At 65.1% G+C, this 56,415-nt stretch carries 48 protein-coding genes and 2 pseudogenes; 15 read left to right on the forward strand and 35 right to left on the reverse strand.

Annotated features, from left to right (window positions below; genetic code table 11):
• The 3 genes from HNS34_RS17825 to HNS34_RS17835 form a co-directional block, all read right to left on the reverse strand.
• On the reverse strand, positions 1–1,332 hold a 1,332-nt coding region (locus HNS34_RS17825; protein WP_172321453.1), incomplete at its 3' end, for a M10 family metallopeptidase.
• A complete protein-coding gene (locus HNS34_RS17830; protein ID WP_172321454.1) occupies positions 1,333–1,533 on the reverse strand; it encodes a hypothetical protein in 201 nt (66 codons plus the stop codon).
• Positions 1,534–1,575: 42 nt separating this feature from the next.
• Positions 1,576–1,971, reverse strand: a complete 396-nt coding sequence (locus HNS34_RS17835; protein ID WP_172321455.1) for a hypothetical protein — start codon at positions 1,969–1,971, stop codon at positions 1,576–1,578.
• A gap of 311 nt (positions 1,972–2,282) precedes the next feature.
• On the opposite strand from HNS34_RS17835, the gene HNS34_RS17840 reads away from it, so the two are divergent.
• The 4 genes from HNS34_RS17840 (at position 2,283) to HNS34_RS17855 (ending at position 7,613) form a co-directional block, all read left to right on the forward strand.
• Entirely contained in the window at positions 2,283–4,163 is a 1,881-nt protein-coding gene (locus tag HNS34_RS17840; protein ID WP_172321456.1) for a polysaccharide biosynthesis protein, read from the forward strand.
• A gap of 147 nt (positions 4,164–4,310) precedes the next feature.
• Entirely contained in the window at positions 4,311–6,482 is a 2,172-nt protein-coding gene (locus HNS34_RS17845) for a YjbH domain-containing protein (RefSeq protein WP_328700570.1), read from the forward strand.
• Positions 6,479–7,168, forward strand: a complete 690-nt coding sequence (locus HNS34_RS17850) for a YjbF family lipoprotein (RefSeq protein WP_172321458.1) — start codon at positions 6,479–6,481, stop codon at positions 7,166–7,168. Before HNS34_RS17845 ends, HNS34_RS17850 begins: the two co-directional genes overlap by 4 nt.
• 109 nt (positions 7,169–7,277) lie before the next feature.
• On the forward strand, positions 7,278–7,613 hold the full coding sequence (locus tag HNS34_RS17855; RefSeq protein WP_172321459.1) for a hypothetical protein: 336 nt from the start codon (positions 7,278–7,280) through the stop codon (positions 7,611–7,613).
• Positions 7,614–7,710: 97 nt separating this feature from the next.
• On the opposite strand, the gene HNS34_RS17860 is transcribed toward HNS34_RS17855, so the two are convergent.
• The 4 genes from HNS34_RS17860 to HNS34_RS17875 are packed head-to-tail and all read right to left on the reverse strand — an operon-like array spanning position 7,711 to position 10,892.
• A complete protein-coding gene (locus tag HNS34_RS17860) occupies positions 7,711–8,508 on the reverse strand; it encodes an inositol monophosphatase family protein (protein WP_172321460.1) in 798 nt (265 codons plus the stop codon).
• Positions 8,505–9,239 carry a hypothetical protein gene (locus HNS34_RS17865; RefSeq protein ID WP_172321461.1) on the reverse strand — a complete coding sequence of 245 codons (735 nt, stop codon included), beginning with the start codon at positions 9,237–9,239 and terminating at the stop codon, positions 8,505–8,507. Before HNS34_RS17865 ends, HNS34_RS17860 begins: the two co-directional genes overlap by 4 nt.
• Positions 9,239–9,811, reverse strand: coding sequence for a D-sedoheptulose-7-phosphate isomerase (locus HNS34_RS17870; RefSeq protein ID WP_172321462.1), 573 nt, complete (start codon positions 9,809–9,811; stop codon positions 9,239–9,241). Before HNS34_RS17870 ends, HNS34_RS17865 begins: the two co-directional genes overlap by 1 nt.
• A 40-nt stretch (positions 9,812–9,851) precedes the next feature.
• The gene (locus HNS34_RS17875) at positions 9,852–10,892 is read right to left on the reverse strand and encodes a Gfo/Idh/MocA family protein (protein ID WP_172321463.1); all 1,041 of its coding nucleotides are present in this window, start codon (positions 10,890–10,892) and stop codon (positions 9,852–9,854) included.
• A 278-nt stretch (positions 10,893–11,170) separates the two neighbouring features.
• Here HNS34_RS17875 and HNS34_RS17880 point away from each other — a divergent pair, with 278 nt between their 5' ends.
• Positions 11,171–12,103, forward strand: coding sequence for an NAD(P)-dependent oxidoreductase (locus tag HNS34_RS17880; protein ID WP_172321464.1), 933 nt, complete (start codon positions 11,171–11,173; stop codon positions 12,101–12,103).
• Here HNS34_RS17880 and HNS34_RS17885 read toward each other — a convergent pair.
• The 3 genes from HNS34_RS17885 to HNS34_RS17895 are packed head-to-tail and all read right to left on the reverse strand — an operon-like array spanning position 12,063 to position 14,390.
• Positions 12,063–13,001, reverse strand: coding sequence for a hypothetical protein (locus HNS34_RS17885; protein ID WP_172321465.1), 939 nt, complete (start codon positions 12,999–13,001; stop codon positions 12,063–12,065). The genes HNS34_RS17880 and HNS34_RS17885 overlap by 41 nt on opposite strands.
• A gap of 41 nt (positions 13,002–13,042) precedes the next feature.
• Positions 13,043–13,738 (reverse strand): 6-phosphogluconolactonase, encoded by a 696-nt coding sequence (pgl, locus tag HNS34_RS17890; protein ID WP_172321466.1) that lies wholly within the window; start codon positions 13,736–13,738, stop codon positions 13,043–13,045.
• A complete protein-coding gene (locus HNS34_RS17895; RefSeq protein ID WP_172321467.1) occupies positions 13,725–14,390 on the reverse strand; it encodes an acylneuraminate cytidylyltransferase family protein in 666 nt (221 codons plus the stop codon). The genes pgl and HNS34_RS17895 overlap by 14 nt, the downstream gene beginning before the upstream one ends.
• A gap of 236 nt (positions 14,391–14,626) precedes the next feature.
• Here HNS34_RS17895 and HNS34_RS17900 point away from each other — a divergent pair, with 236 nt between their 5' ends.
• Positions 14,627–19,252, forward strand: a complete 4,626-nt coding sequence (locus tag HNS34_RS17900) for a glycosyltransferase (protein ID WP_172321468.1) — start codon at positions 14,627–14,629, stop codon at positions 19,250–19,252.
• Entirely contained in the window at positions 19,249–21,792 is a 2,544-nt protein-coding gene (locus HNS34_RS17905) for a motility associated factor glycosyltransferase family protein (RefSeq protein ID WP_172321469.1), read from the forward strand. Before HNS34_RS17900 ends, HNS34_RS17905 begins: the two co-directional genes overlap by 4 nt.
• A gap of 56 nt (positions 21,793–21,848) precedes the next feature.
• On the opposite strand, the gene HNS34_RS17910 is transcribed toward HNS34_RS17905, so the two are convergent.
• The 8 genes from HNS34_RS17910 to galE form a co-directional block, all read right to left on the reverse strand.
• Positions 21,849–22,679: a hypothetical protein gene (locus HNS34_RS17910; protein WP_172321470.1), complete on the reverse strand. Its 831-nt coding sequence runs from the start codon at positions 22,677–22,679 to the stop codon at positions 21,849–21,851.
• A gap of 3 nt (positions 22,680–22,682) precedes the next feature.
• Positions 22,683–22,934, reverse strand: a complete 252-nt coding sequence (locus HNS34_RS17915) for a hypothetical protein (protein WP_172321471.1) — start codon at positions 22,932–22,934, stop codon at positions 22,683–22,685.
• 85 nt (positions 22,935–23,019) lie between these two features.
• Entirely contained in the window at positions 23,020–24,432 is a 1,413-nt protein-coding gene (locus tag HNS34_RS17920) for a mannose-1-phosphate guanylyltransferase/mannose-6-phosphate isomerase (protein WP_172321472.1), read from the reverse strand.
• A gap of 38 nt (positions 24,433–24,470) precedes the next feature.
• Positions 24,471–26,195 (reverse strand): sulfotransferase family protein, encoded by a 1,725-nt coding sequence (locus HNS34_RS17925; RefSeq protein ID WP_172321473.1) that lies wholly within the window; start codon positions 26,193–26,195, stop codon positions 24,471–24,473.
• Positions 26,195–28,714, reverse strand: a complete 2,520-nt coding sequence (locus tag HNS34_RS17930) for a glycosyltransferase family 4 protein (RefSeq protein ID WP_172321474.1) — start codon at positions 28,712–28,714, stop codon at positions 26,195–26,197. Before HNS34_RS17930 ends, HNS34_RS17925 begins: the two co-directional genes overlap by 1 nt.
• Positions 28,698–29,711 carry a GDP-mannose 4,6-dehydratase gene (gene gmd / locus HNS34_RS17935; protein WP_172321475.1) on the reverse strand — a complete coding sequence of 338 codons (1,014 nt, stop codon included), beginning with the start codon at positions 29,709–29,711 and terminating at the stop codon, positions 28,698–28,700. The genes HNS34_RS17930 and gmd overlap by 17 nt, the downstream gene beginning before the upstream one ends.
• An 88-nt stretch (positions 29,712–29,799) precedes the next feature.
• Entirely contained in the window at positions 29,800–31,197 is a 1,398-nt protein-coding gene (locus tag HNS34_RS17940) for a phosphomannomutase (RefSeq protein ID WP_172321476.1), read from the reverse strand.
• Positions 31,198–31,210: 13 nt separating this feature from the next.
• On the reverse strand, positions 31,211–32,239 hold the full coding sequence (gene galE / locus HNS34_RS17945; protein ID WP_172321477.1) for a UDP-glucose 4-epimerase GalE: 1,029 nt from the start codon (positions 32,237–32,239) through the stop codon (positions 31,211–31,213).
• Between the two features lie 173 nt (positions 32,240–32,412).
• On the opposite strand from galE, the gene HNS34_RS17950 reads away from it, so the two are divergent.
• Positions 32,413–32,619, forward strand: coding sequence for a hypothetical protein (locus tag HNS34_RS17950; protein WP_172321478.1), 207 nt, complete (start codon positions 32,413–32,415; stop codon positions 32,617–32,619).
• 12 nt (positions 32,620–32,631) lie between these two features.
• On the opposite strand, the gene HNS34_RS21110 is transcribed toward HNS34_RS17950, so the two are convergent.
• The 3 genes and pseudogenes from HNS34_RS21110 to HNS34_RS17965 form a co-directional block, all read right to left on the reverse strand.
• A complete protein-coding gene (locus HNS34_RS21110; protein WP_407925879.1) occupies positions 32,632–32,823 on the reverse strand; it encodes a hypothetical protein in 192 nt (63 codons plus the stop codon).
• A gap of 36 nt (positions 32,824–32,859) precedes the next feature.
• Positions 32,860–33,277: pseudogene (locus tag HNS34_RS21115) on the reverse strand (SLOG family protein); the annotation flags it as partial.
• Positions 33,274–33,566: pseudogene (locus HNS34_RS17965) on the reverse strand (MbcA/ParS/Xre antitoxin family protein); the annotation flags it as partial. The pseudogenes HNS34_RS17965 and HNS34_RS21115, both read right to left, overlap by 4 nt.
• Here HNS34_RS17965 and HNS34_RS17970 point away from each other — a divergent pair.
• On the forward strand, positions 33,484–33,825 hold the full coding sequence (locus HNS34_RS17970) for a hypothetical protein (RefSeq protein WP_172321452.1): 342 nt from the start codon (positions 33,484–33,486) through the stop codon (positions 33,823–33,825). The pseudogene HNS34_RS17965 and the gene HNS34_RS17970 overlap by 83 nt on opposite strands.
• Before the next feature lie 17 nt (positions 33,826–33,842).
• Here HNS34_RS17970 and HNS34_RS17975 read toward each other — a convergent pair whose 3' ends face one another.
• Both HNS34_RS17975 and HNS34_RS17980 read right to left on the reverse strand, forming a co-directional pair.
• A complete protein-coding gene (locus tag HNS34_RS17975; protein ID WP_172321479.1) occupies positions 33,843–34,499 on the reverse strand; it encodes an ABC transporter ATP-binding protein in 657 nt (218 codons plus the stop codon).
• A 14-nt stretch (positions 34,500–34,513) separates the two neighbouring features.
• Positions 34,514–35,740 carry a KpsE/RkpR family capsule polysaccharide export protein gene (locus HNS34_RS17980; RefSeq protein ID WP_328700571.1) on the reverse strand — a complete coding sequence of 409 codons (1,227 nt, stop codon included), beginning with the start codon at positions 35,738–35,740 and terminating at the stop codon, positions 34,514–34,516.
• A 102-nt stretch (positions 35,741–35,842) separates the two neighbouring features.
• On the opposite strand from HNS34_RS17980, the gene HNS34_RS17985 reads away from it, so the two are divergent.
• Entirely contained in the window at positions 35,843–36,664 is an 822-nt protein-coding gene (locus tag HNS34_RS17985) for an ABC transporter permease (RefSeq protein ID WP_172321480.1), read from the forward strand.
• 95 nt (positions 36,665–36,759) lie between these two features.
• Positions 36,760–37,506, forward strand: a complete 747-nt coding sequence (locus tag HNS34_RS17990; protein WP_172321481.1) for a Stf0 family sulfotransferase — start codon at positions 36,760–36,762, stop codon at positions 37,504–37,506.
• Between the two features lie 15 nt (positions 37,507–37,521).
• Here the strand turns inward: HNS34_RS17990 and HNS34_RS17995 are convergent, their stop codons facing one another.
• The 4 genes from HNS34_RS17995 to HNS34_RS18010 form a co-directional block, all read right to left on the reverse strand.
• Positions 37,522–38,253 (reverse strand): CatB-related O-acetyltransferase, encoded by a 732-nt coding sequence (locus tag HNS34_RS17995; RefSeq protein ID WP_328700572.1) that lies wholly within the window; start codon positions 38,251–38,253, stop codon positions 37,522–37,524.
• On the reverse strand, positions 38,250–40,427 hold the full coding sequence (locus tag HNS34_RS18000; protein WP_172321482.1) for a glycosyltransferase: 2,178 nt from the start codon (positions 40,425–40,427) through the stop codon (positions 38,250–38,252). Before HNS34_RS18000 ends, HNS34_RS17995 begins: the two co-directional genes overlap by 4 nt.
• A gap of 116 nt (positions 40,428–40,543) precedes the next feature.
• On the reverse strand, positions 40,544–41,161 hold the full coding sequence (locus HNS34_RS18005) for a sugar transferase (protein WP_172321483.1): 618 nt from the start codon (positions 41,159–41,161) through the stop codon (positions 40,544–40,546).
• Positions 41,158–41,994, reverse strand: coding sequence for an NAD-dependent epimerase/dehydratase family protein (locus HNS34_RS18010; RefSeq protein ID WP_172321484.1), 837 nt, complete (start codon positions 41,992–41,994; stop codon positions 41,158–41,160). The genes HNS34_RS18005 and HNS34_RS18010 overlap by 4 nt, the downstream gene beginning before the upstream one ends.
• Before the next feature lie 102 nt (positions 41,995–42,096).
• Here HNS34_RS18010 and HNS34_RS18015 point away from each other — a divergent pair, with 102 nt between their 5' ends.
• Positions 42,097–43,206: a polysaccharide biosynthesis/export family protein gene (locus HNS34_RS18015; protein ID WP_172321485.1), complete on the forward strand. Its 1,110-nt coding sequence runs from the start codon at positions 42,097–42,099 to the stop codon at positions 43,204–43,206.
• A 5-nt stretch (positions 43,207–43,211) separates the two neighbouring features.
• Here the strand turns inward: HNS34_RS18015 and HNS34_RS18020 are convergent, their stop codons facing one another.
• From HNS34_RS18020 to HNS34_RS18045, 6 genes are all read right to left on the reverse strand, one after another.
• Complete coding sequence (locus HNS34_RS18020; protein WP_172321486.1) at positions 43,212–44,465, reverse strand: glycosyltransferase family 4 protein; 1,254 nt, start codon at positions 44,463–44,465, stop codon at positions 43,212–43,214.
• A gap of 15 nt (positions 44,466–44,480) precedes the next feature.
• The gene (rfbA, locus tag HNS34_RS18025; RefSeq protein ID WP_172321487.1) at positions 44,481–45,350 is read right to left on the reverse strand and encodes a glucose-1-phosphate thymidylyltransferase RfbA; all 870 of its coding nucleotides are present in this window, start codon (positions 45,348–45,350) and stop codon (positions 44,481–44,483) included.
• Complete coding sequence (gene rfbD / locus HNS34_RS18030; protein ID WP_172321488.1) at positions 45,347–46,198, reverse strand: dTDP-4-dehydrorhamnose reductase; 852 nt, start codon at positions 46,196–46,198, stop codon at positions 45,347–45,349. The genes rfbA and rfbD overlap by 4 nt, the downstream gene beginning before the upstream one ends.
• On the reverse strand, positions 46,195–47,235 hold the full coding sequence (rfbB, locus tag HNS34_RS18035; RefSeq protein WP_172321489.1) for a dTDP-glucose 4,6-dehydratase: 1,041 nt from the start codon (positions 47,233–47,235) through the stop codon (positions 46,195–46,197). Before rfbB ends, rfbD begins: the two co-directional genes overlap by 4 nt.
• On the reverse strand, positions 47,232–47,804 hold the full coding sequence (rfbC, locus tag HNS34_RS18040) for a dTDP-4-dehydrorhamnose 3,5-epimerase (RefSeq protein ID WP_172321490.1): 573 nt from the start codon (positions 47,802–47,804) through the stop codon (positions 47,232–47,234). Before rfbC ends, rfbB begins: the two co-directional genes overlap by 4 nt.
• Before the next feature lie 1,253 nt (positions 47,805–49,057).
• Positions 49,058–50,080, reverse strand: a complete 1,023-nt coding sequence (locus tag HNS34_RS18045; protein ID WP_328700573.1) for a replication initiator protein A — start codon at positions 50,078–50,080, stop codon at positions 49,058–49,060.
• Between the two features lie 372 nt (positions 50,081–50,452).
• Between HNS34_RS18045 and HNS34_RS18050 the strand changes: the two genes are divergently transcribed.
• The 3 genes from HNS34_RS18050 (at position 50,453) to HNS34_RS18060 (ending at position 53,891) form a co-directional block, all read left to right on the forward strand.
• On the forward strand, positions 50,453–51,853 hold the full coding sequence (locus HNS34_RS18050) for an AAA family ATPase (RefSeq protein ID WP_172321491.1): 1,401 nt from the start codon (positions 50,453–50,455) through the stop codon (positions 51,851–51,853).
• A gap of 55 nt (positions 51,854–51,908) precedes the next feature.
• The gene (locus tag HNS34_RS18055) at positions 51,909–52,865 is read left to right on the forward strand and encodes a ParB N-terminal domain-containing protein (protein ID WP_172321492.1); all 957 of its coding nucleotides are present in this window, start codon (positions 51,909–51,911) and stop codon (positions 52,863–52,865) included.
• Between the two features lie 66 nt (positions 52,866–52,931).
• The gene (locus HNS34_RS18060; RefSeq protein ID WP_172321493.1) at positions 52,932–53,891 is read left to right on the forward strand and encodes a KpsF/GutQ family sugar-phosphate isomerase; all 960 of its coding nucleotides are present in this window, start codon (positions 52,932–52,934) and stop codon (positions 53,889–53,891) included.
• Here the strand turns inward: HNS34_RS18060 and HNS34_RS18065 are convergent.
• A complete protein-coding gene (locus HNS34_RS18065; protein WP_172321494.1) occupies positions 53,888–55,195 on the reverse strand; it encodes a UDP-glucose dehydrogenase family protein in 1,308 nt (435 codons plus the stop codon). The genes HNS34_RS18060 and HNS34_RS18065 overlap by 4 nt on opposite strands.
• Positions 55,196–55,257: 62 nt before the next feature.
• On the reverse strand, positions 55,258–56,286 hold the full coding sequence (locus HNS34_RS18070; RefSeq protein ID WP_172321495.1) for an SDR family NAD(P)-dependent oxidoreductase: 1,029 nt from the start codon (positions 56,284–56,286) through the stop codon (positions 55,258–55,260).
• Positions 56,287–56,415 lie beyond the last annotated feature (129 nt).

Raw genomic sequence — 56,415 nt, forward strand, 5'->3', positions numbered from 1 at the left:
GAACACCTGCCCCGCGACAGGGTCGAAACCGGCGTCGATGCTCTCGCCGTTCAGGATATCGGCCCCGGCCCCGCCATGGAGGATATCGGCGCCATCGCCGCCCAGGATCGTGTCCTGCCCGCCGGACCCGGACAGGGTATTCATGGCGGCGTTGCCGACGATCAGGTCATCGCCCGATCCGGCAAGGTAATTCTCCAGCACCGTGCCGCGCGCGACCGCGACATTGCCGGTGCCGCCATTGATATCCCAGAAGCTGCCGCCATTGAGGTTGACAGACTGGTCATAGGTATCGGTGCTGAAATTGACCGTATCGATGCCGCCCTGGTCGTAGAGGGTCATCACGACCGCGCCGCCGCCGTAATAGTTGTTGGGGTCGTGGCCCTCGAAGACGGCCGCGGCCAGGGTGCCCAGATAGCCGCCGACGGTTGACCCGACACCATAGACCGTATTGCCCGCCGTCTGCGAACTGCCGCCCGGCGCGCCGTAGAGAGTCTGGATCGCGATGATATCGGCCATCATGGCGGTGACGGGCTGGCCATAGCTGGCATTCACGGTGGTGTTCTCGGTCTGCGAGAAATAGGACATGACCGATAGCTGGTAGCTGTCATTGGCGAAGGTTTCGTCCACACCATAGGTGGCCGAGCCGTTGTAATCGCCCTGATGGCCGAGCCCGAGCGCGTGGCCAAGCTCATGCACATAGGTCGAGAAGGCATAATCGTCGATCTGGGTGCCGTAATTGGCCAGCCAGTTCGTGGAGACATTCACGAATGCCGATTGCGTCACCCCGCCGATTGCCGAATAGCTGGCATAGGCCCCCGATTGCTCATCGTCGAAAGTGATCTGAGCGCTGCCCGAGACTTCCGTGAAACTGATGTCGGCGACGGCCTCCCAGGCCTCCATCGCCCATCTGGCCAGGCGCTGGCCCGCCGCGGTCAGGCCGGTGAGATCGACGGTGATCGTGTTGCTGGTCGAGGTGTCGAAGGCATGGCGGCTGCCGCCACTGTTGGCCCAATAACCATCGGTCAGGTAATTGGCCAGCTCGTCCAGCGTGCCGACCGGGGCGGGCTGCGGCGGCGCGACGGTGTTCACCGTCACCTGATAGGTTCCGGTTCCGTTATCGGCATAGGCCCGGGCGCTGATGTAATAGGTGCCGGTGGTCGCCGGCGTGAAGGTCAGCTGCGAATCGAACCCGGGGCCGCCATCGTCATTGAAGGCGACCTGTGTGCCGCAGGCATCATAGAGGCGCAGATAGGGATCGCCGAGTTCGCCCGCGCCGCCGGTGCCGAAAAGGTCGATCTCGTAGGTTTCGCCCGCACTCAGCGTGATCGCCACTCAGCCATCGTCGCCCAGGGTCTCCAGGCTGCCCGAAAACACATCCCCCACCGTCATCACATTGGTGGTGCCGGTCCCCGCGGGCGAGGTCGGATTCTCGGCTACATTCGCATAGGTCGGAACAGGCATCGGCTGTGGGCCGAGCGTTTCATAGCTGCAGTCGGACTCGAAGGGGCGGAAGGCGGCGCAGATCGTACACATGTAGCAAGGAACCTTAGAGTGGCAGGGTATCGGGACGGGACCTTAGGGAAGGTTTGCGGCCTCAGTGAGGCAGCGGGCGAAGAACGCGTACTGGGCCGGTCCGGGCGGGGCGTCGAGGAAGCCTACCTCGACCGAGGGCCCGCGCATGGCACCGCCCGTGCCCTGCCATTGCAGATGCGCGGTGACGTGATCGGGGCCGAGGCGCTCGATGATCAGGGTCATGTGCCGCGCCGGATCGAATGTCGGCAAGCCCGGCGCGGACTGGATGGCGGCGCAAAGCCCGTCAAGATGGGCCTCGCCGCCCGGTAGCAGGCCGTCGGGGCGCATCTCGCAGTCAATCCGAGGATCGGACCCGGAGGCCATGCCGGTCCCTCCAACCAGTTGCGCCAGCCCCAGGCAGATCAGTCCCAATGCCAGCAGCCTGCCCAAACGCTTCATACCCGCTACTCTCACTGCGCGGACCGCCGCCGCATTTTTCTCGAAAGACGGTGCCGGTGCCGGTGTCACCATCCGGGGCGCGGATAGCATATTGCGCTGTCCGAAAACAGCGCGTTGTCGGCGTCGGCGACAATTTGCATATGTAGCATGTTTGCCTTGTGCCCCAAGCGAAGAACGCGCTACCTTGCCGCGAGGCAGGTTCAGCAAGACCCGTATTTCGAGCGGTCACGCCCGAAAGCTTCCCGGGACGTCTTCGGGAGGTGGGGTTCTTTGTGACGGTTGTGATTTTGAGGGGCGGGCGCGCACGCGGAATGCTGAAATTCATCAAATCCCTGACGCGCCGCCAGAAGCGAAACGTGCTGCTTCTGCTCGATCTGATGCTGGTGCCGCTGGCGATGATCGCTGCTTTCGGCACCCAGGCCGATCCGCTGACGCCGGTGGAAACGCTGAGCCTGCTGTTTCCGATCCTGCCCTACATGATCGTGATTGCCGCGGGCCTGGCCGTCGCGCTGCGCATCCCGCAGACCCAGCTCAACGCCTATGAGGGGCGCGCTGTGACCAGGACCGGGGTGTTCTCGGTTCACCTGAGTTTTGCGCTGGCGCTTCTGGCCTGGGCATTCGGGCTGGCGGTGCCGCCCGGCATCCTGGTGATCTTCGGGGCCGCGTTCTTCCTGTTCTCCTATGCCAGCCGGATGCTGCTGCTCTGGATCGTTACCGCGATCTATAAGCGCGAGATCCCGCGCCGCCGGGTGCTGATCTACGGGGCCGGCACCACCGGGACGCAGCTGGCCGCGGCGCTGCGCAGCCATGAGGGTATCGATCTGGTCGCCTTCGTCGATGACAACACGGCACTGCAAGGTGTGCAGATCGCCGGGTTGCCAGTCTATACGCCAGCCCGCATCGCCCAGATCGCCGAGGAGAAGCGTATCAGCCGGGTGCTGCTGGCGATCCCGTCGCTCAGCCAGCCAAGACAGGCACAGATCGTACGGCGATTGCAGGCGATGGGGCTGGAGGTGCAGAGCTTGCCCTCCTTCGCGCAGCTCATCGGCGAGGAGCCGCTGGTCGAGAAACTGACCCCGGTGAAGCCCGCGCATTTCCTCGGCCGGGTGCAGGCCGTCGCTTTGCTTGGCGAGGATTGCGCCAGCTATGCGGGTCGGGTGGTACTGATTTCGGGGGCCGGCGGGTCGATCGGCTCGGAACTGGCGCGCCAGGTGCTGGCTTGCCGTCCAGCAAAGCTGCTGCTTTACGAACTGAGCGAGCTGGCACTCTACCATATCGAAATGGAACTGCGCCAGCAGGCCGAGGATGGCCATGTCGACCTGGTGCCGATCCTGGGCTCGATCACCGATCCGCGCCAGGTACGTCAGGTGCTGGTCGAGCATGGTGTGCAGGTGGTGATCCATGCCGCCGCCTATAAACATGTGCCGCTGGTCGAGGCCAATCCGCTCTCGGGGCTGACCAACAACGTGCTCGGTACCCAGACCCTTGCGCGCGAGGCCGCCGAGGCGCGGGTTGAACGTTTCATCCTGGTCTCGTCGGACAAGGCGGTGCGCCCGGTCTCGGTGATGGGTGCGTCGAAACGGTTGGCTGAACTGGTGGTCCAGGACTTGGCGGCGCGTTCCGACGGCACCATCTTCACCATGGTCCGTTTCGGCAATGTGCTCGGCTCCTCGGGGTCGGTGGTGCCGCTCTTCCAGGATCAGGTCAGCCGCGGTGGCCCGGTCACCGTGACCCATCCGGATGTCATGCGCTATTTCATGACCGTGCGCGAGGCGGTGCACCTGGTGCTGCGCGCCGGTGCCATGGCCTCGGGCGGCGAGGTCTTCGTGCTGGATATGGGCAAGGAGGTCGCGATCATGGACCTGGCCCGCCAGGTCATCGAAAGCGCCGGTTACACGGTGCGCAACGCGGCCAATCCCGACGGCGATATCGAGATCGAGATCAGCGGCCTCCGGCCCGGCGAAAAGCTGCGCGAGGAACTGACGCTGAGCGGCGAACGCCTGGTTACCGACCACCCCAAGATCTTCTGCGCCCGCGAGGCGCACCTGTCCGAGATCGAGGTCGCCTCGGCCCTGCGCGGCCTGCGTGAGGCGATTGCCGCGGGCAGTCCGGACGCGGCCCGCGCCGTGGTCGACCGCTGGATCGAAACCGGCCGGGACAACACCCCGGATCTGGAGCAGAGCGGCGGCTGAGCGCGACCCCGCGACCGGCCACGTCACTGGCCCCGTGACTGGTCCTGTCACCGGAATGACGCTTTTTCACAAAACCGGCGATGGGGCCGCTTGATAAGGGCAAGAGCCCCGTGATCTAAAGGCCGCGATATCATGAGGGGCGCGGGCGTGCACAGGACATCAGGACAGGGCGGCAGGGCACGGCGCGCGATCCTTCCGGGCGTGGTCGCGGGCCTGACCCTGCTGGCCCCCACGATGCCGGTGCCTGCCGACACGCTCACCGGCTACCGCCCGCCCGCGCCGCGCACGACGCTGAATTTCTACGGCAGCCCCGGCCTGATCGACATGCCCTCGGCCGGGGTCATGCCGGATGGCGAGTTCTCCACCACGCTGTCGCATTTTGGCGGCATCACCCGCAACACGCTGAGCTTCCAGATCACCCCGCGCCTGTCGGGCGCGTTCCGCTATTCGGCGACGGAAGGGTTGAACCTGGCGGGCTTCGAGACCTATTTCGACCGCAGCTTCGACATCCGCTACCAGGTCCTGCAACAGCGCGAGGGCGGCTGGTGGCCCTCGGTCGCGGTCGGGTTGCAGGATTTCGTCGGCACCGGGATCTATGCCGGCGAATATATCGTGGCCAGCCGCAGCGTTAGTGACACGCTGACCGTGACCGGCGGCGTCGGCTGGGGCCGGCTTGGCAGCTACAACGCCTTCGGCTCGCCGTTTTCCGAGACCCGGCCCAGTTTCGTGGCCGGCGATACCGGCGGCGAGTTCTCCGCCGATCAGTGGTTCCGCGGCCCGGCGGCATTTTTCGGCGGCGTCGAATGGCAGCCCACCGACCGGTTGGGCTTCACTGTGGAATATTCCTCGGATGCCTATGTGACCGAGACCGGGCAGGGCGTGTTCGAGCGCCGGAGCCCCTGGAATTTCGGCGTTGATTACCAGGTCAACCGCTCGCTGCGGATGGGTGCCTATTACATGTATGGCTCCGAGGTGGGGGTGAATTTCGCCTTCTCCTTCAACCCGGCCCGCCCGGCCGTGCCGCCAAGCTTCGAGCCCACCCCCGCGCCCTTCGCGCAGCGCCCCGATCGCGGCGAGGCGCCCGAGTTGTGGTCCACCGACTGGGTCGCCGATCCGGCCGCGCGCCCCGGCCTCGGCGAGAGGCTGGCCGAGGGGCTGTCCGCCGAGGGCCAGGAATTGCAGGCCTTCGACCTTGGCGCGAACACGGTCGAGATCCGGATCGAGAACAATCGCTATACCGCCGTCGCGCAGGCTTTGGGCCGCTCGGCGCGCGTCATGGCCGAGGTGCTGCCGCCCTCGGTCGAGACCTTCCGCATCACGCTGATGGATGACGGGCTGCCGGTTTCGACCATGATCATCCGGCGCTCGGATCTCGAGGCGCTGGAGCAGGAACCCGATGCCGTGGGCGCGTTGCAGACCCTGGTCGGCCTCACCGCCGCCACGCCGACCGAGGAGGAAGACCTGGTCGCGGGGCTCTATCCCCGGTTCGACTGGTCGCTGCGCCCCTACACGCGGGCCAGCTATTTCGACCCCGACAACCCGATCCTGATGAACCTGGGGGTGCGGCTGCGCGGTTCGTACGAATTCCGCCCCGGCTGGCGGGTCGATGGCGCGCTGACCTACCGGCTGGTGGGCAACCTCGACCAGGCACGGGTCTCGCCCTCGGCGCTGCCCGATGTGCGCACCAGTGGGGCCCGCTACGAACAAAACGACGGCATCGCGCTGGAGACGCTGACGCTGAGCCATGCCCGCCCCTTGGGCAATGATTTCTACGGCCGGGTGACGGTGGGTTACCTGGAACGCATGTATGGCGGCATCTCGGCCGAGGTTCTGTGGCGCCCGGTGACCAGCCGCCTGGCCCTGGGGGCCGAGGTCAATTACGTCATGCAGCGCGATTACGATCTGGGGCTCGGCTTTCGCGACTACGATGTCGTGATGGGCCATGTCTCGGCCTATTACGACATGTCGAACGGCTATCACCTGCAACTGGATGTCGGGCGCTACCTGGCCGGCGACTGGGGCGCGACCATCGCCATCGACCGCGAGTTCGCCAATGGCTGGAGCGTCGGCGCCTTCATGACGCTGACCGATGTCTCGGCCGAGGAATTCGGCGAGGGCTCCTTCGACAAGGGTATCCGCTTCTCGATTCCGGTTTCCTGGTTCACCGGCCAGCCGAGTCGGCGCGCCGTCGGCACCACGATCCGGCCCGTCACCCGCGATGGCGGGGCGCGGGTGCATGTGCCCGACCGGCTCTATGACCGGGTGCGCGAGGGCCATCTGGGTAATATCGACGATCAATGGGCACGGGTATGGCGATGAAACCTCTCCTTGCCTGTCTCGCCTGCCTGGTGCTGGCCTCTTGCGGAGCGCTCGGTGGCGGCCAGGGCGACAATGCCAGCACCGCGGCGCAGGCCCTGAACATGCTGCGCGGCGGGCTGTTCAACCGCGGCGATGATGCCGCCCCGCCACAGTTCACCGCCACCCGTGCTTCGCTGCGCGAGGCGGGAATCACCGGGCCGGTGCTGGTCGCCCGCATCGAGACGCTCGGCATTTCGGCGGGGCTCTTGCAATATCAGGAGGTGCGCGGGGCAACCGTCTGGCGCAGCCTGGATGGCGATACGATCACCACCGCGGGCGGGCTTCTGCGCAACACCCGCGGCTTCGGCACCGATCTGCACAGCCTGGAAACCGCGCCGCTGGCCCAAGCCCTGGCCGAGGGTGGCGAGACGGAATATTCCCGTCTTTTCCGTGGCTTGGACGGGCTGAGCCGGGTCGAGACGCACCGGCTCTATTGCCGGCTGGAACCGCAAACCCGTGAACGCGTTGATGTTCTGGGACGCGGCTATGACACGCAGCGCTACCAGGAGACCTGCAATGCGCAGGACCGCCCCGCGCCGATCTTCGTCAATACCTATTGGCAGGGGGCGGGCGGCACGATCTGGCAATCGCGGCAATGGGCGGGGCCGGTTCTGGGCTATGTGGAGCTTGAAGAGGTGCGGAATTAGGCATGTGACGAACCACATGGCGATTTTTGGCCAAACCCGTCCCTCCTTTGTTGAACTGCCCCCGTGCCCGTGATAAATCCGACGGTGAAATGAATTGGAGACCGGCTCAATGAAACTCTCGAAGACCTTTTTGGCTGTCGCAACGGCAGCAACCTTCGCCGCAACCGCGGCAAGCGCAATCTCTGTCGACCAGTGCAACGAGCTTGGCGGCGCAGTGAACCTGGCCACCGGATCCTGCACGCTGACCGCGGCACAGGCCGAAGCAGGCCGCGCGCTTGGTTACCTGCCCGGCGGCACAACCACCACCACGACCGCTGGTCTGGGTGGCACCAACGTGAACGCTGGCACCATCGCCGCCGCCGCGGGCGGCCTGGCCTTGGCCGTGATCCTGATCGGGGATGACGATTCCTCGGGCTCGACCACCACGACCACCGGCACCGACTAAGCCGCCCCGGAATTCGAAAAGACAGGAAAACAGCCTCCCACGCGGGGGCCGTTTTTCTTTGTGGTGCCCGGTTTGCTGCGGCCAGCGGCGCGGCCGGTCAACTCTCGAAGACCGGGGCCAGCGCCGTCTGCATCGCCTCGAACGCCGCCGCATGGGCCGCGATGCTTTTCTGCGCGCCGTGTTCCATGATCTCGCGCGGGTCCGTCCAGTCCAGCCGGTCGGTCGCTGCCGTCCAGATGCCGCCCGCCTCGCGCAGGATCAGTCCGGCGGCGGCTTCGTCCCAGACCCGCGCCTCGACCGAGGCCACGCCCGCCACCGCGCCGCTGGCGACATGGCACAGATGTAGCGCCTGGCTGCCCAGATTGCGCAGCTTGCCGATCTCGCGCAGGGCGCGATAGGCGTCCGGATTGGCGGCGACGAGCCGGTCCATCAGCCCGCTTGACAGGATGATGAGGCCGGCAGGCGGCCGGGCTGACGCGCGGATCGCCCGCCCGTCCCGCCAGGCCCCGGCCCCGCGAATGGCCGTGTAGGTGCTGCCGGACTGGATATTGACGACCGCCCCGATCCGGGGACCCTGTGCATCGACCAGCGCGCAGGCAATGGCCGAGGGCGGCAGGCCCGACATCAGGTTGAGCGTGCCGTCGATCGGATCGACGATCCAGTAGCGTTCGAGCGGGCCCTCGATGCCGACGGCGCGTTCCTCGCTCAGGACGGCCATGCCGGGCATGACGCTCGCAAGCTCTTGCTCCAGGAAGGTATCGACAGCGCGATCGACATCGGTGACGAAATCCTGATGCGCCTTGCGGTCGGCGGTCTGTGGCGGCGCAGCGCGGGCGACCTCGAGGGCGCGGGCCAGGACCGCCTGCAGGTCGGCCAGAATCTGTGCGTCAGTCATGGTTGCCCCCCGGTCGCGGCCCTGAAATCAATCATCTCCGTGTCGCCCATGCGCACCGTGACCCGGCCCTCGGCGGCAAAGTCCCGGCAAGGCGTGATGCCGCCCGTCGCGACCCATTGGCCGTGCCGGGGATCGTCGCCATGACGCACGGCCAGGGCCAGGAAATCGGCCAGCAATTGCGCCGGGTCGGCCACCAGCGCCTCATAGCCCGCGCGGGCCAGGTCGTGTCCGTCCACGGCCATGTAAAACCGCTCGCAGGACAGGGTATCGGGCAAGGCCCCCTCCTGGACCGGCCCCAGGATCAGCGCGCCTGCCGCGCAGCGATCGGCCACCAGCGCCCGCACGCCCGCCTCGACCAGATTGGCGATCGGCGAGGAGGGCAGTTCCAGCGCCACGCACCAGGCATCATAGCCGGAACCATCCGGCCCGATGCGCAGTGCGATCTCGACCTCGCCCTTCAGCTCGGCCAGGGCAAAGCCCGGCGCTATGGCGGGCCGGTGCAGGATCTCGGATGGCTGGAGAGGGCCGTAATAGAGCTCCTTGACGCCGAAAGCGGCCTTGCTGGTATGGTTGGTGCCGCCCAGTTTCCAGCCCGCCACCTCTGCACCGCCGAGGCTCGTGCGCGACAGGGCATAGGCCTCATCCAGTGTCTCGGGCACCGCCTCGGGGGTCAGGTGGACCGACCCTGTCGGATGCAGGGCCTGCCGCGCATAGAGCAGAGCCGTTGCCATCAGACCAGCGCCCGGGTCTCGTATTCGGCCTTGCCGATGATCAGGTCGATGGCCGAGGTCAGCCAGATCGCGTGCAGGTTCTCGACCACGTTATAGGCGTGGCTCGGCACCCAGAAATTCACGTCCCCGCGCGTCTTCAGCGGGTTGTCCTTATGGCGACCGGTAAAGGTGACCACCTTCAGCCCCATCTCGCGCGCCTTGTCGGCGGCATTGACCACCGAGGGCGAGCCGCCGCTGGTGCTGATCAGGACCACCGCGTCGCCGGGATCAGCATAATGTTCCACCGCCTTGGCGACCCAGTGATCATAGCCGAAATCATTGGCGAAACAGGTCATCAGGTTGGGGTCGTGAAAAGTGATCCCGCGCACGCCGCCCTGCTTGGTGAAATCCACCGCGCCATGTTCCGCGATCGAGGCGCTGGCACCATTGCCCGCGAACATCATCTTGGCACCCGCCGCGCGCACCCCGCGCGCCAGTTCGGCAAACTCGGCGATGGTGTCCTTGACCTGCTGGCTGATCAACAGCGCGCGGTATTGTTCGAAATAGGTGTCGAGAAATGCGTTGTGATCCATTGATCAAATCCTTTGTCTGACTGAAAGATCCGGCCCGCGCCTATTCGGCGGGTTCGGCGTTGAGCCGCGAATAGAGCCGCGGCGAGATATGCCGCTCGGTGGCGTAGATCGCATCGACCAGCCGCATCACCCGAAGCGCGCCCTGCGAATCGCCATCGCCCCTGTTGGGCCGCCCCGAGCGGATCCAGGCGGCAAAGCCCTGCGCCTCGCGGTCCCAGCTTTCGTCGGTCTCGTAGGTCTGGCTGGTTTCCTCGCGCCAGGAGGCGGCGGGTGCCTCTGACCGGTTGCGTGCCACCACCAGTTGTTCGGCCCCATAGGTGTCCGAGCCGGTCTTGAGCCCGTTCAGCACCATGTAGCCGCGTTCCATGAATACCTCGAAGGCGAAGAGGTGACGCCACTGGATCATCGTCGAATGCAGGGACGCGGCGCAGCCGGTCTCGGAATTGCGCAGGTTGACGAAGACATTGTCCTCGATGCCGGGCAGGTTCCAGTAGAGATGCGAGGTCATCGCCTGGACCTCGTCGAAATCGCCGGCCAGGTGCAGGAACAGGTCCAGCATGTGAATGCCCTGGTCGATCAGGATGCCGCCGCCGGCCAGTTCCGGCTTGGCGCGCCAGGTGTCGAAATAGTTCTCGTCCACCGATTTGCCGTAGCGCCCGCGCATCCACAGGATGCGGCCGAATTCATTGCTGTCGACGGTCTCCTTCATCTTCACCGAGGCCCCGTGATGACGGTGGTTGAAGCCATACATCAGCACCTTGCCGGCCTTTGCCTCGACGGCGCGGATCTCCTCGACCCCGGCGGCGGTGAAGGCGGGCGGCTTTTCGCAGAAGACATGCTTGCCGGCCTTCAGGGCGGCGATGGTCATGTCCTTGTTCAGCGAATTGATGCAGCAGATGAAGACGCCGTCGATCTCGGGATCGTTCAGGATGACCTCATGGGTCGGGACAGCCAGATCGGCGGGCGGTTCGTCGCCGGGAAAGCCGTAGATCGCCGTGACCTCGCCCGCCTCGGTGCGCCGCAGCGCGTCATGGCGCGTCTGCCCCATCTTGCCATAGCCGATAATTCCGAATTTCAGCATCAACAGGTCTCCACAGGAAAGGGATTGTTCAAACAGGGTCTCTATGGTTCGTAACTCGGCCCGAAACAACACCCTAAAGGGCAGTTCCGGTCAGTGGGCAGTGCTTTGCCTATCGCGTTTCAGGTTCTGACGGACACAGCGGATCGGGTTTCACGTTCGACCCCGATAGGGGTGAGGCAGAGAAAACCGATTCACCCCGGACCTGAAACGATCTAGAAGCGGCAGGCCGGTCCGCGAGAGGCCGGTGCGACACACACCTGAAAACTCCGGGGGCCCCCATGTCCGCAGCGCGCGTTCTTGTCAGCAACATCATGATGCTCAACGAAAAGGAGCGTTTCGATACCGAGATTCGTGCCCTGGGCCATGAGCCGGTCTGGGTCGCGGTCGATCAGTTTCTGGACGAGGCGCGCTGCCTCGAGCTTGTCGGCGAGATCGACGGCTGGCTGGCGGGCGATGACCGGATCACCCGCCCGGTGCTGCAGGCGGCGTTGCCGCGGCTGAAGGTGATCGCGAAATGGGGCACCGGCACCGACAGTATCGACAAGGCGGCCGCCGCCGATCTGGGCGTGCCGGTGCTGAACTCGCCTGGGGCCTTCGCCGATGCGGTGGCCGAATGCGCGCTTGGCATGATCTTGATGCTGCGCCGCCATCTGGGTTCCATCGACCGGGCGATCCGGGCCGGCGGCTGGCCGAAACCGCAGGGCCAGGAACTGCGCGGCGCGACGCTTGGCCTGATCGGGCATGGCGCCATCGGCAGCCGCATCGGCGATTTTGCCCGCGCCCTCGGCCTGCAGGTGATTTTTCATGACCCCTTTGTCGCGGGCTCGATCGACCCGCTCGATCTGGCCGAACAGGCCGATATCACCTGTCTGGCCTGTGCGCTGACGCCGGAAAACACCCATCTGGTCAATGCCGCGTTTCTGGCTCGGATGCCCGCGCATGCGCTGTTGATCAATGTCGCGCGCGGCCCGGTGGTCGACGAGGCCGCCCTGATCACCGCATTGCAGGAGGGCCGGATCGCGGGCGCGGGCTTGGATGTGTTCGAGACCGAGCCGTTGGCGGCGGACAATCTGCTGAAAACGATGGAGCAGGTCGTGTTGGGCAGTCACAACGCCAATAATGGCCTGCGCGCGGTTGAGGCGGTGCATGCCAATACGTTGAAGAACCTGGTCAGCGTGCTTGGTCGGGGCTCCGGCGCGCAAGCTCCTTGATCAGGTGCCGGAACACGGGATCGGCGACCTTCGGGCGAACCTTCGAGCGCGGTTTGCGGTGCCAGCTACTGAACACGACCTCCAGGGGTGCCCGTCCCCGCCCCCCCTGGACGCGCAGGTAATCGGCATAGGCGCAGAGGACCCGGAAGGCCTCGACATCCGGCACTGCGCCGGTATCGAGCGGGGCTAGCTTGCGGATCACGGGGTCTCCTAGCGCCGCGTCGAGATGCGCCAGATCCGCCCCGGACACGCCGAGCCGGCGACACAGGTCGGGCAGGTCGGTCTCCAGCCGCTCATAGCTGTGGTGCAGGGTGCCAGGCAGCCCCGACAGGACCTGCTGATAGAACAGGTCATTGACCAGAAGTCGCAGCAACATGGTCAGCATGGTATCGAAATTCAGGGTATCGCCGGCCTTGCCCTTCTCGGCCTCCGGGTTCTTCTCCAGCATGGTCTTGTTGTGGGGGCCGATGACCCTGACGAAGGCCGAGGCGTCGGATCCGGTCTTGTTCTTCCGGTTCAGCGCGTTCCAGTTTCCCCTGAGCAGGGTGGACATGCAGATATCGAAATAGTTGCGGGTCAGGTGGATGAAGGTCAGCCCGTTTTCCTGCGCCCTGCGCGCCGCCTTTTGCAGCAGGACAAGATCGTCCTGCTGCAGCGGGTTTTGCGGATGCAGGATGAATTTCGACCCGATCAGGGGCGCACCGGCCCCAAGTGCGGCCAGGCTTTCCAGGAAATCCGGACGGTCCGGATCGAGATGCAGATGCGTGTCGGTTGCCAGTTGAGGCATCTGCCACTTGACCTCGCAATCGGCATGAACACCCGGCAATTCCCCCAGGGAGGTGATCAGATGCGTGGACCCGCATCTGACATTCGACATGAAGAGAAAGGACCGGGTCATGGGCGGGGTGCTTTCATGCTGCGCGAGGGACATGGCGGGCCTCAAGCTGCGGGACATTGGACGGTGAAGACTACCACGCGGGGCATCTGGCGCAGAAGCGCTGCGGGGGTCTCGATCGGCGCGGTATCGGGCGCAAGTGCGGCGGCCAGTGCCCGGCGCTTGGCGGCACCGGCGATGATCAGCGTCACCAGATCGGCCTGCATCAGGGCGCGCGGCCCGAGCGTCAGGCGCGGATGGGCATGGGGCGCGGTTTCCGGCACGGCAAAGGCGACCCCCTCCCGGTCCAGCACCTCCGCGCGGTGCGGAAACAGAGAGGCGATATGGCCGTCCTCACCGATCCCCAGGAACCCCGCGGCCACCGGCCAGGTCAGGCGCTGCAACCGGGCCTGCCAATGCGCCAGGGCGGGGCCGGTGTCCGAGGAGGAGCCGATGCCGTGATAGGTCAGGGCGGTGCCGGCGGCGGCAAAGGCCGCGCGCACCATGTTTTCGGTCGAATCAGGGTGGTCGGCGGGCACGCAGCGTTCATCGCTGGCGAAGACGTCGATCCGGTCCCAGGGCAGCTCTGCCGCCGCCACCCGCTCCAGCACCGCGCGCGGCGTGCGCCCGCCCGAGACCATGAAACTGACACGGCCCGCGCCGGCCTTGCAGGCTGCCGCCAGACGGCCCGCCAGCAGATTGGCGCAGGCCGCGATACCCGCCTCGGGGTCGGCGACGGGATGCCGCTCAACCATGGACATGGGCGTAGAGCGCCTGCGCCAGGTCCAGATCCTCCTGCGTCTTGATCACGTGGCCGGCCATGCGCCCGACCGGGACATAGCCGATCCGCCCGCTATAGGTGGCGCAGCGCCCCTCGGCGAGTGCCTCGAGGAAGGTGCTTCGCCGCCAGGCGGTGATCGCCCAGACGATGCGCTGGATCGGCGTCAGGTCCTGGCTGTTGGTCTTCTCGTCGAAGGTGAAGTTGACCGGCGATCCCCGGTAGAGGCATTCCAGATTCTCCTCGACCACGCTCATCAGCCCATCATGCGCGTCCTGCCCCAGAACCTCCAGGAAACGGCTCATATCGGGCACCGACAGAAGCGGCGCGATGGAATGGACCTGGACCACGAACTCGCAGTCGTGGTTTTCCAGGAACTCGGCCACGAAATCCTCGCTGGTCGCCGCATTGTCGCCGAGCGCCTCGGGGCGCTGGTGGAAGTGGACGCCCTCGGCCTCGGCGATCTCGCCGAAGGCGGGATGTTCGGAATTGACCCAGATCTCGTCGAAGAGCCCCGCCGCCTTGCATTTGCGGATCGCCTGGGTGATCAGCGGCACCCCGTCGATCGGGGCCAGGTTCTTCTTCGGCAGCCGCTGGCTTCCCATCCGGGCGGGGATCATCGCGATCATGGTCATGCGTCACTCCTGTCTTGGCATCGCCGGGCGACCATAGGGACGAAATGGCGAGGCCTCAATGTGCCCTGAACCGGGCGGCCCAACTTGACAAGGCCGGGGAGCTTGACCAAACACAAGGTCACGTCCCCGCCACCGCTGCAGCGCAGCTAAACCGCTTTTATTTGATTTATTTGCTTGCGGGCGAGGGTCCCCCCGTGACCGCCGCCCCCCGAGACCACGCCGGACAGGACCGTCACATGTCATCTTCGCCGCGCATTGCCGTGTTCACGACCAACCCCAAGGGCATCTATTCCGGCGGGCGCTACCTGTCGATGATGCTGGCCCATGCGCTTGGCATGGCCGGTGCCGAGGTGACCTATATCACCAACAACCTGCCGGTCTTCGACACCGATTTCGCGGCGTTCCAGGACCAGGCCCCGATCCACAAGATTGTCGATCCGAAATTCGGTATCGCGGGGCTGCGCCCGGCAGACTGGGTGGTGGTGATCCCGACCGGCAGTTTCGAAGACCGTTTCTACGACGCGGCAATGCGCGCGGCGCGGACCTGGCATGCCCGCCTCGCGCTGCTCAGTTTTGAGACGCCTAACTGGTTCAGCGCCGTCTCGCCCTTTCCGCGCTCGCCCCTGCCCTCGGAAAGCTGGCGCCAGGCCATTTCCGAAGGCGGGCTTGTGGTCACCATCGCCGAGGAGGGCGTGGGCTTCGCGCGGCGCTATTTCGGCGAGGATCGCGACAGCGCGCCCTTGCGCTTCACCCATTGGCACCCGCCGATCAACGACCTGGCTGCGGCCGGGGTGAGCGTCCCCGAGGAGCGGCCCCGCCGCATCCTGGCCTTCACCCGCACCGAGGATCCGCACAAGGGCGCGGCGGACCTGTTGCGGCTGCCGGCCAAAACCTTCGAGAACCACACCCTGTCGCTGATCTTCGGACGCGGCGAGAGCCCCGATTACGTGGCCGCGCTCCGGCGTCATTTCGGAGGCGTTGCGGGCTTTGCCATCGAAAGCCACAGCCAGATCAGTGATGTCGAGAAATTCGCCCTGCTGGCGCAATCCCGGCTGCTTCTGTTCCCGTCCTATTTCGAGGGCTATGGCTACCCGCCGGTGGAAGCGGCCTGGATGGGCGTGCCGACGGTGGCCTATGACCTGCCGGTGCTGCGCGAGACCGTGGGCGATGCCGCGACTTACGTGCCCCCCGGCGATGTCGCGGGCTTTGCCGCCGCGATCCGGAAAAGCCTAGCCGAGGAGCCGCCGGGCCCGCATATCCGGGCGCGGATGAATGTGGTGCCGGATGTGAAGACCGCCGGGCGGAAATTGCTGAACAGCCTCATCGCCGCCACCAATGCGGTCCATACGCTGGCCGGCGTACCGCGACCGGTGCCGCTGCCCGCCAACCGGGCGGCGCTGGCCGATCCGGCGCTGTCCGGGCTGGTCGCGGGCTATGGCTCGGACCAGGTGCAGGTCCATGGCGTCCGGGCCGAGACCGACGGGCAGACCTTGCGGATCACGGGCCGGGCGCATGGGGCGACCTCGAACGCGCGGCTGCGCTTCCGCATGAGCGGCGCCCTGATCCCCGATATCCGCCTTGCCGACCGGCCGGATGGCGCGCAGGGCTTCGAGACCGTGGGCCGCATCCAGGCCTGGCGCGCGCCGGGGCCCGAGGAGACCTGCAATATCCACTGGCTCAAGCACAACGGCGCGCTGGCCCCCATCGGTCGCGTGGCGGTGCGCGCGAGCCCCGAGATCTACATGACGGCCGGGCTCGTCCAGAAGCATATGCGCAGCCATGCGCTCCGCGCCGGGCCGGAGGCGGTGATCGTGGCCGAAACCGGGGCGCTGCTTGGCGAAGGGTCCCTGTCGCTGGCCATCTCCACGCTCTGCGACCGCCTGGCCAGCCGCTGCATCCGCAGCCGCCTGTGCCTGGTCGGCCCTGCCCCGCGAAAGACCGATGCGGTGGAGTTTGACCTGGCCCCCTTGGCCGACCATGTCGAAATCACCGATGCCGAAGGCGCGGGCGGGGCGCTCATGGCCTGCCTGGAGGCCGGCAGCGCCGGGTTTTCCGTCCTGCCGCCCGAGGCCCTGTCTCCCCACCTGTCGCAGGCTCCGGTCGCGCGGATCTCGACCGGGTCCGAAACCGGGCCGATCCATGTCTTCGGACCGGAGGGGGTCGGCCCCGCTGATTCGGTCGCGATCCCCGATCCGCACCTGGCCCGCCGCGCCCTGCTGGCCCGCAAGGACGGCCCGGTGATTATCCTGGGGGCCGAGACCCCGCAGCAGGCCCTTCCCGAGGCGGTTCTGGAGATCCTGGCCCGGGTCGCGGCCACCCGGGGCGGGGTGCAGGTCATCCTGCCGCGCCGTCTCTGCGCTTTCGACGGCGCCGACCCCGTTCCCTTCGGCCTGGCCGGGTGGGTCGAGGTGCTGGAGGAGGCCCGCCTGTCCGAACTGTGCCTGTCCGGCTCCCGGATCGCCGGGCTGATGATCGGCTCCGATCCCTTCACCGCCGGTTTCGTGACCCAGATCGGCGGCACCGCGCCCGTGACCTGGACCCCAAAGGCCGAGGCCGCGCCCCTGGTGGCCGCGCTGACAGAGGCGTTGGCCCCGCCGCCCGCGGATCGGGACACGGCGCTGGACGGGTTGCTCGACCGGGTCCTGCCCGAGGCCGATCCGGTCGGGCTGCCCGCGCTGGCCCCGATCTGGTCCGGAACCTTCGCGGCCAGACCCCCCGAGAGCCCGGACACCGGGGTGGTGCTGGACCCTGCCGGCGTGCTGTCCTTCTCGACCCCCGATATCGGCCATCACGCGGCGCTGATTGACGGTTGGGCGCAGTCCACGACCGAAGGGGCTTGGATGTCGGGGGCGCTCAGCACGCTCGGCTTTGACTGGGTGCCCGATGGATCCGGGGAGGACAGCGCGCTGCAGCTGGAGCTACTGATCCGCACCGGACCGGGTGCCAAGGCGGGACGCCTCCTGGCCGTCAATCTCAACGGGGTGGAGCTTGGCCGGGTCACTCAACAAGCGAAGCCGGGGGTGCAGAAACATGTCCTGCCGGTGCCTGCGGGCCTGCTGTCCGGCGACGAACCGCAATACCTGCTGCTGGCGCGGATGCCCGCCAAGCCTGCTGACGACATGGTCGCGGATATGGCGCTGGTCTCGCTTGGCCTGACCCCGCCGGCCATGGAAGGCCCCGACTGGGCCGAGTTCGCGCGGCAGGCGGACCCCCTGGCGCCGCTGTTCCACCCCGATGCCCTCACGCAGGACCTGCCCCGGATCATCGGCCATGACCGCGCGGATGTGCCCACGGGGCTGGAGCTGTGGCGCGGCTGGTCCGGCCCCGAGCCCGACGGGCGCTGGAGCGACGGGGCCACGGGGTTCGTCGGCGTCACCGCCGCGCTGGCCCCCGGCCCCGCGACCACGCTGCACCTGTCGGGGGCGAGCTTCGGCACCGACCCGGCCCATATGCAGCGGGTCCGGCTGGTGCTGACCGATGGCGAGGTTGCGGAAGCCTGCCTGCCCGCTCGCCGCAGCACCGTGGCCATCGCCCTGCCGCAGGACCGAGCGCCGGAACAGGGCGGCTATGTCGCGCTGGAGTTTCCCGATACCGCCACGCCCTTCGAGCTGCTCGGCACCGCCGATCATCGCGACCTAGGCCTGCTGCTGACCGACATGACCCTGCAGACCAGCGCCGGCGCGGCCTATGAGGCACGGGCCGAGGGCGGGCCGGCCCCCGTTCTTCTGGCCCGGCGCTTCCCGGTCGCGGCCGGAGTGCTGCGCGTGCAGGGGCGGGGCGATGCGGCCCGGCTGCAGGTCTCGGGCGATGCGGTCTTCGTGACCCCGACCGAGACCGGGGAAGGCGCGGCATGGCAGGCCTGGCTGCGGTTCGACGCGGGTCAGATCGGGACCGGCCACCTGGTGATCAACGCCCTGACGGTCGGGGCGGAGGGGGACGATCCGGCGATCGAGGCCATCACCTTCTGGCCCGACCTGGCGGCGGCGGAGGCTGGTCCGGACGCCCCGACGCGCAGCGATGTCACCCTGTCGCTGCGCCGGGACACCCTGCCGGAGGACACGCGGCCCTGGCTGAGCGCGAACCGCGCACAACATGACGCGCTGGTGCAGGCCCGCCCGCTGCCGCTGCCCTTTGCCGCCCGCATAGCGGATCCAGCCTCGGGAGTCCTCGGGCTCGAGGCGGGATGGGGCACGCCGGAGGAGGAGTTCGTCTGGTCGGTGGATGACCGGGCCGCGCTGCGCCTGCCGGGCCAATTGCCCGAGGCCGATCTGCTCTTCTGTCTTGAGGGCGCGGCCTTCCTGGACAAGGGCCTGTCTCTGCAGCGCCAGGGCCTGATCTGCAAGGGCCATGCCCTGACCACGATCCATGCCCGCGACAGTCACCGCCACGCCCGCTGGTTCGTGCTGCCGCGCGAGATGGCCGGGGCGCGGCACCTGCATCTTGCCCTGCCCGATGCCACCAGCCCGCAGGATCTGGGCCTGTCGGGGGACGGGCGCCGGCTGTCGATGGCCTTAACCGGCCTGCGGCTGACGGCGGGCGGTCAAGACCCCGCAGCCGAAATCGCGCATGACCCATCGGGTTGGACGCTGCGCCTGTTCCGGCCCGATCCGGGGCCTGCGATCCTGGAGGTGTCGGGCTCCGGCACGGCCCCGCCCGGCCTGGCCCTGGCCGGGGGCGATATCGTCCTGCATCCGGTTCGGACCGGGCAGGGTTGGCGGGCGCTGTTCGTCCTGCCTGAAGAGGTGCCCGAAGAGCTGACGATCCTGCAGGTGCCGCCCGATACCGAGGCCGCGCTGACCCCGGAAAACCACGATACCGGGGCGACGCTGCGCCTGGCCGATTTCGAGGGGGTGCAGGCATGAAGGTCGTCATGATCACCAGCGCGCTGTCGCTGCGGTCGGGATCGCCGCGCCAGCGCCAGACCGCGGCCCTGCGCGATGCGCTGTCGCGCCATGCCACGGTGGTCCAGATCACCGTGGATTGCTGGCATTCGGAATGGCCCGACCGGGCGCGGATGCGCCGGGGCGACCGGTTGTTCGCCCCGCGCCTGCACCAGGGCGCGACGCGCCCCTTCCTGTCCCTGCCACGGAAGGCCGCGCAGCAACCGATTTTAGTGCAGGAAGTGGCGGGACCGATGAACGCCGCGCGCTTCCAGGACGGCTGGTGGTCGGCCCGCCGCGAGGAGAGGATGCTGGACCTGGTCGAGGCCGAGACCCCGGACCTGATCCTTGTGACCGATGGCGCGCTGGCCGGTCTGGCCGAGCCCCTCGGACGCCTGCGCCGACCGGTCGTGAGTTTCGACGAGGGGCTGGCCGACTGGTCCCGGCAGATTGCCACCGGCGTCGGCAACAGCGAGCATAGCCGCTGGGTCATCCTTCTGGCCGACCAGGTCGCGCGGATGACCCCCGCAGATGCGCTGCGCGTCGGTGACCGGGCGGGATCGGCGCTGGCCACGCCGCTGCCGGTGGTGCCCGATGACCTCTTCTTCGCCAAGGCCCACAGCCTCGCCGTCCCGGCCACCGGGATATATTGGCTGGACCTGCAGATCCTGCGCCTCTTGCGCGATCTGCGCCGGGATTTCGACCGCCGCGGCCTGACCTTCCCCGAGCCGGTGCTGATCGGCTTCGATGACGCCCTGGTGCAGGGGATGGAGGCGCAGATCCATTCCGACTGGGCGCATCTGCACAATATCCTGGGCACCGTGCGCGCCCTGTTCCTGCCCGTCCCCACCCCGCATCTGACCGGCCTTGTCGACGGGGCCCTGTCGCTCGGCACGCCGGTCCTGACCACGGGCCGCGACGCTGCCGGGTTCGACCTTGGCCAACGCGCCGGTGTCCTGGCCCCGTCCCGCGAGAGGCTTGGCCCGGCGTTGGCCTACCTGATGGAGGAGCGGCTCTGGGACGAGGCCGCCTATCGCAGGGTGGCCGAGGGGGCCCGAACCCGCCTCGACGGCATCGACCGGGAGGCGGCGGTCCACGACCTGCTGGCCCGCGCCGGGACCCCGGTTCCGCCCGCCGATCCGACCTGGACCCCCGCACCCGAGCGGGCCCGGCTGTCACCGCTCGCCCGTGCGCCGACGGTGATCTACAACAGCGCCACCCGCATGCTCCTGCTGCAACTGCACCTGCGCCGCTCCAGCCTGGTGCAGGATGTCCGGCTGTTCACCGCGCAAGGCCGCGAGCTCAACCGGCTGGCGATGGACAGCAAACACATCCTGGCCCCGGTCAACCTTCTGGAAGGCGGCGTGGTCTGCCCGCTGGAGGAGCTCGGCGGCGCCCTGCGCATCGAGATCCACGACATCTTCGGCCTCCTCCACGACACGGAGATCCCGGTCGCGGCGTTCATCGACCTGGACTGCGAAATCGCCGTGGCGCATTACGGCGACACCACCCTCAGTGGCTATTTCTGGACCCGCGACACCGATCCGGCGGCCAGATGGGCGCTTGGTCACGGCGCGCACGACGCGCACGGCGCGCGCGCGATCTCTCTGCCGGGCCGGGGCAGCCGCCCGCTCGCGGGGCTCGGGCTGATGGCCCACCCGTTCCGCGTGCCGCTGCCACCGCCGGACACACCCGGGGCGACCTGGGTTCTGCACCGGCGTCACCAGGGGCCGAACGGGGCCCTGGCCCTGGAGACCCCGAAGCAACGCCGCTACGAAGAGCGTCTGGCCAATATCGCCCAACCGCGCCTGGACACGGCCGAACTGGTGGCGATGAAGGATTGCCATGTCGGCAAGCGGGCCTGGATCATCGGCAACGGGCCGAGCGTGCGCTACGACGACCTGGCCGCGATCCCGAAAGGCGACGTGGTCTTCGCCTTCAACCGCTTCTACCTCAGCTACGATGACCACCCGCTGCGCGAGGATTACGTGGTCTCGGCCGATACGCTCATGATCCAGGATTTCGGCCAGGAGATGATCGACATCGCCGCCGGCACGCCGATCTTCTGCACCGCGCCCGGGCAGATGGATATCCTGCGGGGCGATCACGTCGTGCTGCGGCCCGGGCGCAGCTACCTGCCGCTCTTCTCGCTCGATCCGGCGCAGTTCGTGGGCGTCGGCGGCTCCTCGGTCTTCGTGGCCTTGCAGATGGCCTGGCACATGGGCATCCGCGAGGTGGTACTTTACGGGATCGATTATTCCTTCTCGCTGACGCTGACCCGCGATCCGCGCTATCCCTTCCCGGTGGCCTTCGACGACGACAATCATTTCATCAAGGCCTACCGTTCAGCCAAGCCCTGGTGTCCGCCCACCTGGCGCGATATCTCGGCCGGGTTCCTCAATGCGCGTATAGCCTATGAGATGACCGGCGGGCAGATCATGAACGCCACCCGCGGCGGCAAGCTGGAGACATTCCCGCGGGTCGATTTCGATGCCCATGTGAGGGAAACCATCAAATCTTGAGCAGCGGAATAATCAAGGAGAACCAAGGCTGTGCTACGTCAGCCGCAGTTAGAATACTACATGAGATTTGGAGTCCGAAAAGGTATCGGTTCCTCTTGGGGGTCAATGCCGTGATCCGCACACTCACTGATGAATTCCGGAAGATTAGAAACCTTTTCACCTGGAGAGGAAGACTGATCCTGCTTTTCAGTTCTTCTGGCGAGTTGTGCTCTTTTGGATGTGATTAGATCGGCGCCGTATACTTTAAAAATTGACGCGAGAGTGTTTAGGCGCTCAACGTCTGAATCCAGCTTCATAAGTTCGTCAAAACTCACCATCCCAATAAATTTTTCTGCATTTCTATTTATAAGATCAATCCAGTTCTTCCTATTCTTTCGCCAAGCCATATATTGATTGAAGCTCAAAGATGGCTTGATTTGCGTTGTGTCAACAGCAATCGCACTTTTCGAAAACTTTACCTTATACGCAGAAATAAATGTATCCAAGGGGTTTCTCCTGAAGACAATCGGAAGAAAATCTTTTCGTCTTAGAATGGAATCTTGGATCTTCGCCTCTGTCAGATGTCCACCAAATATCTTGAAGGCGCAGTATGGTTTTTCTGAAAACAAACTTTCATTAATGATAGTATTCATCATAGGATTTGGATCTGCGTGTACAGCCTCAATCAACTCAGAGCTGCGGACAGTGCAGTCTCTTATTTTATAGGATGCCCCCACCTTTTCGAGCGCTTCTTTCAATTCATTACTTTGGGTGTTGCTATTGTATAAATGGACCCCTCTGGGCTGGAATATTTCACGGTAGCTTCTGACATTCTCAAACTCGTGCAAGAGATCTGAAAGGTAGTTTGTGCCCGAGCGGGCAAAGGAGAAAATTGCAAGACACTTCATCTTTCATCCTGCCAAGCTCAGTTCACGACAGGAGCGCAGTGCCGCCGACAGCGCGGTACTGCCCGAGCGTGGCGTCATGCGCAGGATCAGCAACTTTTCATTTTCGGGCGGGGCGCAGGCGGCAACATTGGCACGGTCATATCTGGAAAAAGACGCTTTGAACCACGCCTCGGCCTTCTCCTGCGTGTTGCCTTCAAACTGGGTCAGGACGTTTCTGACCGTGGTCAAATCACCTTGCGGGGTTGTGTCTGCCATCCAATGCTCTCTTTTTCAGATCTGGTTGTGGCCGTGCGCGCGTTGCGGCAGGGGGCGATATGACGCAATGTGCAGTATCTGTGTTTCAACTGCGCGCGTAAACATCTTCATAGCGGATTATGTCATCCTCGCCCAGATAGCTGCCGGTCTGTACCTCGATCATGACCATTGGCACCTTGCCGGGGTTCTCCATCCGATGCACTGCGCCAAGCGGGACATAGACTGATTGGTTCTCGGTCAGCAGCTTGACCTCGTCATCGACGGTGACGCGCGCGGTGCCCGCCACCACGATCCAGTGTTCGGAGCGATGCACATGGCTCTGCAGGCTCAGCGCCGCGCCGGGATGGACATGGATACGCTTGACCTGGAACCGGTCGGCCAGGATCAGGGTCTCGAACCAGCCCCAGGGGCGGTAATCGACGGGCAGTTGCACCGCCTGCTTGGCGCCGCGCGCCTTCAGTGTCCTGACCGCCTGCTTGACGTTCTGGCTGTCGGACATGTCGGCCACCATCACGGCGTCGTTCATCGCCACGGCGACCACGTTTTTCAGCCCGATGCCGATCAGTTCGATCCCGCTGTCCTCCGAGCGCAGCAGCGTCCCCTCGCAGTCGAAGGCGGTGGCGTGGGCCGAAAGCGCATTGCCCTTCTCGTCGCGCTCGGATTCCTGCCAGACCGATTCCCAGCTGCCCAGGTCGGTCCAATGCCCGTCGAAACGCACCACCGAGACGTTGTCGGCCTTCTCCATCACCGCGTAGTCGATCGAGTCCTCGCGCACCCCGGCCCAGAGCGCGGGGTCGATCCGGGTAAAGCCGAGATCGCCGGTGCTGGCCGACAGCGCTGCCTCGACACCGTCCAGGATGTCGGGCGCATGGGCGCGGAAGGCGTCGATCAGGGTCTTGGCCCTTGCCAGGAAGACACCGGCATTCCACAGGTGGCGGTCATCGGCGAAGAGCTCCTCGGCGCGGGCGGCGTCGGGCTTTTCGATGAACCGGGTGAGGTCATGGACGCCGGGGCCGGTCTCTTCCCCTGCCTCCAGCCAGCCATAGCCGGTCTCGGCGCGCGCCGGCGTGATGCCGAAGGTGACGATCTGGCCAGCGGCGGCGGCAGGCTCGGCCAATGCCACCGCATCGCGGAAGGCCTGCGGGTCGGGCACCGCGTGATCCGACGGCACCAGGAGGATCATCGCGTCGGCGTCCGCGCGCGCGGCATAGAGGGCGGCGGCCACCGCGGCCGGCGCGGTGTTGCGGCCCTCGGGCTCGATCAGGATGCCCGACGGCGCGACGCTGATCTCCTCGAGCTGCTCGGAGACGATGAAGCGGAACCCGTCGCCCGTGACCACCACCGGATCGGCGAAGCCGTCCCCTGCAAAACGCCGGGCCGAGGCCTGGAACAGGCTCTCCTCGCCCAGAATATCGGTGAACTGCTTGGGAAAGCTCTTGCGCGAGAGCGGCCACAGGCGCGTGCCGGATCCGCCGCAAAGAAGGATGGGGGTGATCATGGGAAAAAGGGCTTTCTGACTGTTAAATCGCTCGCATATCAGGTCGGGCCGGTTTCGCACAAGAGCGCCACCAGCCCGTTGGCATGGGCCTCTTCGGCGGGGGTCTGCCAGCAAAACATGTTCTGCACCACCGGGGCGGCGTCGCTGTCGTCGATCTCGACCCGCAGCGGCGTGCCCGGGCCCGCCGTGCCGAACCCGTCGGGAAAGACCAGTTGGCGCAATTGCCGGGGCGGGATGCCGGCGCCGTGGCGCACCTGGGTCGAGACCGGCCCGAACCGCGCATCGTCCCGGTCAAAGCGGATCTTCGGCCCCGTGCCGGAGGTGATGAGAAAGGCGGCCAGCGGGCGGCCCGGCAGGTCGATCTCGCCGATCTTGTCGAAGGGGGTGAAGTCACAGGACAGCACGCTGTTCTCGAAGTGCGCGGTATCGGCGCCATCGGGCGAGGCCAGGGCCAGGTCGCGGCCGTTGAACCGCGCCGCGCGCGCCTCGGGGCAGGTCGGCACCCGGGCCCGCTCGAGCGCCATCAGCACATGTTCGGCCAGCCGTTCGGGAAAGACCGAGGCGGTGTCGTAATGCGCCCCGTCGCTATACCAGCGGCCAAGCTCGGGCGCGCCGCGCGCCACGATCTGCAACAGCCGGGTGCAATCCAGCACCTCCAGCCCGTAGCGCGCGAAGAGATCGCGGATCGCCCTGGCATAGGCGTCGGGCTCGGGGGTCAGTTGGGATCGGTTATACATCATGACCGGCAGGAAGGGCCGGTCCTCGCGGATGCAGATCTGGAGCAGCCATTCGACATGCAGGATCAGGCTGTCGAGCGACTGCCCGCCCTCGAAATGATTGTATTCGTTGATCCCGTATTCCCAGATCACCGGCACCCCCGCGGGGCGGCCTTGCAGTGACAGGTACCGGTAGAGCGCCATCGCCGAGGTGCAGGCCCCGACCGAGAGGTTCTGGATGTCGATCAGGCGGCTGAAGTCCCGCCGCAGCCGGTTGATCCATCCATTGGCGATCATCGAGTTCGAGCCGCCCAGGACGATGGCCTGGCGCCGCGGCGCGCGGATTGCCAGCGGCACCGATGCATTGATGCGCTCCAATGTCGGGCGGGCCTCGGCCATCACCTCTTCGGGCAGGTCGAGGCATTGGAACAGGGCCATCTGGGAAATCGTGGGCTTGGCGAACTCGGTCTCGAAATTGCAGGTCACAAGCTGCCCGTTCCCGCCGATGCCCGCCTGCAACTCCTCGCGCAGGCGCGCCCAGGCCGGCTCGGGGCGGAACCGGGCGATGAACCCGTCGAAATCCTCGCTCACGCAGCCCTGCTTGTGCATCTGGTTGTGGACGCTGCGCAGCCAGGCCTCGCGGTCGCGTTCGAAGACGACGAAGCGCGGGCTGAACTCGGCCAGCTCCCGGGCCAGGATCGTCACGATCTCTTTCGCCCGCGGATAGATCGCATCTTCGATGAAATTGCCCGCCGAAAACCCCAGGGGCAGGCCCAGAAGCCCCTCATCGGTGATGCAGACGCGCGGTTGCGGCGAGGCGCGGATCGCATCGCGGATGCGGCGGCATTCGAGCGCGATATCCTCGGCCGGGCCCTGGCCCATGACATGGCGGTGGACGGCGAATTTCAGTGGGTTCGAGCTGCCGTCGGCCAGGTTGAAGGCCAAGAGGTGCGGCTCCAGAAGCGCGGCATGATCGGCCAGCCATTTCTGCAAGGAGCTGCTGCCGGTCTTGTGATAGCCCAGATGGATGGTGACAGATTTCGACATCAGCCCTCTTTGCCGTCGCGTGTGGTCAGTATCTCGCGCAGTCGCGCCTCATAACGCCGGGCGATCGCCTTGGCCGAGAAGTCCTGCCGGACGAAGCGCAGCGCCGCCTCGGCCCGCGCGTCCCGGTCCTGCGGATCGTCATAGACGGCGCGCAACTGGCGCACCGCGTCGCCGTGATCGGGCTCGGCCCATTTCTGGCCCTTGCGCACGAAGATGTAATCATCCTCATTCAGCGCGACCTCTTTGTAATCGACCAGCCAGGCCGTGTCGGGGCGGCAGAAATCCATGTTGCCCGAATAGCCGGTGCAGACCACCGGCACGCCCAGGTTCATCGCCTCGATCATGCCAAAGCCCCACCCTTCGGACTTGTGCAGCGAGACATAGCAATCGCTGCCCTTCTTGAGGCGCAACAAATCGTCATAGCTCAGGGTCTCGTCCAGGATCACGATGCGGTCGTCGCCCTCCATCAGCCGGTCGACTTCGGCCCAAATCTTCTGCTGCGCGGGGTCCTGCACCTTGCTGCGGTTCTGGGTCTTGATCACCAGCCGCACGTCTTTGACGCCCTCGAAAGCCTCGACAAAGGCCTTGAGCGTGCCGACCGGGTTCTTGCGCTGCACGAAGGAGAAGCTGTCGAAGGCGACCAGGAAGACGAACTCCGAGCCGTCGAAGCCGAAGCGATCGGTCACGAAGCGGCGCGAGTTCTCGCGCTCGATATCAGGCAGATCTTCATAGCACATGCCGACATTGGTGACCGGCTTGCCCGCCTCGGGCTGGTAGATCCGCACGCCGTATTCGGTCGAGACCCAGATCTCGTCCAGCATGTCCATGCCGAGGTAGTGACAGGCGGCGGGCGTGTCGAGTTCCCAGAAGAAATAGCCGATATTATAGGCACCGCTGAAGGCGTCGGGCTCATAGGCGAAGACCAGCGGGATGGATTCGGCGTTGAGGTGGATGAGGTTGATCTTCGCCCGCTTGTAATCGGAGGTCGCGCCGACCCGGCTGAAGCCCTCGGGCGCGGGGTTGTCGAGGCCGAAATTCACCGCGTTGACGCTGAGACCGGTCTCGGCCAGCACCGAGGCCGAAAGCCGCGTCGCCTGGCCCAGACCCGAAGCCTTCTCGAACGGGCCGATCAGTTGCAGGTCGACCACCTCCTCGCTTTGCACCGGGGTCAGCATGGCGGCCTCGATCCGGTGGCCTTCGGGGGTAAAGTTCACGAAGCGGCAGTTCTCCAGGTCGAACCCCTTGAGGCGCAGGATGCGGGCTAGGTTGGCGCGCTTCAGCGGCGGGGTGTCTTCCCCGCCCATGTCGCGGAAGAAGGTCGAGAAGGCGGGCTCTGCCCCGGCCTCCTCCTCCAGCAGCGCCTCCAGCGTGTCGGCAGGCAGGTAGCGCAGGAAATCGGGGCGGGTGACGGCCATCGCCATGACCGACAGGAACAGAGTCCGGCGGTCGTCCTCGCGGGTCAGGTCGAGCGCACCGAGTGCGGCGTTTTCGGCATGGAGCCGCAGCATGAACTGGCTCGGCGCAAAGCTCTTGTCCTGCCAGCGCTCGGGCACCTCTGCCAGCAGGTCGATATAGATCTGCGGCACTAGGCAATCTTCGCAATTAAGCGTCTGGGCCTGGTTGACCGACCACCAATAGACCGCCCAGAGCACCCAATCGGGGTTCTGGAAATCCATCGAATGCAGGATCGGCGGCACCCCCACCAGGAAGGACCAGGTGGCCCGCGTCAGGCTGGCACGCTGGCCGCCGATGATGACGGGCGCGTTGAGATACTCCAGCATATCCTTCGAGATCGGCACCCTGAGCCCGGCGCGCAGAGTGCTGTAGCCCGCTATATACCAGTTCAGGAAATGCGCCACCTCGGCAGGGTCTTCGAGGGTGTCGAAGGTCCCGTCCAACTTGTAGCGGTAGCGGACATATTCGGCGTAGGCAGTCATGCCCTCGGGCAGGCTGCCGCCATGGATGTAATCGGTATCCCCGAAGATCGCGCCATGCGCGGCCAGCGCCGGGGCCTGGCGCATCCCGCGCGTCTCGGTGGCCTCGGTCAGGGCCTCTTTCAACTGCTGGACATCCGAGAACAGCACCTGGCGCAGATCCTCGCGCCGCGTCTCGGGGCCGGGTCTGGCCTTTGCCTTGGCTGGGACGGCGGGCTGCGGCGCGACACCGGCGAAATGGTAGCGCCCGATTTCGAAGACCGGGCTGCCCAGGGTGCGCAGGCAGACCTCGCCGCCGGCATCGCGGATGGCCTGCAGCGTGGCGGGATCGACCGGGATGGAGAACCCGTGATGCCCGGTGCCGATCCCCGCATCGCGCAGATCGTTGCGGAAAAGATCGGCCGCGCCCTGCGCCACCAAACCTTGCGCTGTGAAGACGCCGACGCGTTGCTGCGCGCCTTCCGGGCCCGCCACCCAACCGGACAAGGCCCCATCGACGAAGCCATCGACATTGCCGCGGAACCCGCGGGTGCGGCCCGCAACGCGCCCCAGTCTGGATTTCAGCCGCTCAGCGAAGCGCGTCATAATCGGATTTCGCCATCATCGCCGCCAGTTCGCGGATCTGCACCCTGGGCTCCCAGCCGAGCTTCTCGCGCGCTTTCGAGGCGTCGCCGATCAACAGCTCGACCTCGGCGGGGCGGTAGAATTTCGGGTTCACCTTCATCACCTGGCGGCCGGTCTTGCGGTCGGTCGCGGTTTCGGCCTCGCCCTCGCCTTCCCAGGCCAGGTCCATGCCGACGGCTTCGGCGGCATAGGTGAAGAAATCGCGGATCGAGGTGGTGACATTGGTGGCCAGCACGTAATCGTCGGCCTGCGGCTGCTGCAGCATTCGCCACATGCCCTCGACATAGTCGCCGGCAAAACCCCAGTCGCGCTGCGCGTCCATGTTGCCAAGCTCGATCGGATCGCTGCCGCCATGCGCCAGTTTCGCCAGGCCGAGGGTGATCTTGCGGGTCACGAATTCCTTGCCGCGCAGCGGGCTTTCATGGTTGAATAGGATGCCCGAGGAGGCATGCATCCCGAAGCTCTCACGGTAATTCATGGTGATGTAATGGCCGTAGACCTTGGCCACGCCATAGGGCGAGCGCGGGTAGAGACGGGTGGTCTCCTTCTGCGGCACCTCCTGCACCAGGCCGAACATCTCCGAGGTCGAGGCCTGGTAGAAGCGGGTCTCGGGACGCACGCTGCGCAGCGTGTCGAGGATGCGCACCACCGCCATGCCGTCGACATCGGCGGTGTAGATCGGCAGGTCCCAGGAGGCGCCGACAAAGCTCTGCGCGGCGAGGTTGTAGAACTCGTCCATCTCGACATCGCGGATCACGCGGAAGACATTGTTCATCTCGGTCAGGTCGAACTCGTGCAGATGCACGTCGCCGGCCACGCCGAGTTGCTCCAGCCGGGGCAGTTCAGGCTGCGAGATCCGGCGCACGCCGCCATGCACCTCATAGCCCTTGTCCAAGAGAAGCTTGGCAAGATAGGCACCGTCCTGGCCGGTGATGCCGGTGATAAAGGCCTTTTTCACTGCGATATCCTTTTCAAATTCCGTGCAGCCTGCATGTCAGGCCGGTTGGGTGGTCTGATAGTCCACGGGTTCTCGGGGCTGCAACGCCTTATTCGGTCGCAGAACGGATCCGGTCGATCTTTCGGCTGACATTTGCCAGACCGGCCTGCAAAAGACCAGCCGCGACCTCGACCGTTTCAGCCTCTACATAGAGCCTGAGTTCGGGCGCGTTGCCTGAGGGGCGGATATGCACGATGCGCCCCGATACCGTCCTCATGCGGACCCCGTCGGTCAGGTCGGTCTCCGCCAGGGCCTCGCCCAGATCGGCAAGAAACACCTGCCGCGCTGCCGGATCGGCGACCAGGTCACGGATCAGGATCGCCGATAGCTCCGTCGGCGTCTCGGTCAGCCGCTCGGCGCAAGTGACGCCGCCGGGCTCCGCCGCCACGATCCGGCTGAGCGGCGTTTCCCGCGCCAGGGTGAGCGGCGCGATGATCGGCAGGAAACAGTCCCGCGTCCAAAGGGGTGCGATGCTGCCCGCCGGGCCCTCCGCGTCAAAGCCCAGAAGATAGCCGCCATTGGCCTCATAGCCCGCGACCTTGCCACCGGCCTCTTCCATGCCCGCGATCACGTATGGCGATCCGATCTGCGTGCGGAGGACACGGGCAAAGCGCCCGCTGGCTTCCGCCCCCGAATTGGAGGAGACCGGCGTGACCAGCACCTCGGCCCCCATGATGGCCGAGGTGATCTGGCCCAGAATGTCACCGGGAATGACCGCGCCCGCCTCATCGGCCAGGAGCGGCCGGTCGGCATCGCCATCGGTCGAGGCCACGGCATCCAGGCGATGCGCCGCGCTCCAGGCCTTGATCCGGGCGCGGGTGTCGGCATCCACCGCCTCGGTATCGACCGGGATGAATGTCTCGGAACGGGCCAGTTCGATGACCTCCGCGCCAAGCCCCACCAGCGTCTCGGCCAGAAGGTCGCGCCCGACCGAGCTATGCGCGTAGAGCCCGATGCGCAGGCCCTTGAGCGCCTGCCGCCCGAAGCCCGCGACATAGCGGTCGACGAACCGTGCGCCCGCGCCCGTATCCGGGGTTTTTTGCCCCGAGGCCGCCGCCCCGGTGCCTTTTCCCAGACCGGCCAGGATGGTGGCCTCGTCCGCCTTCGAGATCTCGCCGCGGGGGGTGTAAAATTTCAGTCCGTTGCGGTCGGCGGGAATATGGCTGCCGGTGACCATAATCGCACCCGCGCCTGCCGCCATTGATGCCAGCGCCAGCGCGGGCGTCGGCAGCGCGCCGCAATCGACCACATCGACGCCCGCCGCCAGCGCTGCCTCCGCCACGGTGTTCGCGATATCGGGCGAAGACGGGCGCAGGTCACGCCCGATATAGAGCGTGCCGATCTCGGGGAAGCCCGCTAGATAGGTGGTGACGTGATCCGCGATCAGCTCGGGCGTCATCTCCACGACCAGGCCGCGCAAGCCGCTGGTGCCAAACTTGGGGGGCAAACCGGAAACTCCTTTATGAAACCTTCTTCGGGTCCGTCTTTGGCGGATGTGATACCCAATGCCAACTGCTGCGGCACATATCGGCCAGATCGCGCCGGGTGCGGAACCCCAGAACCTCGGCGGCACGCCCCACCTCTGCGCAATAGATAGGCACGTCACCGGGGCGGCGCGCTACGATCTCATGGGCCAGGTCGCGTCCGCAGGCGTCGCTATAGGCGCGGAGAATCTCCAGCACCGAGTAGCCCCGCCCGGTGCCCAGGTTGACCAGATGGCCCTCGCCGGTTTCCAGCAGGCGGCCAAGCGACAGCACATGGCCATGAGCCAGATCCTCGACATGGATGTAATCGCGCACCCCCGTGCCGTCGGGGGTGGGGTAATCATCGCCGAAGACGAGCAGTTTCGGCAGCGCGCCGGTGGCGACCCTGGCGATATAGGGCATGAGATTGTTCGGGGTGTCAGTCGGGTCCTCGCCAATGAGACCGCCCTCATGCGCGCCTGCGGGGTTGAAATAGCGCAGGATCCCGAAAGCCCAAGCCGGATCGGAGGTGGTCAGTTGCTCCAGCATCTTCTCGCTCGCGATCTTGGTCCAACCATAGGGGTTCATGGCGCGGCGCGGCGCGGTTTCGGGCGTCGGTGTTTCATCGGGGATGCCATAGACCGTGGCCGAGGAGGAAAAGACCAGTCGCCGGCAATCCGCCGCCTCCATCGCCTGCAATAGCGTGGTCAGCCCGCCGATATTGGTGACGAAATAGTCCAGCGGGCGCGCCATGCTGTCGCCCACAGCCTTCAGTGCCGCGAAATGGACCACCGCGTCGATCTTCGTATCGGCAAAGATTCGGTCGAGCAGCACCCGGTCTAGCACCGAGCCGCGGATCACGCGGGGCAGCGCGCCGGTGATCCGCGCCAGCCGATCGGGCACATCGACCCGCGCATTGGAGAAATCATCGAGGATCAGCACCTCATGCCCCGCCGCGACCAGCGCCACATAGGTGTGCGAGCCGATATAACCGGCCCCGCCCGTCAGGAGAATCGTCCCTGTCATCCGTTCATCTCTCCGCTCGATCCGCTCGAGTCTTCTTAAGCGCCAAACCCACACCAAAAAACCATGAAGAGGGCCTATCTTGCTTCAGTCAGCAGCGAAAGTCCTCGCCTTCTGGGCTTTTTTGACTTGTTGGGGGTATTCAAAAACCTTCCCTGACGCGGACCGCGATGGTGATGCTGAAGCTGCTTGTGCCAGGTGACAATCGTCTTCGCAGGATCGACGTGACGCTTGCCTTCGGGCCTATCCGGAAGATGACCGAAGCGCTTTATTGCCGGATAATGGCCGCCCGCCGATCCCACCGGAGCAGTTCTTCGTTAACCTTTGAAACCAGTCTTGGAATCAAAAAGGCCCCCGTCAAAGATGACGGGGGTTTTCAGTAGTCTGAAGGGGGTTCATGCTCCCCTCTCGAACTTCATGACCGGGATGCCTAGCCTCGAAGCTTGGTCGGCGAGATTTTCTTGGATACCCGTGCCAGTGAAGACGAGGAGCCCCACGGGAAGAACGTCCAGCATCGCATCGTTACGCTTGAACGGTGCCGCCTCGGCGTGCTTGGTCCAGTCAGGCTTGAAGGCGACTTGCGTCACACCCCGGGCTTAGGCCCATTTGGCCGCGATGAGTTCGGCACCCTTCGGGCTTCCCCCGTGCAGGTCTATGTCGGGATATTTGGTGCGGACCTGATCGAGCTTTCCCCAGGTCAGGCGATGATCGTTGAAGTCAGTTCCGCCGGTGAGGGCAGGCAACCTTGGACCCTGCGGGTAGCATCACCTTGGCCTCTGCGCGGCGATTGGCGGTCAAGAAGTCACGGCTGTCGATCAGGGCCGCGGTCATGTGCTTGCGGTTCACCATCGACCCGGTGCGAGGACGCCAGGCCGAACCCGTGTGATGGACAAACTTTGTGGCGGCGTGATCGCGCATCATGTCCATGCAGTTGTCCATTTCGTCATCGGTATCAACGAGCCCGCGTAGCGCTGGCGGCTTGTGGTAAGTGGCGGGCAGGAGGCGAACGAGACCGCGATCGGAAATCTCGGTCTGCTTCATGCCCCACCACGCAAGGCGTCAAGATAGGTCCGCACCGCGAGAATCTGCGGCAACCCTCCTTCAATCGCGGTATCCACCGGTCGGCCGCCACCGAAGAGTGGCCCGGTATTTGGTCGGGTGAACCAGCTTCTGGCGAGAGGCTCCGAAAAATAGAGACGAGCGACTTGTAGATCCCTATCACCGCGCTCAGCCGGAGGAGTTGATCCTTGGTCAACTCTCCCGCGAAGTCGGGCTTCCTGGCACGCTTCCACGTGCTCTCCGACATATCAGCCAGGCCAGCCGCTTCCTTCGACAACATCCTCTTCGGCGGCATCGGGGCCGATACTTTCGTCTTCGACACCGCCGATGGCGGCACCCAAGTGATCGCCGACATGGAGGCCTGGGACACGGTCGAAGTCGACAATTCAAGCTATGCCAATGCCAATGCCTTGATCGCAAGTCTGAGCCAACAGGGCGACGATGTCGTGCTCAACGACAACGGCACAACCATCCGCTTCGAGAACACAACCATCGCCGCGTTCGATACCGACATGTTCGTCTTCGTGTGAGGGACTGTCCGAAACGCTCAGGCCGCCATGTTGTGCAGGTGATGCTCGATGGCGGCCTCGAGGTCGTCGTAATAGACCGCGCGCCCGTGTTCCAGGACGATCCCGACATCGCAAAGCTCGCGGATCTGCGGCATCGAATGGCTGACCACGAAGGAGCCTGAATCGCGCATCCGTTCGTGGAACAGCGCGCCGCTCTTCTTCTTGAAGGCAGCATCGCCCACCGATGTCACCTCGTCGACCAGATAGGTATCGAAAGGAATACCCATCGAGACTCCGAAGGAAAGCCGCGAGCGCATCCCCGAGGAATAGCTGCGCAGCGGCATGTGAAAACTGGGGCCCAGTTCGGCGAAATCCTCGACAAACTCGGCCAGCGCTTCGGTGTCGACCCCGTAGATCCGGGCCACGAACTTGGCGTTCTGCGACCCCGTCAGATCGGGGTGGAACGAGCCCGCAAACCCCACCGGCCAGGAGATCGTGCCGCTGGACAGGATTTCGCCCGAGGTGGCGTCCATGGTGCCCGCGATCATCTTGAGCAGGGTCGATTTGCCCGCCCCGTTGCGTCCCAGAAGCGCCACCGAGGTCTTGGAGGGAACGCTGAGGCTGAGATCGTCGATCACCAGCTTGCGCTGGCCGCGCAGCACGAACTCCTTGCGCAGGTTGCGGAACTCGATCATCCCCTCATCCCCCGTCAGCGCCGGTCCCTGAGGCTGTAGGCCAGCAAGATCACGACCGACCAGATCAGGAAGGCAAAGAGTGTGATCACCGCCAGCGTCACCGGCCGGTCGGGATATTGCGCCCGTTCGGCCAGCGTCGGGCGGATATGCGCAGCGAGATAGCGGCTTTGCCGCCGGGCCTCGTTGCGGGCCGCATCGAAGGAGGCGAGCGCGGTGGTGTAGGTGGTTTCGGCAAATTCCAGATCGACCAGCAGGCGCTCGTATTCGCCGACGAGGTCGGCGATTCCGGTACGCCCGTTGCCGGTGTCGCCAAGCACCGCGCGTTCGGCGGCGATGCGGGTCTCGATCACGGTGATCAGGCGCTCGGCCTGGGTGATGCGGGGGTCGTTCTCGCGCGCCGTCTCCTGCAGCAGGTCGAGCTGGATCAGCGCCTCGGCCAGCTGTGCCTGCAGGTTGGTCACCAGCCCCATCTGGCCCTGCGTGTCGGCAGTGGGGTCGATGGTCTGGTTGGCGTTGCGCCAGCTGGCCAGCGTGATGCGGGCCTCGGCCAGACGGGTCTCGGCCTGCTCCAATTCTTCGCGGGCATAGCTGATCATGTCCTCGCGCGCGAGCGACGAGAGCGCGTTGATCATGGCGCTGCTTTCCTCGAAGATCATCTGCGCGATCTCCTGCGCCTCCCCGGCGGTGAAGGCGCGCACCTCGAGGTCGATGAGCCCGGTGCCGCTATCGTAATAGATGCGCACCATGCGGCCCCAATGCTCGACCAGATCTTCGATCGTGCCGGGGGCGTGATAGGCAAAGATCGGGTCGATCTCGGAATCGGCGCGCGACCAGATGGCGCGCAGATCCAGCGCCGCGTCGATCCGGGCGACCAGTTCCTGGCTTTGCAGGAATTCATAGAGGATATCGGTGTCCGAGGAGGAGGAGCCCGATAGGTTGGTGATCCCACCCAGAAGCTCGATGGCCGAGCTCGCCTCTTCGGTGCGCACCGAAAAGCCGACATTTGAGGCGTATTGATCGACCGCCCGCACCCACAGATACCAAGCCGAGACCGCCATCGGGGCCACGACCATGACGAGGAACGAGACCACGATCAGCGCGTGGCGGCGCTTGGGCCGGGCCAGGCTGGCCGTGGGCCGGGCCTCGGTTGGCGGAGCTGCCTCCGGCGCGGGGGCCGGGGCAGGCGGGCTTGCCGGCGCATTGGCCTGCGCGGTCGGTTTCGAGTTCGGGGGGGTGGACACGTGTCAGACCGCCTTGGGATTGGGGAGAGAGTGATTGTATCTCATGGTGCCCTGCTACATAAAGACCCGAGTTTTATCCAGCTTTCCCGTACAGGTGCGGCTATGGTTTCCGTCCCGGATGACACCACCTCTGCCGAGCTCAGGCCGGTGCGGACCCGGCGCAAGTTTCCCACGATCCGCGCCATTGCCGCCCTGATGCTGCGCGAGATGAGCACCACCTATGGCCGCTCACCCGGTGGCTATCTCTGGGCGGTTCTGGAACCTGCGGCGGGGATCGCGGTGCTGTCGCTGATCTTTTCCATCGGCTTCCGGAACCCGCCGATGGGCACGAATTTCCCCATTTTCTATGCCACCGGCCTGGTTCCGTTCATGTTCTTCACCGATATCAGCAATAAGCTGTCGCAATCGATCAACTTCTCGCGGCAATTGCTGGCCTATCCGAGCGTGACCTATATCGACGCGCTCTTGGGCCGGTTCATCCTCAATGCGCTGACGCAGCTTCTGGTCGGCTATATCGTGCTCTTGGGGATCCTTTTGGCCTTCGAGACCCGCACCACACTGGAGGTCGTCCGCGTCATCATGGCCTATGCGATGTCGGCCAGCCTGGCCTTGGGAATCGGGGTGATGAACGCGCTGTTGATCTCGATGTTCCCGGTCTGGCAGCAGGTTTGGGGCATCGTGACCCGGCCGCTATTCCTGATCTCGGGGATCATTTTCACCTATGAAAGCATCCCCGATCCGTATCAATCCTACCTGTGGTACAATCCGCTAATGCATGTGACCGGCGAAATGCGCGCCGCCTTCTATGTCAGCTACGAGGCCGATTACGTCTCTCCGATGTATGTCTTCGGGCTGAGCCTGATCTTGCTGGTCCTGGGGCTGGTCTTCCTGCGCCGTTATCATCGCGACATCATCAATTATTAAGGTGCGAACCGGGCGGGTTGTGGGGTTGCCGGTCTCTCCGTAAAAGATGCCGGACGGGCGGCGCGCCTGCGGGCTATGGTGACAGTTTGACGAACATGATCTTCAAGACAATCTCGCAGGAATGCTCGCATGAGAAGGTTCTGCGCAAGCTCTTCCGGGCCAGATGCGCCTATGACGGGCCGGTGGTCTTCGATGCGCCGCTGATGCTGATCGGGTTCACCAACCGCTGCGGTTCGAACCTGCTTGCGGGCTATCTGCGCGCGGCCCGCAGCGTGACCGGGTTTCAGGAACAGCTCAACCATGACGTGGTCGCGAAGGTCGCGCGCGAGCAGGGGATCGACAGCTTCGTCGATTACATCCGCCATGTCTCGCAGCGGGCCGCGCGGCATGGGTTCAAGGCTGGAGTCGAACAGGTCGCCATGCTGCACCGGCTCGGCATCGCCCGGATGTATCCGTCGGTGCGCGTGCTGCACATCACCCGGCGCGACACGCTGGCACAGGCGGTGTCCTTCTCGATCGCCGACCAGACCAAGCAATGGGTCTCGTGGCAGCCCCGCAGATCCGAGCCGCGCTATGACCGGGCTGATATCGACCGGCGGCTGGACTGGATCGCGCTGCAAAACGAAGCGATGCGCGTGGCGTCCAGGATCTACGGCTTCGCCTATGGCCAGATCACCTATGAGAGCCTGGTCAGATCGCCGTCCGAGGCGGTCGCCCGCGCCGCCACCTTCTTCGGGCTGGAACCGCCCGAGGCGCTGCCGAAACCGGGGCTGACGCGGCAGGCCGATGCGGTCAATGCCGAATTCATCGACCGCTACCTGAAAGACGTCTGGCAGCCCTGAGGGGCGAGGGGAGGGTCAGGGCGGCAGGTCAGCGGCGGAAAAGGCCAATGGCTCGAAGACCGGCTCGCCTTGCATCTCGCGCAGGCCTTGCAGGAATTTCTGCGGCTCGGACGGGTCGAGATGATCCAGCTGCCAAGGCGCGTAGCGCCACCATCTATGGTGCAGGAACGCCGCGATCAGGCCTGGCGGCAGGCGCCATTTCTTGATCACCGCCGGATTGCCCGCCACCACCGCATAGGCCGGCACATCCCTAGACACCACGGCATGGGCCGCGACCACCGCGCCGTCGCCGATGCTGACGCCGGGCGCGATATAGGCGCCATGGCCGATCCAGACATCATTGCCGATACGGGTGATTTTCGCCCGCGTGGGCGGGCCGTCGAAGGCGAACTTGTAGCGGTGATAGCCCTCGGCCCCCTCAAACCCGTTGCCTAGGTCGAAAAGCCGGTCGCCCAGGTAGAAGGCCGGGCTGGTCGAGACCCAGTGCATCGGGTGGTTCTGACGCCCGATCTGCACCTCTTCCCCGAAGGAACAATAGCGCCCGATCCGCGCCCCGAAGCAATAGCCCGAGACCTGGTAGGAAAACGCCCCCAGATGCAGCGAATGCACATATTCGGTCCATTTCAGGCTGGCCGGAGCCTCGATGCGGGTGTCGCGGGGCAGGGTGACGCTGCGCGCGCCCTCGCGGCGCAGAACCTCGATACCGGCAGCGCGCAGCCGGGCGTTCTGGACGGAAACTGTGTTCACCTGGCGGGTCCCTGCCTGTCTTCGATCGTGGTCAGGATGTTCTGGACCAAATCGGCATCGGGCGCAAAGCGAATTGGAACCCCGTTTTCCGCCCGCGCCACCGCCGCGCCCTGCGCGCCGATATCGAAGGCATGGACCGGCAGCCCCGTCGCCAGCGCCTCATGTGTGGTATAGGAAAAGGTCTCGGGCCAGATCGACGGGATAAGCCAGCAGGTGATGCCGTAGCGCGCCACCAGGTCGCCGATCTGATCCAGCCGGTAATCGCCGTGGATGGTCACCTGCCGAGGCAGGCTGAAGGAGGGGTCGATATTGCCCACCAGCACCAGCGACATGGACGGGTCTTTGCGCAGGTGGCGGCCTAGGTCTTCCACAAGCCCCGCGCCTTTCTGATAGCCGATATTGCCCAGAACCCCGATCACGGTCTTGCCCCCGTCCGGCGCGGACAGGCGCGGCACCGGGGCCAGCAACTCATGCGGCCGGACCCGCAGCTTGCGCTCAAGGCCGGGCCAGGCGGCCAGCACATGGTCACGGCTGTTCTCGGAAAAGACGGTGATGCGGGTCGCGCTTTCCAGCACCGCACCCCATTTGCCCTGCCACTCGACCAGGCTGACGCGGGTACCATCGGGACGCGTCGCCACATGGGCCGGATCGGCGCGGTCCGGCGTGACGGGACCGCGATAGATCCCGTCGCCATCGAGCAGGCAATAGGAGGGCGAGACGGGCAGGAAATCGTGAAACAGCACCTCGATCCGGTCACCCGTATGAGCCCGGCAAAGATCACGCAGAATATCGGGCAGGCCGACCGGGTCCAGATCGCCGACACCGCAAGAATAGACAATGCGGCGCGCGCGAATCGGATGAAGCAATTCTTTAACATAACTAAGATTATTCGTCGTTCCCGCGACCTGTCCCGAGGGCAGCCGAATCTCAAGCTGAAACCGCTCGGCGCCACCCACGCGCAGCACGATGGAGCCCTGCCCGCGCGCCAAGTCTTCCGAGATGCCGCGTTGCAGGAAATGCTCGGCCCCGCCGCCTAGGGAATGGGCCAGGTAAATCGGCACCGGGCCTTCGGCGCGTTCGGCCAGCAGCCCAACGGCCAGCGCCAGGCGCGGCGCGACCAGCGGATCGTTACGGATGAACTCCTGCACCTCGCGGTCGAACTCGGGGTAGCGCCCCGACAGGATCGCCCCATTGCGCCGTAGCAGAGCCTGTTTTGCCTCCGATCCGAAGCTTTCCCCGCCGCGATGCTCCACAAAGAGATTGGCCAGGCCGAGGTGCCGCCCGCCAAGCGCGCGGGTCTTCTGGCACCAATCGACCTCCTCGCCGTAGCCGCGCCCAAAATCGGTGTCGAAGCCCGGCACGCGGGCCAGGAAATCCGGGTTCAGCGCCATGCAGAAGCCGACGCCGGTGGGGGCCTCGGGCAGGATCGCCCGGCCATCGAAGCGGCGCGCCAAGGCGTCCAGCGCGTCGCCCTCGCCGGGGACCAGCGGGCAGCGCGTGCTGATCTGAGGCACCGTCATGAGCTCGGCGTCGTTCGACATTGGCGTGACGCTGGCAACGGTTTCATCGCGCAGGATGGGGGCGATCAGGCGGCTGGCCCACCCCCACGGCACCAGCGCGTCGGAATTGAGCAAAATGACCGGATTGTCCTGTTTCAGAGCCTGTTTCAGACCCTTGTTCACGCTGCCGATGAAGCCGAGATTCCTAGGGTTCTCCAAGAGAGTCACGCGATCAGCGCGCGCCCCAGTCCAATCCCGCAGGAAGGGACGCACCCGGTCGTCGGTCGAGCAATCCTCGATCACGATCAGATGCCAGAGCAGATCGGTATTGTCCTCGACCCGGCCCAGAACCTCCGGCAGCAGGTGGAAGACGTTATAGACCGGCAGCACGATGGTGACAGGGCTGTCCAGGGGCTGCGGCGCGGCCCCGGCAAAGAGCCCGTCCTGCATCGGCAGCGCCACCAGCGTCACGTTGAGATGCATCCGCGCCTTGACGCGGGCGCGCCAGACCGGATCGCGGGTGATGAGCCAGCCGACCACGGCGGGCAGCGCGCGGGTGCCGTCGATCACGAAGCGCAAGGAAATGAGCAGGGGGCCGAAGGCGCGCCCCGCCTCGGCCTCATGCTTATGATGCGCCGCGTAGCGCACATAGAGCCCCCGGATGCGGTTCAGCACGGCTCTGCCCCCCGTCTGGACCAGCGGCCCGTTGCAATCACATTCGCCCCCGGATGGCGGAGGCGGGCCGAGATGTATCGCCGCGCGTCCGGCCTGTCCATCAGGGGACGCAGCATTCAGCCCTGGCGGCGGCGAAACAGGTTGCCGATGGTTTGGAACACCAGGTCGAAATCGTAGCAGGTGCTCTGGTGGCGCTGGTAGATCAGGTCGAGCCGGGCCTTGCGCGGGATGCAGATGCGGCAATAGACATCGTCGGTTTCCTCGGCCGTGATGCAGGCTGACAGCAGCCGCCCTTCATGCTTGTGAAAGACGATGGTGGCGAGCCCCGTGACGCCGGGGCGGCTTTTCAGCACCTCGCCGTAGATCTCGGGGAACCGCTCGACATATTCGCGCAGGGGCGGACGCGGCCCGACAAAGCTGAGATCGCCCTTGAGGATGTTCCAGAGCTGTGGAAATTCATCCAGCCGCCTGCGGCGCAGCCTCTCGCCCGTCGGCGTCACCCGCGCCGCCTTATGCGCGCCGGACACGCCGCTGTCGTCATCGACCACGCTCATGGTGCGGAATTTCCACAGCCGGAAACTCTCGGTCGGGGATTTCATGCGCTCGGCGGCATAGAAGATCGGGCGGCCATCCTCGCGCCAGACCACCCAAGCGAACCACAAGATGAAGGGGCCGAGGATCACCACCAAGAGGCTGGCGAAGAAAAGATCGAAGATGCGCTTGCGCCATGTCATGGGCGGGCTGCCTCCTGAAAGGCCCGCCACTCGGCCACTAGGACGGGGGCGGTGCCGCTTGCGGGATCCGGGCGGGTAAAGCGGTTGAGCGCGGCGATGTCCAGCGCAACCTCGGCAATCGCGGTCGCGGGCGCTGCGCGCGGGGTCCAGAGATGGCCTGCGGCTTCCAGCAGCGCGCCCATCTCGACCGTGCCGGGGGCCGCGACATTGAGGATCTCCGGCAGCGTTCGGCCCTGCCCTGCCGCATGGGCCAGACCCGCCAGAACGCCCGCCAGCGTCGTCGGGCCGATATAGCTGCGCCTTGGCGTGCGGCCATCGGGAAACTGGTCCAGCACCAAGGCCGCCCCCTGCCCGACTTGGCCCAGGATCGCGTCGGCCCCCGCGACATTGCCGATGCGCAGGCAGGTGACGGGACCACCCGCCGCCAGCACCGCCTGCTCCATCGCATGTTTCGCAACGCCATAGGGGGCGGCGGGCGTCACCGCATCGCTTTCCCGGCACAATCCCCCGGCCCGGCCATAGACGGCGGCAGAAGAGGCCAGCAGATGCGGCCGCCCGTCCGCGGCCCGCTGCACCGCCAATGCCAGATCGGTATTCAGCCCCATATCGGCACCCGAGGCCGGGGTGACACCGGCGAGGGTCACGATCACATCGGCCCGCGCACAAAGCGCCGTCAGCCCCGCCGGGTCGTCCAGGATATCGCAGCGCGCCCATCCCTCGTGCGCCTGCCCCCGGCTCTGCCAGGTTGGCTCCAGCCCGGCCCCAGGCCGGCCCCAGGCCCATCGCAGCATGCTGCCCAACCGACCTGTGGCCCCCAGAACCAAAACCCGCATAAAATCGCCTTTCTGCGTGGAAGTCATTGACCCTTCGGGCCGGTCCCGTATTTTGCGCCGAAACAGGCACCGCCTTCAATATGCAGCGAGCGTAGCATCTACATGACCCAATTCTGGCGGATCGGCGGGCTTTTCGGCTTATGCCTGCTTCTCGTGGCCTGCGCCCTGCCGCGCGGCGCGGGCATGGAGCGCGAGATCATCAGCGGGTCGAACAATGCCGATGCCGATTTCGCCGTCTACCCCGTCACCCGCGCCTTCCTGCCGACGCTGGCGGAATGGCCCGTCACCGGGGAACCCGAACTGAACTGGATCACCGCCAGCGCCGGGTCGCGTAGCCAGATCATCGCGCCGGGCGACATGGTCTCGATCGCGATCTGGGACAGCAATGACAACTCGCTGCTGACCGCGCCCGAACAGCGTGTCGTGGGCCTCGAGGAGATGCGCGTCAGCGCCAGCGGCACCATCTTCATGCCCTATATCGGCGATCAGCGCATTTCCGGCCTGAGCCCGCAGGCCGCGCGCGCCCGGCTGCAACGCGAGTTGGAGGTGATTATTCCTTCCGCCCAGGTGCAATTGTCGATGTCCGAGGGCCGGGCCAATTCGGTCGACCTGGTCGGCGGTGTAGCCGCCCCCGGCGCCTACCCGATGCCGGATCGCAACTATACTGTGCTCAGCCTGATCTCGCAGGGCGGCGGTGTGCGGGCCGATCTTGCCAATCCGCAGATCCGGCTGATGCGTCAGGGCCATATCTTCGGCACCTCGATCAACCGGCTCTATTCCGAACCGCATCTCGATACCCGCCTCGTGGGCGGCGACCGCGTCATCGTCGAGGAGGACGAGCGCTATTTCCTGTCGCTCGGCGCGGCGGGGCGCCAGGACCAGCACCCGTTCACCCAGGATATCGTCACCGCGCTGGATGCGATGGCGATCATCGGCGGCGTCACCTCCAGCCGCGCCGATCCCGAAGGTATCCTGATCCTGCGCGAATATCCGACCTCGGCGCTGCGCGCCGGTGAACGGGGTCCGCGCATGGAACGCGTCGTCTTCACGCTGGATCTGACCACGTCCGATGGCCTCTTCTCGGCGCGCAATTTCCGCATCCATTCCGGCGACCTCGTGCTGGCGACCGAAAGCCCGGTCACATCCGTGCAAACCGTCTTCGGCCTTGTGGGCAATGTCTTCGGACTGGCACGCAGCGCGAACAGCTTCTGAAGCGATCAGACTGGCATCGCGATCGGGCGGGCGGCGGCAGGGGCCAGCGCGTTGATGCGCGCGATATGCGCGGGCAGGCAGCGGGTCCGGAAATCGTAGTTTTCCACGACATGGGCGCGCGCCGCCACCCCCAGATGGGCGTAATCGCCGGGGGCGACCAGAACCTCGGCCACCTGCGCGGCCAGCGCTTCCGGCTTGAAGAAATCGACCAGCAGGCCGGTTTGCCCATGCGTCATCGCCTCGCGCACCGGGGCCACGTCCGAGGCCACGATGGTCACCCCCATCGACATCGATTCGAGCAGCGACCAGCTGAGGACGAAGGGCACCGTCAGGTAGATATGGCAGCGGCTGATCTGAATGATCTTCTGATAGTCTGCATAAGGCACCCGGCCCAGGAAATGCACCCGGTCCCAATCCAGCCGGTCGCCGACCTCACGCTCCATCCGGGCGCGGTAGCCGCCCTCGTCAGCCGCCTTCTTGCCGTATGACGCCTCGTTGCCGCCGATGATCAGCGCGCGGGCCCTGGGGCGAGCCTCCAGGATATGGGGCAGCGCGCGCATGAAGACATGAAAGCCCCGCGTCGGCTCCATGTTGCGCGCCATATAGGTGAAGATCTCGTCGTCCCGCGTGACGGCGCGCCCCAACCGGTCCAGCATCACAGACGCCTCCGGATCGGGGCGCAGCAGATCGGTGCGGATGCCGTCATGGCAGGTGTAGATCTTTGAATGGAAGCTCTCGGGATATGTGTCACGCTGCCAGCACGTCGGCGATTGCCCCAGATCGACGGTTTCCAGGTTGATGTAATTCACCGCGTTGCGGGCATGCATGATGAAGGGCGTGTGGGGGCCTGAGGGAAATTCCGGGTCGAACCCGACCGAGCCGCCTTGGGCCAGGAAGTAATATTCGAAGAACCCGATCACCGGCACGTCGGGCCAGACAATCTTGGTGAAGGTCAGCTCACCCCACCCGATATGGCCCAGGATCACATCCGGTTTGAACCCGGCCTTGCCCAGGGCCTGGAGTGCCTGCGCCGCGCCGAAGCCCGACCCGGCGCAGTCCTCCCAGTAACGCGACAGCCCATAGGCATCCTTGGCAGGGCGGTGATGCGGGGCGTAGCGAATGATGCGCACACCCTGCATCGGGGCCGGGTTTTCGCGTTGGGTCAGAAAGACGATCTCATGTCCACCCTGCCTCGCCAGCCATTGCAGGATTTCGCGATACTGGCCCGGATAGTTCTGATGGATGAAGAGAAGTTTCATGAGGCCCGCCTTGCGTCACAGAAGACCCCGGAGATACTGCCCGTAGCTGCTCTTGAGGAACATCCGGGCGCGCGCCTCCAGGTCTTCGGCACCGATCCAGCCCTGCTCATAGGCGATCTCGTCCGGGCTGCCGGCCTGCAAGCCCTGCCGCTTTTCCAGCGTGCGCACGAAATTGCCCGCATCGAGCAGGCTGCCATGCGTCCCGGTATCGAGCCAGGCATAGCCGCGCCCCATGGTCTGCACCGAGAGCGCCCCCTCCTCTAGGTAGGTCTGCAGAAGATCCGCGATCTCGACCTCGCCGCGCGGGGACGGTGTGAGGGTGCGGGCGCGGTCGGGCGCGGTGCCATCGAGGAAATAGAGCCCCGTGACGGCATAGTTCGAGGGCGGATCGGCGGGTTTCTCGATGATCGCCTTTGCCGCGCCTGCCGCATCGAACGCCACCACGCCATAGCGTTCGGGATCGGCCACGTGATAGGCGAAGACGGTGCCGCCCGCAGGCTGTTCATCGGCGCGCGCCATCAGCTCGGGCAGCCCGTGGCCGAAGAAGATATTGTCGCCCAGAACCATCGCGGACGGCTGACCCTCCAGGAAATCTTCGGCCAGCAGATAGGCCTGCGCCAGCCCCTCCGGCCTGGGCTGTTTGATATAGGTGAGGTTGACGCCCCATTGCGATCCGTCGCCGAGCGTGCGCTTGAACTGGACCTGGTCATGCGGCGTGGTGATGATGGCGATCTCGCGGATACCCGCCAGCATCAGCACCGAGAGCGGATAATAGACCATCGGCTTGTCATAGATCGGCAGAAGCTGCTTGGAAACGCCGAGCGTGATCGGATAGAGCCGCGTGCCGGTGCCGCCCGCCAATATGATGCCCTTGCGTGCCGTCATGCCTTGCCCGCCTCAAGTTCCGCCAAGACCAGCGCCAGCCCCGCGCGCCAGTCGGGGCGCGGCAGGCCGAAGGTGCGGGTTGTTTCGCAGCAGTCTAGCCGCGAATTGGCCGGGCGCAAGGCAGGGGTCGGGTATTGCGACGACACGATATCGGTGACGGTGCAGGCGATCCCGGCTTGGGCAAAGATTTCGCGCGCGAAACAGGCCCAGGAGACATCCGGAGCACCGCTGAAGTGATAAGTGCCGGTCTTAGTCGCGTCCTGCGCCAATTGCCCTGCAATAGAGATGTTTGCCACAGCGATATCCACCGCCGGCGTCGGCCCGCCGACCTGATCCGAGACGACATTGAGCGTCTCCCGTTCACGTCCGAGCCGCAGCATCGTCTTCACGAAATTATTGCCATGGGCGGAAAACACCCAAGCCGTGCGCAGGATCGCATGCCTGCCCCCTGCCCTGCGTACCGCCCTCTCGCCCGCCAGCTTGGTCCGGCCATAGGCCCCGAGCGGGCCGGTGGGAGCATCGGGGGCGAAGGGGGTCTCGCCCGTGCCGTCGAAGACGTAGTCGGTGGAGATATGGATGAAGGGAATGTCCAGCGCCGCGCAGGTATCGGCCATGACGCCGGGGGCCACGCCATTGACCCGTTCCGCGACCGCCTCATCTACCTCGGCGGCATCGACGCCGGTGAAGGCTGCGGCATTGATCACGGCTTGGGGGTGATGCGCCCGGATAGCTGCGGCGCAGGCGGCGGGGTCGGTCAGTTCGGCGGCCCGCCGGTCCAGAGCGGTGACACCGTCCATCCCTTGCAACTCGCGCGCTACCTGCCCCGTCTTTCCGAACACCAGGATCATGTGCCGGTTCCCAGACGTTGCCCGACGCCATCGCGGGCCTGAAGCGCGCGCCACCAGGCCTCGTTCTCCAGGTACCAGCGCACGGTCCTTTCCAGCCCTTCCTCCAGCGTCACGGAGGGACGCCAACCCAACTCCTCCCGGATACGGGTCGGGTCGATCGCATAGCGCAGATCATGGCCGGGGCGATCCTGAACAAAGGTGATTTGCCCTGAATAGGATCTGTTCAAGGGTCTTTCGCGGTCCAGGATGGCGCAGATCATGCGCACGATGTCGATGTTGCGCGCCTCGTTCTCGCCACCTATATTGTAGCTGCGTCCCACCTGTCCCTTGTCCAGCACCGTCAGCAGCGCATCGGCATGATCCTCGACATAGAGCCAGTCGCGCACGTTCTCGCCCGACCCGTAAACCGGGATCGGTTCACCGGCGAGCGCCTTGAGGATGACCACCGGGATCAGCTTTTCGGGGAAGTGATAAGGTCCGTAATTGTTCGAGCAATTGGTCAGCAGAACCGGCAGCCCATAGGTTTCCCCCCAGGCCCACACCAGGTGGTCGCTGGCAGCCTTGGAGGCCGAATAGGGGCTGCGCGGATCATAGGGCGTGGTTTCGGTGAACTGGCCCGTCTCGCCGAGGCTGCCATAAACCTCATCGGTCGAGATATGGTGAAAGCGGAACCCCTCGGGCCTGCCCTGCCCCGCCCAGTACCGGCGCGCGGCCTCGAGCAGGTTATAGGTGCCGGTGATGTTGGTCTCGATGAAATCACCCGGCGCGTCGATCGAGCGGTCGACATGGGATTCGGCGGCCAGATGCATCACCGCATCGGGCTTATGGGTGTCGAATACAGTGTCTAAAGCGGGGCGATTGCGGATATCAAGATGTTCGAACGCATAGCGCGGGTTGTCCGCGACAGAGGCCACATTCACCAGACAGGCAGCATAGGTCAGCGCGTCGAGATTGATCACCTGATGCCCGCGCGCTACCGCCAGCCGCACCACCGCCGAGCCGATGAACCCCGCGCCCCCTGTCACGAGCAGCTTCATGGCGCGCGCGCCTCCCAGGTGAAGGGGCTGTCGAGATCCTTGAGCCCCGGTGCCGCGGCGTCCTTTTCCGACAGGACCGGCTCCCGCCCCTCAAGCCCCCAGTCGATGCCGATTTCCGGATCATCGAAGCGCACCGCGCCCTCGGTCTGGGGCGCGTAGAGATCGGTGCATTTATAGATGATCTCGGTCTCGGGCTCACGGGTGACGAAGCCATGCAGGAACCCCGCGGGCACCAGCAACTGGCGGCCATTCTCGAAGCTCAGCTCGACCCCGATCCATCGCCCATAGGAGGGGGAGCCCTTGCGGATATCGACCGCGACATCGAAGAGCCGCCCGCGCCCGCAGCGCACCAGCTTGTCCTGGGCATGGGGCGGGGCCTGGAAATGCAAGCCCCGCAAGGTGCCGACCTGGGTCGAGAAGGAATGGTTGTCCTGCACGAAATCATAGGTCAGCCCATGCGCGGCCATGGTCTGTCGGTTCCAGCTCTCGCAGAAAAACCCACGCGCATCGCCAAAGCGGCGCGGCGTCAGGATCTTCACGCCGGAAAGGCGGGTGTCTTCTATCTGCACCGCTTCTTCCCAATTCTTGGCCCATTTTTCGAGCAACGTTTATCAAGATCATTCACTAACGTCACCTTTGCCAGAAATATGGGCTCGCCGAGCGTAGGGTCCATTGAACTGTTCTGACCGGAGGAATCCGAATCTCAATGAAACAACGAGCAGTAGAGAACCCGGTCGAAAGGCCGGGTTTTCTGCTTTCTGGCCTCCACCGCGCGTGGAAAAACGGGCTTCCCGTCGCGCTTACCGGGCTGGAGATCGCGGATGACGGGGAGTCCATAGGACGTGGAACGGGTCGCAACGGTTCGTGGAAATCCGGTTTCTACGGCTGGTGGTGGGGTTTTTCGTGTCGATCTCGGGGGGTGTTCCAAGGATCGTGCCGGATGTTCCGTTTGGAACGGGTTTGCTTGGAACGGCTTTTTTCGTTTGTAATCAGTGTGTTGAGTGGGGGCGTTCCAAGTGTTCCAAGTTCCAAGCCTACATTATAGGGCTACGTGTATATGCGAGTCTCGTTTCCACTTACCGTGGTGGTATTACGGCTACTATTCTATAGTCTCCAAACCAACACCCCTGTTATACTTGGAACACTTGGAACGGCAGGACATAACCCCTTGTTTTTTAAGGCAGAAACCCGTTCCAAGCCACGGGCGGTTGCTTGGAACACCTTGGAACGCTTGGAACGGCAACTGTTTGTGGACGAGAACGGCAGTCCTCCCAACGGTCCGTTGAAAAATTCTGAACCCACAGCCCGGATCGCCGATCTGCCCGGGGACCTCGCCGCCAGGGTCGAGCCGGTCCGCCCCGAACTCGCATCAAGCTATTTGACTTGAAAAGCGGAATATCATGCCATTTGGCTTGATCGAACCCGCACAGCCGCGCAGAAGGTCCGGGGGTGGACCGATATGTCCTGCATTTCTGCACAACGAAAGGGCGATTGCCCCACGGATTATGATTTAGATTGAAGGAATTAGCGGATAACATGAGGCCGACCGCAAGATCATCACGGGAGTCCCCTAGTTAGTTTGAAAAAGTCTCTAATATCGCGCTCTGCGCCCCCCGCGGCAGCCCGAATCACGCAGGAAGGACCCAAAGCGGTCGCCCCTCTGCCGTTGTCAATCCCCAATGAAATTTATTTGTTCCGCGCCGCCGCACAACCGCACAACCGCCCATTGCCCCGCATCCAGGACCACGCACAGCCCCGCAACCCGGCATTGATTCGCCCCGTCAATCAGTCGCCCAAGACAACGTAGGTAATTGGCTCAACCCTAGCCGCGCGCCACGCGCTGTTTCACCCAGGCGAGGAACGCCTTTTGCGGCGCGGTCAGGCGCGGACGGCCCGATCTGACCCAGAAGCCGCGCCATTCCGCCTCGAGCGCATGGACATCCCATCCCGGCGCTAGGGCACGGGCCGCGTCATGCGCCTCGGGGGGTAGCACGGGGACGCTACGGACGGGGCCTTCGACCACGGCATCGCGCAGGGAGAAGCGGATCATATCGTCCACCTCCTCCACCATCTCGTAATCGGGCAGGTGGCCCGCCGCGATCATGTCGCGCAGCATCTTGCGGAAAACGCGTCGCGGGCTGGCCGCGCCGGATTTCTTCAAGAGCAGATCAACCGAGACGCGCCAGCTTTCCTGGCGGCCGCAATGCTTGCGCGCGATCTCGTAGATGCGGCGTTCCAGCGGTTTTCGCAGGCGGAAATAATCGCGGCTGAGGGTGAGGACCGATTTCGCCATCACCGCGCGGTAGAGCCACTCGCTAAGCGTCACCGCGACGCTGACCATGCGGCCGCCGCGCGCGTGGCGCACGATCTCCCAGGACTCGATCAGGCCGAAACCGCTCGTCACGTCATGACCGCCGGTTTCCAGGTTGGTGGTGATGCGGGTGCCGGCGAGCCGCTCGAAGGCCGCCTTGAGACGGCGATAGGCATCTCCGCTGGTTTCACGGTTGGTGGCGACCAGAAGGTCATGCGCGCGCAGATGCAGCCGGCGGCTGACGGACTTGCCGGCATTCAGCGCCGCCATTAGCTGGCTGATGCAATAGATCAGGATGTCCTTGTCGTGGATCGTGGCCAGCCCCTTGACGCTTGGCGTGACCTCGATTTCGACATCGTTATGGGCATAGCGCAGGATGCGTCGGTCGGGGCGCGTCGACAGCGAGAAGATCGGGTGCTCCATCGTCACCATGTCATCCTTGGGGATGGCATCGAAAATATCGCAGAGGAAGAAATCCCCCTGCGGGTGACGATCAGGCAAAAGCCTGCCCGAACTGGTGATGGAACTGCTCACGGGGACCCGACTCGGTGTTTCGTGGTTTTATTGACGCCAACCCTAGAGTTATCCACAGGAGCCGTCCAGCGCTGCCATCGTGGGTTTGGAGTCGGATCAGCGGGGGTTTGGAATCGTTTTATCGGGGGTTCGGAATCGGCTGGCTCATACGAAACACCTGAAACCCGGGTGAAAAGAAGGCATTGCCAGATCGGGAAAAGCCCTTAACACATATATAACACATCTCTAACAGGGCAGATTTTTTCGCCACAGACAGTTCACCCAGCCCTTTGCCCTGTAATTGCTGAGAAATCACACCTGAGGTGCGGCTTTTCCTTCCATGTCATGCGTTTTCGCGTATATTGAAGAAAACACGGCACATGAGGCGCGGGCATGGCGAAGGACAGTGTGGGGACACCCCCCTATTTCAATATCGATCCTGATGCGGCACTGGCGGAGTTGGATGCGCCGCTGTCGACTGCGGGCTTTTCGCGGATTGCGCAGGCCTGTGCGCAGGGACGCACCGATCTCGCCTCGCGCGGGATGGACGAAGAGGGGCAGAAACGCCTGCGGCTCTTTTCGACCTGGGAGATCACCCGCTACCTGATTCCGGTGGCCCAGGCCCATTTCCGCCGCGTGCTGAAGCAGAACTCTGACCTGCCGCAAGGCCGTTCCGAGACCGAGGGCGGAGCCAAGTGGTTCACGCTCGATGAGGTGCTGCGCCTGCGCAGCCATTTCGCCTCCGAGGGGTCCAAGGCCAAGGAGTATCGCCCCTACCGACCCGAGGGGCTGGCGGCCAAGCTGGTGGCAGTCGCCAACTTCAAGGGCGGGGTCGGCAAGACCTCAACCTGCGCACATCTGGCGATGTCAGCGGCACTAGATGGCTACAAGGTTCTGGTGATCGACCTGGATTCCCAAGGTTCCATGACCTCGATCTTCGGTGGCCGTGTCGAAGATGAATGGCAGACGGTCTTCCCGCTTCTGGCGCGCCATTATGCAGGCTATCTACGGGCCGAGAACCAGCGCCGGATGGATCGCGGCGAAGCGCCCCAACCCCTTGATGAGACCCTGTCCGAGGCTCTTTCCATCACCGCCGACGACATCATTCAAAAAACGCATTGGCCCAATATCGACCTCATCGGCGCGCAGCTCAACCTCTACTGGGCCGAGTTTCAGATCCCGGTCTGGCGCATGAACGGGCGTGGCTGGAAACTGTGGGATGCGCTGACCGACATGTTGCAGGCCGACGGGGTACTGGACGCCTATGACCTCGTCTTCATCGACACGCCCCCTGCCCTTGGCTACCTGACCATCAACGGGCTGGCCGCGGCCGATATCCTACTGGTTCCGCTCGGCGCCTCTTTCCTGGAGTTCGACAGCACCGGGCGTTTCTTCGACATGCTGCACTCCACCTTCGCCTCGATCGAGGAGGGGGAGAACATGGCCGCCCGCGCGCTCGGCCGCGACGAGATGGCGTTTCAATGGGACGCGGTGCGCGCTGTGATCACACGCTACGATGACAGCCAGCAGGCCGAGCTTGGCGCCCTGATGCAGGCCTATCTGGGCCGGACGCTCAGCCCGCACCGGCAGGGCTACACTGCCTTGATCGGCCAGGCGGGCGAGCAGGTCTCGGGCATCTACGAGGCCGATTACCGCGACTTCAACCGCGAGACCTATGCAAGGGGTCGCGAGACATTCGACGCCACATATGCCGCGTTCAAGCGGCTGCTCTTGGGCATCTGGCGGCGTGAGGAACTGGCGGCGAAGAAGACAGATAAACTTGGGGCCGCATGAGGCTGAGATTAGTCTCTAAACCTACATTTAGAGACTGACAGAGACGGAGAGCATGATGGCAAAACGCAGACGCCTGACCCCGGCCCGGATCGGTATGTGGGAGGACGAGGCCGCCACCCCTGCCGCTCCCATCGCGCGGGTGGCGGGCGATGCCTCGACCGTCTCGGCGCTTGAGGAGGTCACGGCCGAACTGGCCCGCGCCCGCAGCGAAGGGCGGCTGGTGCAGGCCCTGCCCCTTGATGCGGTTGACGAAGGCTACCTTGTTCGGGACCGGATCCTGGCCGATGACGAGGATCTGAAAGCCCTGGTCGACAGCATCCGCGCGCGTGGCCAACAGACCCCAATCGAGGTCGTGGCGCTGGAGGGCGGGCGCTATGGGTTGATCTCGGGCTGGCGCCGCCTGGCCGCCCTGCGTCGCTTGCAGGCGGAGACGGGGGAGGAGTCTTTTGCCCTTGTGCAGGCCCTGCTGCGCACGCCTGAAACCGCGTCCGATGCCTATGTGGCGATGGTCGAGGAAAACGAGATCCGGGTCGGTCTCACCTATTTCGAGCGCGCCCGGATCGCCCTGAAGGCGGTGGAACAGGGCGTGTTCGCAGACCGGCGCGCGGCGCTTCAGGGGCTTTTCGGCTCCGCCTCGCGCGCGCGGCGCTCCAAGATCGGCAGCTTCATCCCCGTGGTCGCCGCACTGGACGGGGCCCTGCGCTTTCCGGCCTCGCTGACGGAACGGCTCGGGCTCAGGCTTGCCAAGGCGATGGAAGGCTCTGAAACCATTGCACAGACCCTGAAACAGACCCTTTTGCGGGATGCGCCTGCAAGCCTGGAGGCGGAACAGGCGCTGATCTCCAAGGCGTTGACCCCGCCGCCCAAGCCGCGCGGCAACCGGCCCGGAATGCGCGAACTGCGCCCCGGCCTGTCGGTGCGCGAAACCGCTAAGGGCGTCACCATCAGCGGGGCCGCGCTGACGCCAGAGCTGAAGGCGCAACTGCTCAACTGGCTGGAATCGCCCCGGTGAGCCCCCGTTTCGCATGCGAAACATTCCCCCTGCCCTTCCCTTCCTTCATCGGTTAAGGGGTGCGGCATGACAAAGACCAGTGACATGATCCGAGAAACCGCCGCCCGTGTGCTCCGTATCGAAGGCGAAGCCGTGAGCGCCATGGCCGACGCCCTGCCCGAGGATTTCGAGGCCGCGGTCGAGGCGATCCTGGCCGTGAAGGGCCGCGTCATCCTGTCGGGCATGGGCAAGTCGGGCCATATCGCGCGCAAGATCTGCGCGACGCTGGCGTCGACCGGCACGCCCTCCTATTACGTGCATCCCGCCGAGGCGAGCCATGGCGACCTGGGTATGATCACACCCGATGACCTCTGCATCTTGATGTCGAACTCGGGCGAAACCGCCGAGCTCGGCGATCTTGTCGCCCATGCCGCGCGGTTTTCCATCCCGATGATCGCGGTGTCGAAGAACCCCGACAGCACCCTGATGAAGGCCGCCGATCTGCGCCTGACCCTGCCACAGGCGACCGAGGCCTGCTCCATCGGCATGGTGCCGACCACTTCGACCACGCTGACGCTGGCGCTTGGCGACGCGCTGGCCGTCGCGGTGATGGAGCGGCGCGGGTTTCTGGCCGAGCATTTCCACACCTTCCATCCCGGCGGCAAACTGGGCGCGCAGCTGGCCAAGGTCTCGCAACTGATGCATGACGGCGACGCGCTGCCGCTGGTCAGCGAGGCCATGCCGATGCCCGATGTGCTTCTGGTGATGACCGAAAAAGGCTTCGGCATCGCCGGCGTGACGCGGGGCGACCGGTTGACGGGCGTGATCACTGACGGCGATTTGCGCCGCAACATGGACGGGCTGATGGACAAGCGCGCGGGCGATGTCGCGACCCAGAACCCGCGCTCCATCGCGCCCGACATGCTGGCCGCCGAGGCACTGGCGATGATGTCGGGCAAGATCACCGCGCTCTTCGTGGTGGACGGGCAGGGCGCGCCGGTGGGGCTGCTGCATCTGCATGACTGCCTGCGGGCGGGCGTAGTCTAACCCCGCCCCACGGCGTCATAGGCCTCGAACCCGGCCTTTCTCGCATCCTTCGCCGAATAGATATTGCGCAGGTCGGCCAGGCGAGGCGTCGCCATCTTCTTCGCGATCCGCTTCAGGTCTAGCGCCCGGAACTCGTTCCATTCCGTCAGGATCACCAGCAGATCGGCGTTGTTCACAGCCTTGTAGGGGTCCTCCATCCAGTTGACGCCCGGCAGCAGGGCCTCGCCCTCGCGCCGGCCTTGCGGGTCCACTACGCGCACCTTGGCCCCTGCCCCTACCAGCGCCGGGATCACGGTCAGCGACGGGGCCGCGCGCATGTCGTCTGTATTGGGTTTGAAGGTCACGCCCAGGATGGCGATGGTCTTGCCGTTGAAGACCCCGTCGCAAAGGTCGCGCAGCTTCTCGATCATCCGCACCTTCATAGCCTCGTTCACCCGGATCACGGTCTCTACGATATTCTGCGGCATTGCGTGTTCCTGCCCGATCCGGGCCAGCGCGCTGGTGTCCTTGGGAAAACACGAGCCGCCGTAGCCGGGACCGGCATGCAGGAACTTGTTGCCGATGCGCCCGTCCAACCCCATGCCGCGGCTGACTTCCTTCACGTCCGCTCCGACGCGCTCACACAAGGCGGCGATCTCGTTGATGAAGGTGATCTTGGTCGCTAGGAACGCATTGGCCGCGTATTTGATCATCTCGGCGCTTTCCAGGTCGGTGGAGACGATGGGGAAATCGCGCAGGTAGAGCGGTCGGTAGATCTCCTCCATCACCTCACCCGCGCGCGTGTTCTGCACGCCGACCACGACCCTGTCGGGCTTCATGAAATCGTCGATCGCGGCCCCTTCGCGCAGGAACTCGGGGTTCGAGGCGACATCGAACTCCGCCCCCGGCACCGCCTTCAGGATTGCCTGCTTGATCTTGCGGTTGGTGCCGAGCGGCACGGTGGATTTGGTGACGATGACGGCATAGCCGGTCAGCGCCTGCGCCACCTCTTCCGCTGCGGCCATCACGTAGGACAGATCGGCATGGCCATCGCCGCGCCGCGTGGGCGTGCCGACGGCGATGAACACGGCCTCGGCCCCGGCGACGGCGGCCCCCAGATCGGTGGTGAAGGAGAGCCGCCCGGCCTCCACATTCTTGGCCATCAGCGCTTCAAGCCCCGGCTCGTAGATCGGCACCTCGCCAGCCTCCAGCCGCGCGATCTTGGCCGGGTCTTTGTCGACGCAGATCACGTCATGGCCGAAATCGGAAAAACAGACGCCGGAGACCAGGCCGACATAGCCCGTTCCGATCATTGCGATACGCATCGTGTGACTGCCCCTATGCCTTTTGCGCGAATCCTAGCATCGGCGGCGCAAAAAGCGAGGGCTCAAACGCCGTAATAGCTTTGATACCACGCGACGAACCGCGCCACGCCCTCCGTGACCTGCGTTTCGGGGCGGTAGCCGGTCAACCGCTGCAACAGGCCTGTATCGGCCCAGGTGGCGGGCACGTCTCCGGGTTGCATCTCCATGAAGTTTTTCCGGGCCGTTCGGCCTAGTGCGGTTTCGATTGCCGCGATGAAGTCCATCAGCGGAACAGGCTCTGAATTGCCGATATTGACGATGCGGAACGGGGCCACGGGGGACAGGCTGTCGCCTTCGGGGATGTGCTCGGGCGTGGCGGGACGGGCAGGGGGGGTGTCGATCAGGCGCATGATCCCGTCGACCAGATCGGTCACATAGGTGAAGTCGCGCTGCATCTTCCCGTGATTGTAGATGTCGATGGGGCGGCCTTCCAAGATCGCCCTGGTGAACTTGAAGAGGGCCATATCGGGTCGCCCCCAGGGGCCATAGACAGTGAAGAAGCGAAACAGGGTCGTGGGCAGGTCGTAGAGATGCGCATAGCTATGCGCCATGGCCTCGTTCGCCTTCTTTGTGGCGGCGTAGAAGGACATCGGGAAATCGGCCTTCTGTGTCTCTGCATAAGGCATTTCGACACTTGCGCCATAGGCCGAACTGGTCGAGGCCAGCAACATATGCGCGGGCGGATGGGCGCGGGCGGCCTCCAGCAGGCGGAACGTGCCGATGAGGTTGGCCTCGACGTAAGACTCGGGGTTCTCGATCGAATAGCGTACCCCGGCCTGTGCGGCGAGATGGATCACGGCATCGGGTTTGTGGGTGGCGCAAAGCGCCACCAGCACGCCGGGAGTCTCGATGCGGGATGTTTCGGTGCGAAACGAAGGGTGGTCCAGCAATTGCGCCTGCCGGGCCTTTTTCAGGGTTACATCATAGTACTCGGTCAGCGCGTCGATGCCGATGACCTGCCAGCCCTCGGCCAGCAAACGCTGGCAGAGGTGAAAGCCGATGAACCCGGCCGAACCGGTGACAAGCGCAGTGCGCGGCGGGGCAGGGGGCATGGGCCGGGATCCTCGTGCATGAGCCTAGTGTGCCAGACCTAGCAGCGCCGGGCAGCCCCACCAATCCCTTTCCCGCCCGTCAGACGAAGACGAACATGTCGGTATCGAAGTCGCTGATGGTGGTGTCCT

It is taken from the genome of Alterinioella nitratireducens (assembly GCF_013155465.1).
GTDB classification, from domain to species: Bacteria; Pseudomonadota; Alphaproteobacteria; order Rhodobacterales; family Rhodobacteraceae; genus Alterinioella; species Alterinioella nitratireducens.

What these genes read in the sequence shown, in the direction of transcription:
- HNS34_RS17910 (WP_172321470.1), bottom strand. Translation starts at nt 22,679, where the DNA reads ATGAAGTGTCTTGCAATTTTCTCCTTTGCCCGCTCGGGCACAAACTAC.
- rfbD (WP_172321488.1), bottom strand. Translation starts at nt 46,198, where the DNA reads ATGATCCTGGTGTTCGGAAAGACGGGGCAGGTAGCGCGCGAGTTGCAA.
- HNS34_RS17850 (WP_172321458.1), top strand. Translation starts at nt 6,479, where the DNA reads ATGAAACCTCTCCTTGCCTGTCTCGCCTGCCTGGTGCTGGCCTCTTGC.
- rfbB (WP_172321489.1), bottom strand. Translation starts at nt 47,235, where the DNA reads ATGAAGCTGCTCGTGACAGGGGGCGCGGGGTTCATCGGCTCGGCGGTG.
- HNS34_RS17835 (WP_172321455.1), bottom strand. Translation starts at nt 1,971, where the DNA reads ATGAAGCGTTTGGGCAGGCTGCTGGCATTGGGACTGATCTGCCTGGGG.
- pgl (WP_172321466.1), bottom strand. Translation starts at nt 13,738, where the DNA reads ATGTCCATGGTTGAGCGGCATCCCGTCGCCGACCCCGAGGCGGGTATC.
- HNS34_RS17930 (WP_172321474.1), bottom strand. Translation starts at nt 28,714, where the DNA reads ATGACGCGCTTCGCTGAGCGGCTGAAATCCAGACTGGGGCGCGTTGCG.
- HNS34_RS17855 (WP_172321459.1), top strand. Translation starts at nt 7,278, where the DNA reads ATGAAACTCTCGAAGACCTTTTTGGCTGTCGCAACGGCAGCAACCTTC.
- HNS34_RS17865 (WP_172321461.1), bottom strand. Translation starts at nt 9,239, where the DNA reads ATGGCAACGGCTCTGCTCTATGCGCGGCAGGCCCTGCATCCGACAGGG.
- HNS34_RS17975 (WP_172321479.1), bottom strand. Translation starts at nt 34,499, where the DNA reads ATGATCGAGTTCCGCAACCTGCGCAAGGAGTTCGTGCTGCGCGGCCAG.
- HNS34_RS17885 (WP_172321465.1), bottom strand. Translation starts at nt 13,001, where the DNA reads ATGACCCGGTCCTTTCTCTTCATGTCGAATGTCAGATGCGGGTCCACG.
- HNS34_RS18050 (WP_172321491.1), top strand. Translation starts at nt 50,453, where the DNA reads ATGGCGAAGGACAGTGTGGGGACACCCCCCTATTTCAATATCGATCCT.
- HNS34_RS17900 (WP_172321468.1), top strand. Translation starts at nt 14,627, where the DNA reads ATGTCATCTTCGCCGCGCATTGCCGTGTTCACGACCAACCCCAAGGGC.
- HNS34_RS18015 (WP_172321485.1), top strand. Translation starts at nt 42,097, where the DNA reads ATGACCCAATTCTGGCGGATCGGCGGGCTTTTCGGCTTATGCCTGCTT.
- HNS34_RS18005 (WP_172321483.1), bottom strand. Translation starts at nt 41,161, where the DNA reads ATGACATGGCGCAAGCGCATCTTCGATCTTTTCTTCGCCAGCCTCTTG.
- HNS34_RS18010 (WP_172321484.1), bottom strand. Translation starts at nt 41,994, where the DNA reads ATGCGGGTTTTGGTTCTGGGGGCCACAGGTCGGTTGGGCAGCATGCTG.
- HNS34_RS18065 (WP_172321494.1), bottom strand. Translation starts at nt 55,195, where the DNA reads ATGCGTATCGCAATGATCGGAACGGGCTATGTCGGCCTGGTCTCCGGC.
- HNS34_RS17925 (WP_172321473.1), bottom strand. Translation starts at nt 26,195, where the DNA reads ATGTCGAAATCTGTCACCATCCATCTGGGCTATCACAAGACCGGCAGC.
- HNS34_RS17830 (WP_172321454.1), bottom strand. Translation starts at nt 1,533, where the DNA reads ATGTGTACGATCTGCGCCGCCTTCCGCCCCTTCGAGTCCGACTGCAGC.
- HNS34_RS17985 (WP_172321480.1), top strand. Translation starts at nt 35,843, where the DNA reads ATGGTTTCCGTCCCGGATGACACCACCTCTGCCGAGCTCAGGCCGGTG.
- HNS34_RS17875 (WP_172321463.1), bottom strand. Translation starts at nt 10,892, where the DNA reads ATGCTGAAATTCGGAATTATCGGCTATGGCAAGATGGGGCAGACGCGC.
- HNS34_RS17880 (WP_172321464.1), top strand. Translation starts at nt 11,171, where the DNA reads ATGTCCGCAGCGCGCGTTCTTGTCAGCAACATCATGATGCTCAACGAA.
- HNS34_RS17915 (WP_172321471.1), bottom strand. Translation starts at nt 22,934, where the DNA reads ATGGCAGACACAACCCCGCAAGGTGATTTGACCACGGTCAGAAACGTC.
- HNS34_RS18070 (WP_172321495.1), bottom strand. Translation starts at nt 56,286, where the DNA reads ATGCCCCCTGCCCCGCCGCGCACTGCGCTTGTCACCGGTTCGGCCGGG.
- HNS34_RS18060 (WP_172321493.1), top strand. Translation starts at nt 52,932, where the DNA reads ATGACAAAGACCAGTGACATGATCCGAGAAACCGCCGCCCGTGTGCTC.
- HNS34_RS17905 (WP_172321469.1), top strand. Translation starts at nt 19,249, where the DNA reads ATGAAGGTCGTCATGATCACCAGCGCGCTGTCGCTGCGGTCGGGATCG.
- HNS34_RS17950 (WP_172321478.1), top strand. Translation starts at nt 32,413, where the DNA reads ATGCTGAAGCTGCTTGTGCCAGGTGACAATCGTCTTCGCAGGATCGAC.
- HNS34_RS18055 (WP_172321492.1), top strand. Translation starts at nt 51,909, where the DNA reads ATGGCAAAACGCAGACGCCTGACCCCGGCCCGGATCGGTATGTGGGAG.
- rfbA (WP_172321487.1), bottom strand. Translation starts at nt 45,350, where the DNA reads ATGACGGCACGCAAGGGCATCATATTGGCGGGCGGCACCGGCACGCGG.
- HNS34_RS17990 (WP_172321481.1), top strand. Translation starts at nt 36,760, where the DNA reads ATGATCTTCAAGACAATCTCGCAGGAATGCTCGCATGAGAAGGTTCTG.
- HNS34_RS17840 (WP_172321456.1), top strand. Translation starts at nt 2,283, where the DNA reads ATGCTGAAATTCATCAAATCCCTGACGCGCCGCCAGAAGCGAAACGTG.
- galE (WP_172321477.1), bottom strand. Translation starts at nt 32,239, where the DNA reads ATGACAGGGACGATTCTCCTGACGGGCGGGGCCGGTTATATCGGCTCG.
- HNS34_RS17860 (WP_172321460.1), bottom strand. Translation starts at nt 8,508, where the DNA reads ATGACTGACGCACAGATTCTGGCCGACCTGCAGGCGGTCCTGGCCCGC.
- HNS34_RS17920 (WP_172321472.1), bottom strand. Translation starts at nt 24,432, where the DNA reads ATGATCACCCCCATCCTTCTTTGCGGCGGATCCGGCACGCGCCTGTGG.
- HNS34_RS17870 (WP_172321462.1), bottom strand. Translation starts at nt 9,811, where the DNA reads ATGGATCACAACGCATTTCTCGACACCTATTTCGAACAATACCGCGCG.
- HNS34_RS17895 (WP_172321467.1), bottom strand. Translation starts at nt 14,390, where the DNA reads ATGACCATGATCGCGATGATCCCCGCCCGGATGGGAAGCCAGCGGCTG.
- HNS34_RS18020 (WP_172321486.1), bottom strand. Translation starts at nt 44,465, where the DNA reads ATGAAACTTCTCTTCATCCATCAGAACTATCCGGGCCAGTATCGCGAA.